Source organism: Streptomyces albospinus (assembly GCF_014648695.1).
In the GTDB taxonomy this organism is placed as follows: Bacteria; Actinomycetota; Actinomycetes; order Streptomycetales; family Streptomycetaceae; genus Streptomyces; species Streptomyces albospinus.
The window spans coordinates 1-44,275 of record NZ_BMRP01000027.1 but is presented as its reverse complement, the minus strand read 5'-3'; the positions used below and the strand labels follow the sequence as shown (position 1 = coordinate 44,275).

The 44,275-nt window shown below is 71.7% G+C and carries 41 protein-coding genes and 1 tRNA gene; 20 read left to right on the top strand and 22 right to left on the bottom strand.

Going from position 1 to position 44,275, the window contains the following annotated elements:
• Positions 1 to 165 precede the first annotated feature (165 nt).
• The 4 genes from IEZ17_RS28960 to IEZ17_RS28945 all read right to left on the bottom strand — a co-directional run bounded on the left by IEZ17_RS28960 (position 166) and on the right by IEZ17_RS28945 (position 4,846).
• Positions 166 to 1,014 (bottom strand): EamA family transporter, encoded by an 849-nt coding sequence (locus tag IEZ17_RS28960; protein WP_189305246.1) that lies wholly within the window; start codon positions 1,012 to 1,014, stop codon positions 166 to 168.
• A complete protein-coding gene (locus tag IEZ17_RS28955; RefSeq protein WP_189305244.1) occupies positions 1,011 to 1,205 on the bottom strand; it encodes a hypothetical protein in 195 nt (64 codons plus the stop codon). The genes IEZ17_RS28960 and IEZ17_RS28955 overlap by 4 nt, the downstream gene beginning before the upstream one ends.
• Positions 1,206 to 1,291: 86 nt before the next feature.
• Positions 1,292 to 2,947 carry a penicillin-binding transpeptidase domain-containing protein gene (locus IEZ17_RS28950; protein WP_189305242.1) on the bottom strand — a complete coding sequence of 552 codons (1,656 nt, stop codon included), beginning with the start codon at positions 2,945 to 2,947 and terminating at the stop codon, positions 1,292 to 1,294.
• 156 nt (positions 2,948 to 3,103) lie between these two features.
• Positions 3,104 to 4,846 (bottom strand): dolichyl-phosphate-mannose--protein mannosyltransferase, encoded by a 1,743-nt coding sequence (locus IEZ17_RS28945; RefSeq protein ID WP_189305240.1) that lies wholly within the window; start codon positions 4,844 to 4,846, stop codon positions 3,104 to 3,106.
• Positions 4,847 to 4,935: 89 nt separating this feature from the next.
• Here IEZ17_RS28945 and rsmI point away from each other — a divergent pair, with 89 nt between their 5' ends.
• The 7 genes from rsmI (at position 4,936) to IEZ17_RS28910 (ending at position 12,161) form a co-directional block, all read left to right on the top strand.
• Positions 4,936 to 5,844 carry a 16S rRNA (cytidine(1402)-2'-O)-methyltransferase gene (gene rsmI, locus IEZ17_RS28940; RefSeq protein ID WP_189305238.1) on the top strand — a complete coding sequence of 303 codons (909 nt, stop codon included), beginning with the start codon at positions 4,936 to 4,938 and terminating at the stop codon, positions 5,842 to 5,844.
• A gap of 241 nt (positions 5,845 to 6,085) precedes the next feature.
• Positions 6,086 to 6,580 (top strand): hypothetical protein, encoded by a 495-nt coding sequence (locus IEZ17_RS28935; RefSeq protein ID WP_189305236.1) that lies wholly within the window; start codon positions 6,086 to 6,088, stop codon positions 6,578 to 6,580.
• Positions 6,581 to 6,613: 33 nt separating this feature from the next.
• Positions 6,614 to 7,489, top strand: coding sequence for a TatD family hydrolase (locus tag IEZ17_RS28930; protein WP_189305234.1), 876 nt, complete (start codon positions 6,614 to 6,616; stop codon positions 7,487 to 7,489).
• Between the two features lie 111 nt (positions 7,490 to 7,600).
• Positions 7,601 to 8,767 carry a resuscitation-promoting factor gene (locus IEZ17_RS28925; RefSeq protein ID WP_189305232.1) on the top strand — a complete coding sequence of 389 codons (1,167 nt, stop codon included), beginning with the start codon at positions 7,601 to 7,603 and terminating at the stop codon, positions 8,765 to 8,767.
• The gene (rsmA, locus tag IEZ17_RS28920; protein ID WP_189305222.1) at positions 8,764 to 9,672 is read left to right on the top strand and encodes a 16S rRNA (adenine(1518)-N(6)/adenine(1519)-N(6))-dimethyltransferase RsmA; all 909 of its coding nucleotides are present in this window, start codon (positions 8,764 to 8,766) and stop codon (positions 9,670 to 9,672) included. Before IEZ17_RS28925 ends, rsmA begins: the two co-directional genes overlap by 4 nt.
• Positions 9,669 to 10,622: a 4-(cytidine 5'-diphospho)-2-C-methyl-D-erythritol kinase gene (locus IEZ17_RS28915; protein WP_189305220.1), complete on the top strand. Its 954-nt coding sequence runs from the start codon at positions 9,669 to 9,671 to the stop codon at positions 10,620 to 10,622. Before rsmA ends, IEZ17_RS28915 begins: the two co-directional genes overlap by 4 nt.
• Before the next feature lie 108 nt (positions 10,623 to 10,730).
• On the top strand, positions 10,731 to 12,161 hold the full coding sequence (locus IEZ17_RS28910; RefSeq protein ID WP_229852755.1) for a hypothetical protein: 1,431 nt from the start codon (positions 10,731 to 10,733) through the stop codon (positions 12,159 to 12,161).
• A gap of 21 nt (positions 12,162 to 12,182) precedes the next feature.
• On the opposite strand, the gene IEZ17_RS28905 is transcribed toward IEZ17_RS28910, so the two are convergent.
• Positions 12,183 to 12,758, bottom strand: a complete 576-nt coding sequence (locus tag IEZ17_RS28905) for a Uma2 family endonuclease (protein ID WP_189305218.1) — start codon at positions 12,756 to 12,758, stop codon at positions 12,183 to 12,185.
• Entirely contained in the window at positions 12,755 to 13,609 is an 855-nt protein-coding gene (locus IEZ17_RS28900) for a helix-turn-helix domain-containing protein (RefSeq protein WP_189305315.1), read from the bottom strand. The genes IEZ17_RS28905 and IEZ17_RS28900 overlap by 4 nt, the downstream gene beginning before the upstream one ends.
• A gap of 388 nt (positions 13,610 to 13,997) precedes the next feature.
• Here IEZ17_RS28900 and IEZ17_RS28895 point away from each other — a divergent pair, with 388 nt between their 5' ends.
• Entirely contained in the window at positions 13,998 to 14,858 is an 861-nt protein-coding gene (locus IEZ17_RS28895) for a helix-turn-helix domain-containing protein (RefSeq protein ID WP_189305216.1), read from the top strand.
• Positions 14,851 to 15,114: a DUF397 domain-containing protein gene (locus IEZ17_RS28890; RefSeq protein WP_229852754.1), complete on the top strand. Its 264-nt coding sequence runs from the start codon at positions 14,851 to 14,853 to the stop codon at positions 15,112 to 15,114. Before IEZ17_RS28895 ends, IEZ17_RS28890 begins: the two co-directional genes overlap by 8 nt.
• Here IEZ17_RS28890 and IEZ17_RS28885 read toward each other — a convergent pair.
• Entirely contained in the window at positions 15,111 to 15,683 is a 573-nt protein-coding gene (locus tag IEZ17_RS28885; RefSeq protein WP_189305212.1) for a Uma2 family endonuclease, read from the bottom strand. The two genes, IEZ17_RS28890 and IEZ17_RS28885, sit on opposite strands and share 4 nt — an antisense overlap.
• A 185-nt stretch (positions 15,684 to 15,868) precedes the next feature.
• On the opposite strand from IEZ17_RS28885, the gene IEZ17_RS28880 reads away from it, so the two are divergent.
• Together IEZ17_RS28880 and IEZ17_RS28875 are read left to right on the top strand one after the other, a co-directional pair.
• Positions 15,869 to 17,671, top strand: coding sequence for an ABC-F family ATP-binding cassette domain-containing protein (locus IEZ17_RS28880; RefSeq protein ID WP_189305210.1), 1,803 nt, complete (start codon positions 15,869 to 15,871; stop codon positions 17,669 to 17,671).
• Between the two features lie 192 nt (positions 17,672 to 17,863).
• The gene (locus tag IEZ17_RS28875) at positions 17,864 to 18,553 is read left to right on the top strand and encodes a response regulator transcription factor (RefSeq protein ID WP_189305208.1); all 690 of its coding nucleotides are present in this window, start codon (positions 17,864 to 17,866) and stop codon (positions 18,551 to 18,553) included.
• On the opposite strand, the gene IEZ17_RS28870 is transcribed toward IEZ17_RS28875, so the two are convergent.
• The gene (locus IEZ17_RS28870) at positions 18,520 to 18,825 is read right to left on the bottom strand and encodes a hypothetical protein (RefSeq protein ID WP_189305206.1); all 306 of its coding nucleotides are present in this window, start codon (positions 18,823 to 18,825) and stop codon (positions 18,520 to 18,522) included. The two genes, IEZ17_RS28875 and IEZ17_RS28870, sit on opposite strands and share 34 nt — an antisense overlap.
• A 25-nt stretch (positions 18,826 to 18,850) precedes the next feature.
• The gene (locus IEZ17_RS28865; protein ID WP_189305204.1) at positions 18,851 to 20,518 is read right to left on the bottom strand and encodes a sodium:solute symporter family protein; all 1,668 of its coding nucleotides are present in this window, start codon (positions 20,516 to 20,518) and stop codon (positions 18,851 to 18,853) included.
• A gap of 265 nt (positions 20,519 to 20,783) precedes the next feature.
• On the opposite strand from IEZ17_RS28865, the gene galT reads away from it, so the two are divergent.
• The 4 genes from galT to IEZ17_RS28845 all read left to right on the top strand — a co-directional run bounded on the left by galT (position 20,784) and on the right by IEZ17_RS28845 (position 25,148).
• The gene (galT, locus tag IEZ17_RS28860) at positions 20,784 to 21,899 is read left to right on the top strand and encodes a galactose-1-phosphate uridylyltransferase (protein WP_189305202.1); all 1,116 of its coding nucleotides are present in this window, start codon (positions 20,784 to 20,786) and stop codon (positions 21,897 to 21,899) included.
• Complete coding sequence (galE, locus tag IEZ17_RS28855; protein ID WP_189305200.1) at positions 21,896 to 22,897, top strand: UDP-glucose 4-epimerase GalE; 1,002 nt, start codon at positions 21,896 to 21,898, stop codon at positions 22,895 to 22,897. The genes galT and galE overlap by 4 nt, the downstream gene beginning before the upstream one ends.
• Positions 22,897 to 24,120, top strand: a complete 1,224-nt coding sequence (galK, locus tag IEZ17_RS28850; protein ID WP_189305198.1) for a galactokinase — start codon at positions 22,897 to 22,899, stop codon at positions 24,118 to 24,120. The genes galE and galK overlap by 1 nt, the downstream gene beginning before the upstream one ends.
• A gap of 245 nt (positions 24,121 to 24,365) precedes the next feature.
• The gene (locus tag IEZ17_RS28845) at positions 24,366 to 25,148 is read left to right on the top strand and encodes a response regulator transcription factor (protein ID WP_189305196.1); all 783 of its coding nucleotides are present in this window, start codon (positions 24,366 to 24,368) and stop codon (positions 25,146 to 25,148) included.
• A gap of 24 nt (positions 25,149 to 25,172) precedes the next feature.
• Here the strand turns inward: IEZ17_RS28845 and IEZ17_RS28840 are convergent, their stop codons facing one another.
• The 3 genes from IEZ17_RS28840 to IEZ17_RS28830 form a co-directional block, all read right to left on the bottom strand.
• Positions 25,173 to 27,248 (bottom strand): beta-galactosidase, encoded by a 2,076-nt coding sequence (locus tag IEZ17_RS28840; RefSeq protein ID WP_189305194.1) that lies wholly within the window; start codon positions 27,246 to 27,248, stop codon positions 25,173 to 25,175.
• A 33-nt stretch (positions 27,249 to 27,281) separates the two neighbouring features.
• Entirely contained in the window at positions 27,282 to 28,076 is a 795-nt protein-coding gene (locus tag IEZ17_RS28835; protein ID WP_189305192.1) for an SDR family NAD(P)-dependent oxidoreductase, read from the bottom strand.
• Between the two features lie 88 nt (positions 28,077 to 28,164).
• The gene (locus IEZ17_RS28830; protein ID WP_043264677.1) at positions 28,165 to 28,662 is read right to left on the bottom strand and encodes a MarR family winged helix-turn-helix transcriptional regulator; all 498 of its coding nucleotides are present in this window, start codon (positions 28,660 to 28,662) and stop codon (positions 28,165 to 28,167) included.
• Positions 28,663 to 28,854: 192 nt separating this feature from the next.
• On the opposite strand from IEZ17_RS28830, the gene IEZ17_RS28825 reads away from it, so the two are divergent.
• Complete coding sequence (locus IEZ17_RS28825) at positions 28,855 to 29,685, top strand: trans-aconitate 2-methyltransferase (RefSeq protein ID WP_189305190.1); 831 nt, start codon at positions 28,855 to 28,857, stop codon at positions 29,683 to 29,685.
• A gap of 149 nt (positions 29,686 to 29,834) precedes the next feature.
• Here the strand turns inward: IEZ17_RS28825 and IEZ17_RS28820 are convergent, their stop codons facing one another.
• The gene (locus IEZ17_RS28820) at positions 29,835 to 30,521 is read right to left on the bottom strand and encodes a TetR/AcrR family transcriptional regulator (RefSeq protein ID WP_159509726.1); all 687 of its coding nucleotides are present in this window, start codon (positions 30,519 to 30,521) and stop codon (positions 29,835 to 29,837) included.
• A 13-nt stretch (positions 30,522 to 30,534) separates the two neighbouring features.
• Complete coding sequence (locus IEZ17_RS28815) at positions 30,535 to 31,557, bottom strand: acyl-CoA desaturase (protein WP_189305187.1); 1,023 nt, start codon at positions 31,555 to 31,557, stop codon at positions 30,535 to 30,537.
• 263 nt (positions 31,558 to 31,820) lie between these two features.
• Here IEZ17_RS28815 and ppc point away from each other — a divergent pair, with 263 nt between their 5' ends.
• Positions 31,821 to 34,583: a phosphoenolpyruvate carboxylase gene (gene ppc / locus IEZ17_RS28810; RefSeq protein ID WP_189305185.1), complete on the top strand. Its 2,763-nt coding sequence runs from the start codon at positions 31,821 to 31,823 to the stop codon at positions 34,581 to 34,583.
• A gap of 87 nt (positions 34,584 to 34,670) precedes the next feature.
• On the opposite strand, the gene IEZ17_RS28805 is transcribed toward ppc, so the two are convergent.
• The 6 genes from IEZ17_RS28805 to IEZ17_RS28780 all read right to left on the bottom strand — a co-directional run bounded on the left by IEZ17_RS28805 (position 34,671) and on the right by IEZ17_RS28780 (position 39,502).
• Positions 34,671 to 35,189 (bottom strand): hypothetical protein, encoded by a 519-nt coding sequence (locus IEZ17_RS28805; RefSeq protein ID WP_189305183.1) that lies wholly within the window; start codon positions 35,187 to 35,189, stop codon positions 34,671 to 34,673.
• A gap of 81 nt (positions 35,190 to 35,270) precedes the next feature.
• Positions 35,271 to 35,861, bottom strand: coding sequence for an aminoacyl-tRNA hydrolase (gene pth / locus IEZ17_RS28800; RefSeq protein ID WP_373299975.1), 591 nt, complete (start codon positions 35,859 to 35,861; stop codon positions 35,271 to 35,273).
• Between the two features lie 102 nt (positions 35,862 to 35,963).
• Positions 35,964 to 36,551, bottom strand: coding sequence for a 50S ribosomal protein L25/general stress protein Ctc (locus IEZ17_RS28795; RefSeq protein WP_189305179.1), 588 nt, complete (start codon positions 36,549 to 36,551; stop codon positions 35,964 to 35,966).
• Positions 36,552 to 36,768: 217 nt separating this feature from the next.
• Positions 36,769 to 37,743, bottom strand: a complete 975-nt coding sequence (locus tag IEZ17_RS28790) for a ribose-phosphate diphosphokinase (RefSeq protein ID WP_159503381.1) — start codon at positions 37,741 to 37,743, stop codon at positions 36,769 to 36,771.
• A 73-nt stretch (positions 37,744 to 37,816) separates the two neighbouring features.
• Positions 37,817 to 39,298, bottom strand: a complete 1,482-nt coding sequence (gene glmU, locus IEZ17_RS28785; RefSeq protein WP_189305177.1) for a bifunctional UDP-N-acetylglucosamine diphosphorylase/glucosamine-1-phosphate N-acetyltransferase GlmU — start codon at positions 39,296 to 39,298, stop codon at positions 37,817 to 37,819.
• A gap of 132 nt (positions 39,299 to 39,430) precedes the next feature.
• Positions 39,431 to 39,502: transfer RNA gene (locus IEZ17_RS28780), tRNA-Gln, on the bottom strand.
• Between the two features lie 307 nt (positions 39,503 to 39,809).
• On the opposite strand from IEZ17_RS28780, the gene IEZ17_RS28775 reads away from it, so the two are divergent.
• Positions 39,810 to 41,249: a sensor histidine kinase gene (locus IEZ17_RS28775; protein WP_189305176.1), complete on the top strand. Its 1,440-nt coding sequence runs from the start codon at positions 39,810 to 39,812 to the stop codon at positions 41,247 to 41,249.
• Positions 41,250 to 41,340: 91 nt separating this feature from the next.
• Here IEZ17_RS28775 and IEZ17_RS28770 read toward each other — a convergent pair whose 3' ends face one another.
• Positions 41,341 to 41,901, bottom strand: coding sequence for an SUKH-3 domain-containing protein (locus IEZ17_RS28770; RefSeq protein WP_189305174.1), 561 nt, complete (start codon positions 41,899 to 41,901; stop codon positions 41,341 to 41,343).
• An 8-nt stretch (positions 41,902 to 41,909) separates the two neighbouring features.
• Complete coding sequence (locus tag IEZ17_RS28765) at positions 41,910 to 42,443, bottom strand: YwqJ-related putative deaminase (protein WP_189305170.1); 534 nt, start codon at positions 42,441 to 42,443, stop codon at positions 41,910 to 41,912.
• Between the two features lie 293 nt (positions 42,444 to 42,736).
• Here IEZ17_RS28765 and IEZ17_RS28760 point away from each other — a divergent pair, with 293 nt between their 5' ends.
• The gene (locus IEZ17_RS28760; protein WP_189305168.1) at positions 42,737 to 43,744 is read left to right on the top strand and encodes an SMI1/KNR4 family protein; all 1,008 of its coding nucleotides are present in this window, start codon (positions 42,737 to 42,739) and stop codon (positions 43,742 to 43,744) included.
• A gap of 5 nt (positions 43,745 to 43,749) precedes the next feature.
• Positions 43,750 to 44,275, top strand: a 526-nt coding sequence (locus tag IEZ17_RS28755; RefSeq protein WP_506005264.1) for an SUKH-4 family immunity protein, incomplete at its 3' end; no start/stop codon positions are given.

Here is a 44,275-nt window from a genome sequence, read left to right as displayed (position 1 = left end):
CCCGGCACCAAAGACGACCGAGGGGCACCGCCCCACACACCCCACCCACCCGCCGAAGGCGGGAAACACCGCACCCCGCACGGCGGGAAACCCGACAACGTGGGGAAGCCCGCCAAGCGCAGCGGAACGGCGGGAAACCCGACAACGTGGGAAGCCCCCCGGGCGTTAGCCCGCTAGCATCAGCCCGATCCCCGCCACCATCAGCCCCGCCGCCGCGATCCGCGGCAGGCCGAAGCGCTCCTTGAAGAACAGTGTGCCGATCGCGGCGCCGACGATGATCGACGACTCGCGCAGTGCCGCGATCGGCGCCAGCGGCGCGCGGGTCTGCGCCCACAGCACCAGCCCGTACGCGAAGACCGAGAGCACCGAGCCGAACAGCCCGCGCAGCGCGAACGGGCGTAGCTGGCCGAGGAGTTGGCCGCGCCGGACGGCGAGCGCGTACGCCGGGATGATCAGCCCCTGGAGGATCATCAGCCAGCCGATGTAGCCCACCGGGGTCCCGGAGGCGCGGACTCCCAGGCCGTCGACGGTGGTGTACGAGGCGATGGACAGTCCGGTGGCGAGGGCGGCGGCTATCGCGGGCCAGTGCGGCCGGGTGCCGGAGCCCCGGATGCCCCACAGGGCCAGCCCGACCAGCCCCACGGACGCCAGCGCGACACCCGCCAGCGCCAAGCCGTCCGGGACCTCGTGCACGAAGACGGCGGCGAGGACCGTGACGACCAGTGGCGCGGTGCCGCGGGCGATCGGATACATCTGGCCGAAGTCGCCCAGCCGGAACGACTGCATCAGCAGGGCCTGATAGACGATGTGCAGCACCGAGGACGCGACCAGATACGGCCAGGCCCCGGCGGCCGGCAGTGGCGTGCAGCCGGCCAGCAGCGCACCGCAGACCGCTCCGCCGCCGCCGACCAGGGTGAAGGCCAGCAACTGGTCGCGTATCCCGTGGGCGATGGCGTTCCAGCTGGCGTGGGTGACGGCGGCCAGCAGGACCGCCGCCACGACCAGCGGCGTCACGAGGTGCGCTCGCGCACGTCCGCCGCGCGGCCCTGCGCGGACCCGGTCAGGGGCTCGGGGGCCCGGCCGGCCGCAGTGGCGGTACGGGGGGCCGGGGCGAACGTCAGGGCCTTGGCGGCCGGGCCCGGACCGGCCGGCGCGTCGGCGAAGCGGGGGTGGGCGGTCGCGGTGTCGGGCGGGGAATCGCACATGGCCCGCACGCTAGCGAAAGCTGTACGGGCCATGCGAACGAAATCCAGCCGGTGGACACCTCGTCGTAACGGGGCGTCCACCCGGCTCAGTAGGCGGTGAGGATGGCGCGGACCAGCGGGCCCGCGTTGGTGCCGCCGTGGCCGCTGGCCGGGACGACGGCCGCGGCGGCCAGGTCATCGCGGTAGGCGGCGAACCAGGCGTTGGGCTTGTCCTGGTTGTCGACCTCGGCGGAGCCGGTCTTGGCGCCGATGTCGCCGCTGATCCCCTGCATCGCCTCGGCGCCCGTACCGGACGTCGCGGTGAGCTTCATCAGCCCCTTCAGGTTGGAGGCGGTGTCCGGCTTCATCGCGCCGGAGGCCTTGGCGAACGTCCGGTTGTCCAGCGACTGGGCCACGATGTACGGCTGGTGGAAGGAGCCGGACTGGGCGGTGGCGGCGATCGAGGCCACGTTCAGCGGGTTCATCCGCACCCCGCCCTGGCCGATCAGCGAGGCCGCCATCTGGGCGTCGCTCTGCACCGGCACGGTGCCGTCGAAGGTGGGGATCCCGGTGTTCCAGTTCAGCCCGATGCCGAAGACGTTCTGGGCCTCCTTGGTCAGATCGTCGTTGCCGAGGTCCTTGGCGTGGCCGATGAAGGCGTTGTTGCAGGACGCGGCGAAGCTGTCGGCGAAGGTGCCGTCCGGGATCTGGGACTTGTTCAGGTTCTGGAACTTCCAGCCGCCGACCGTGACGTACTGGGGACAGGGGTCCTTCTTGTCCGGTGCGGTGATCCCCTTGTCCATCAGCAGCGCGGAGGTGACGATCTTCATCGTCGAGCCGGGCGCCAGCGAACCCTGGGTGGCCATGTTGAAGCCGTCCGCCGGGGAGTTGGCGATGGCCAGGATCTCGCCGGTGCTGGGTTTGACGGCCGCCGCGGACGCCTGCTTCTTGCCCTTGACCGCGTTCTCGGCCGCCGTCTGGAGCTTGGCGTCCAGGGTGGTCTTGAGGGTGCCCGGGGTGCCCTTGGAGAGCACCTTGAGCGTCTTGTCGGGCTGCTGCTGGTTGCTGTCGGCGGCCTTGGCGCGGTGGACGTAGAGCTCCGCGCCCGGCTTGCCGTCGGTCTTGCTGCCGTACTTGGTGCGCAGGCTGTCCAGCACCCCGGCCAGCGTCGGGTGGTCCTGGGCCGTCAGCTCGGTGCCGTTGCGGTCCACGGCCTTGATCGGCGGCGCCTCGGCCTCGCCGGTGCGCAGCTCGTCGCCCTTGCCCAGGCCCGGGTAGAGCGTCGACGGCTGCCAGGCGACCTGCGGCTTGCCGGTGGTCTTGTCGCGCTGGAGGGTCATCGTGGAGCCGTACGAGAAGGGCGTCTTGACGGACTTGTAGTCGATCTGGGTGCCGACCGTGTACGGCACCTTGTCGCCGGACGGTGTGCCGGGCTTCAGCGTCACCTTCGAGAACTTCGCCTGCGCGGCGAAGTTCTGGAGCGCGCTCTTGGCGGCGTCCGGATTGTCCGTCAGTGCGGCGGCCTTGGCCACGTCGCCGGACTGCCAGGCGGTCAGGAACGCCTGTGCGGTCGTGTTCACTTCCTTGGCCGTCAGCGGGCCGGTCGGCACCTTGCTGCCGCCGTCGCCGGACTTGGCATCCGCCGACCTGACCGCCTGCGGCGACGACCCGTCCGAGCCGCCGAACAGCGTGAAGCCGCCTACGACTCCCATCACCAGGGCCACCGATCCGCCGATCAGCCCGTACTTCACCTCGCGGCGCATGCCACCGATCCCCTCCCTGGAGCTTCAGTCCTTGAATACGCACACAAGAACGTCCATCGCACTCTAAGGGACACGGGCAAGTGGTGAGTCTCGAACAGGGCACGGTCCTGTGACACGCTGTCGCACCACCGTTACGCAACCGTCCCGGTCGCCCCTTCACACCCAACTGTCGAACCACATCCGGTTCTGCCAGGCGCTCTTCGGGATCGGCAGGCCCGTGTAAAGGGGGTAGAAGTAGATGAAATTCCACACGATCAGCAGCACCAGGACACCCGCGCCGACTGCGCCGATCGTGCGGCGGCGTTCACTCGCGCCCGGCGGCCCGATGATCGCGCCGATCATCATCGCCAGCGCCAGGCACAGGAACGGGACGAAGACCACCGCGTAGAAGAGGAAGATCGTCCGCTCCTGGTAGAGGAACCACGGCAGATAGCCGGCCGCGACCCCGCAGGCGATGGCCCCGGCCCGCCAGTCCCGCCGGAACAGCCACCGCCACAGCACGTAGAGCAGCGCGAAGCAGGCCGCCCACCACAGCAGCGGCGTGCCCAGCGCCAGCACCTCGCGGGCGCAGCCCTCGGCGGCGGTGCAGCCGTCGTGGCCGGCCTTCGGGTCCTCGTAGAAGTACGAGACCGGGCGGCCCAGCACCAGCCAGCTCCACGGGTTGGACATATAGGTGTGCGGGGTGGTCAGCCCGGTGTGGAAGGCGTAGACCTCGCTCTGGTAGTGCCACAGGCTGCGCAGCCAGTCCGGCAGCCAGGACCAGGAGCCGCCCCGGCCCTCGGGGGTGGTGGCCCAGTCGCGGTAGTAGCCGCCCTTGGTGACGATCCAGCCCGTCCAGGACGCGAGGTAGGTGGCGAGCGCGACGACGACGGTGGAGACGAAGGCGGGCAGCGCATCGCGCCGCACGATCGACCGGAACGGGTGCCGGGCCCCCGCCGTGCGCCGCGCCCCCATGTCCCACAGCACCGACATCAGCGCGAACGCGGCGAGGAAGTAGAGGCCGTTCCACTTCGTCGCGGCCGACAGGCCCAGGCACAGCCCGGCGGCGATCCGCCAGGGGCGCCAGCCCAGCCGCAGCCGGTCGCCGACCGCGTCGTCCGGCCGCACCTGCCCGACTCCGGGCCCGGCCGGCAGCGCCGCCGCCAGCCGGGCGCGGGTGCGGTCCCGGTCCACCAGCAGGCAGCCGAAGCCGGCCAGCACCCAGAACATCACGATCAGGTCCAGCAGCGCGGTGCGGCTCATCACGAAGTGCAGCCCGTCCACCGCGAGCAGCGCGCCCGCCAGGCACCCCAGCGCCGTGGACCGCATCAGCCGCCGCCCGATCCGGCACACCAGCAGGACCGACAGGGTGCCGAGCAGCGCGGTCATGAACCGCCAGCCGAAGGGGTTCATCCCGAACGCCCACTCGCCCAGCGCGATCAGCCACTTGCCCATCGGCGGATGGACCACGTACGAGTGCTCGGGCGAGAGCAGGATGTGCGGGGGGCTGGCCAGCAGCGCGTCGTTGGCGTCCTTGGCCCAGGTGCCCTCGTAGCCGTACTGGAGCAGCGACCAGGCGTCCTTGGGGTAGTACGTCTCGTCGAATATGACCTTCCGCGGGCTGCCGAGGTTCCAGAACGTCAGCACCCCCGCGCACAGCGTCACCAGCAGCGGGCCGAGCCACCCCGACCAGCGCGCCAGCCGGGCCGCGAGGTCCGGGCCCGCGCCGAGCCACGCCCACGGCCGGCGGTCCGGCTCGGGGAACGGGGCCACCAGCCGCGTCCGGGCATCGGCCTGCGGGCGGCCGGCGTACCCGAAGCGGCGCAGCCGCCGCTGCCACGCGGGGGGCTGGCCGGCCGGCTCCGGGGCGCTCAGGGCGGCTGCATGCGTCGCGCTGGTGTCACTCGTCACCCGGCCCATCGTAGGGAAGGGGCCTGTGGAGCGGCGGGGAGCGCCACCGGGCGGTGCCACCGCGTCGGCGCACCCCCGGGCCCTGGGAGGATGGGCGGGTGACTGGAACGCTGGTACTTGCAGGGACGCCCATCGGCGAGATCGCGGACGCCCCGCCGCGGCTCGCCACCGAGCTCGCCGCCGCCGATGTGATCGCCGCCGAGGACACCCGGCGGCTGCGCCGGCTGACCCAGGCGCTGGACGTCCATCCGGCCGGCCGGATCGTCTCGTACTTCGAGGGCAACGAGGCCGCCCGCACCCCCGAGCTGGCCGACGCGCTGGCCGGCGGCGCGCGGGTGCTGCTGGTCACCGACGCCGGGATGCCGTCCGTCTCCGACCCCGGCTACCGCCTGGTCGCCGCCGCCGTCGAGCGCGGCATCAAGGTCACCGCCGTCCCCGGCCCCAGCGCCGTGCTCACCGCGCTCGCGGTCTCCGGGCTGCCGGTGGACCGGTTCTGCTTCGAGGGCTTCCTGCCCCGCAAGGCGGGCGAACGGCTCTCCCGGCTGCGCGAGGTCGCCGACGAGCGCCGCACCCTGGTCTATTTCGAGGCGCCGCACCGGCTGGACGACACCCTCGCCGCGATGGCCGAGGTCTTCGGCGCGGACCGCCGGGCCGCCGTCTGCCGGGAGCTGACCAAGACGTACGAGGAGGTCAGGCGCGGGCCGCTGGGCGAGCTGGCGCCGTGGGCGGCCGAGGGCGTCCGCGGGGAGATCACCGTCGTCGTCGAGGGTGCACCGGAGAGCGGGCCGCAGGAGCTGGACGCCGCGGAGCTGGTGCGCCGGGTGCGGGTCCGCGAGGAGGCGGGGGAGCGGCGCAAGGAGGCCATCGCGGCGGTCGCGGCGGCGGCCGGCATCCCCAAGCGGGAGGTCTTCGACGCGGTGGTGGCCGCCAAGAACGCCGAGCAGGCCGCGGCCAAGAACACCGGGCAGGGCGCGGCCAAGAACGCGGGACAGGGCGCGCCCGACTGAGCGTTGACCTGCTCGGGAGAGCGTAAAAGCCCAGCCCACAGGCATGATCCGACTCGGCGGAAGGTAAACGGCTGGCCTCGAAGGTAAAGCGATCAGGCCCGCTGCGATGCGTTTTTCCTACGACCTGCCAAATCTGGGCCAATAGGTAGCAGGTCAGCTGCGTTCCCGCCGTGAAAGGCGTCCACTGGGAACCGGGACGTTCGGTCCCGGAAGGCTTGTCCAGCGGGCAAGAGGAGCGCACATGAGCGACATCACGAAGACCACCGCAACGGGCACCACCGGTGCGTCCACCAGCGGATTTCCTCCCCACCCCCGGCCCGAGCCCGCGGCCCGCGAGGCATACGCCTTCGCGTGCATGAGCTGCGGCCACGGCTGGGAGCAGGCGTACGAGATCGAGCATCAGGTGGACGGCAAGGGCCAGATGCACGTCGTCTACTTCGCCGACGGCCAGCGTGTCCCGTCCCCGTTGACCCGACCCACGTGCCAGAACTGCGGCGGCCACGTCGTCCGCATCATGCGCGCCGGTCAGGTGTCGATGGTCTCCGAGGCGATCGCCAGCATGCACCATCGCCCGCACGGCGCCGCCAAGAGCGCCAAGAGTGCGAAGGGCGGCCGGACCGGCCAGGACGCGCGCCCCGCGGAGCCCGGGAGCACCGGCGCCGCCGCCGAGCCGGGCCGGCACCACCACTGGCACCTCTCCGATCTGCTGCACCCCTTCCAGCACCACCGCAAGTGAGGCCCGGGCCGCGGTCCTCGTAGGATCGCGGCCATGGCCCCGCAGGACAAAGACACCCCGCCGCCGCTGCCCGAACCGCTCCGGGTGCCGGTCGCGGACTCGCACACCCACCTGGACATGCAGGAAACCACCGTCGAGGCGGCGCTGGCCAAGGCCGCCGCGGTCGGGGTGACCACGCTCGTCCAGGTGGGCTGCGATCTGAACGGCTCGCGCTGGGCCGCGGACACCGCCGCCGCACACCCGGACGTACACGCCGCCGTCGCCCTGCACCCCAACGAGGCGCCGCGGATCGTGTTCGGGGACCCCGACGGATGGTCGCGCCAGGCCGCGCGCGAGGGCGGCGGCGACGCCGCACTGGACGCCGCGCTCGCCGAGATCGACGCGCTGGCCGCCCGCCCCGAGGTCCGCGGCGTCGGCGAGACCGGCCTGGACTACTTCCGCACCGGCCCCGAGGGCATCGCCGCGCAGCAACGGTCCTTCCGCGCCCACATCGAGATCGCCAAGCGGCATGACAAGGCCCTGGTCATCCACGACCGCGAGGCCCACGACGACGTGCTGCGCATCCTGCGCGAGGAGGGTGCGCCCGACCGGGTCGTCTTCCACTGCTTCTCCGGCGACGCCGCGATGGCCAAGACCTGCGCCGAGGCGGGCTACTTCCTGTCCTTCGCCGGCAACATCACCTTCAAGAACGCCCAGCCGCTGCGCGACGCGCTCGCCGTCGCCCCGCCCGAGCTGCTGCTCGTCGAGACCGACGCGCCCTTCCTCACCCCCGCGCCGTACCGCGGACGGGCCAACGCGCCCTATCTGATCCCGCTCACCGTCCGGGCGATGGCCGGCGTCAAGGCGATGCACGAGGACGCGCTGGCCTCGGCGATCGCCGCCAACTCCGCCCGCGCCTTCGGGTACTGAGCCCCGAACCGGGTACGTTCCGTCACCGGCCGACTTTGGAGAGTTGCCCCGGCTCCGCTACATTCCGCCGTTGACCGGTTACCGGACGACACCCGTGGCAGGGGGAGCGTCGTGAGTCCTTCGCAGAGCAGCCACCGCGCCGCGCGCGGCGGCAGCGGCCGGCGCCGGCGCACCGGCGAATCCCCCGAGACGCTGCGCCGCCTGGTGCCCCGCGCCCTGGTCGTCGCCGTCCTCGCCGGCGGCACCACGGCCTTCGTCGCGCACGACAAGGTGATCAAGCTCAGCGTCGACGGCACCCCTCGCACCCTGCACACCTTCGCCGACGACGTCGACGAACTGCTCGCCGACGAGGACCTCGACGTGGGCGGCCACGACATCGTCGCGCCCGCCCCCGGCACCGGCCTCGGCAGCGGCGACAAGGTCGCCGTCCGGCACGGCCGCCCGCTCGCGCTCACCGTCGACGGCCAGCGCCGCCAGGTGTGGACCACCGCCGAAACCGTCGACGGGGCGCTGAGCCAGCTCGGCGTCCGCGCCGAGGGCGCCTACCTCTCCGCCTCCCGCTCCCACCGCATCGGCCGGCACGGCCTGGAACTGGCGGTACGCACCGAACGCTCGGTGGTCTTCGTCGCCGACGGCCGCGAATTCCGCGTCCGCACCAACGCGGCCACCATCCGCGAGGCCCTGGCACAGGCAGGCCTGGCGCTGCGCGACCACGACACCACCTCGGTGCCGCCGGACAGCTTCCCGCGCGAGGGCCAGACCGTCTCCGTGCTGCGGATCACCGGCACCAAGGAGGTCCGCGAGGAGCCCATCGCGTTCCGTACGGTCAAGAAGCCCGACGCCGACCTGCCGCGCGGCACCGAGGTGGTCGTCCAGCAGGGCGTGCCCGGCGTACGGCGCGTCACCTACCGGCTCGACACCGTCAACGGCGTCAAGCAGAAGCCCAAGCCGATGGGCGCCGAGGTCGTCGTCCGCGCCCCCCGCCCGCAGATCGTGCACATCGGCACCAAGGCGCTGCCCACCTCCGTCCAGGGCGCCGACACGCTCTCCTGGCGCGCGCTGGCCCAGTGCGAGGCCGGCGGCCGGCCGGACGCCGTCGACGCGTCCGGCACCTACGGCGGGCTCTACCAGTTCGACGTCTCCACCTGGCACGGGCTCGGCGGCATCGGACGCCCCCAGGACGCCCCCGCCGAGGAGCAGACCTACCGGGCCAAGAAGCTCTACGTCACCCGGGGCGCGAGCCCGTGGCCGGTGTGCGGCCGTAAGCTGCACGGGTGAGCGACAGCAAGACCACCGACGAGCCCGGCCCGCTGCTGGGCCCCGCCGATGTCCGGGAACTGGCCGCGGCGCTGGGCGTACGCCCCACCAAGCAGCGCGGCCAGAACTTCGTCATCGATGCCAACACCGTCCGCCGGATCGTCCGGACCGCCGACGTCCGGCCCGACGACGTCGTCGTCGAGGTCGGCCCCGGACTCGGCTCGCTGACCCTGGCCCTGCTGGAGGCCGCCGACCGGGTCACCGCCGTGGAGATCGACGACGTGCTGGCGGCGGCCCTGCCGGCCACCGTCGCGGCCCGGATGCCGGAGCGCGCCGACCGCTTCGCCCTCGTCCACAGCGACGCGATGCGGGTCACCGAACTGCCCGGCCCGGCCCCCACCGCCCTGGTCGCCAACCTTCCCTACAACGTGGCCGTCCCCGTACTGCTCCACATGCTGGAGCAGTTCCCGACCATCGAACGCACCCTGGTCATGGTCCAGGCCGAGGTCGCCGACCGGCTCGCCGCCCGCCCCGGCAACAAGGTCTACGGCGTCCCGTCGGTCAAGGCCAACTGGTACGCCGAGGTCAAGCGCGCCGGCGCCATCGGCCGCAACGTCTTCTGGCCCGCCCCCAACGTCGACTCCGGCCTGGTCTCGCTCGTCCGCCGCGCCGAACCGATCAAGACGACGGCCTCCCGCCGAGAGGTCTTCGCCGTCGTCGACGCCGCGTTCGCCCAGCGCCGCAAGACGCTGCGGGCCGCGCTCGCCGGCTGGGCGGGCTCCGCCCCCGCCGCCGAGGCCGCCCTCGTGGCCGCCGGCATCTCCCCCCAGGCGCGCGGTGAATCCCTCACGGTCGAGGAGTTCATCGCCATCGCCGAGAACAAGGCACCGGCCGCGGACGCCACTGACCAGGAGCCCACCCGATGACCCGTAACGCTCCCGACAACGCTCGCGAGAGCGTCACCGTCCGCGTCCCCGCCAAGGTCAACGTCCAGCTGGCCGTCGGCGGCCGGCGGCCCGACGGCTTCCACGACCTGGCCAACGTCTTCCTGGCCGTCGGCCTCCACGACGAGGTCACCGTCACCCCCGCCGACACCCTGACGCTCACCTGCACCGGCCCGGACGCCGACCAGGTCCCGCTGGACGAGTCCAACCTCGCGGCCCGCGCCGCGCTCGCCCTCGCCGCCCGCCACGGCCGCGAGGCGAACGTCCACCTCCACATCGCCAAGGACATCCCGGTCGCCGGCGGCATGGCCGGCGGCAGCGCGGACGCCGCCGCCGCCCTCCTGGCCTGCGACACCCTCTGGGGCACGGGGACGTCCCGCGACGAACTCCTCACCCTCTGCGCCGAGTTGGGCAGCGACGTACCCTTCAGCCTGGTCGGCGGCGCGGCCCTCGGCCGGGGCCGCGGCGAACTCCTGGAGCCCCTCGCGGTCGGCGGCACCTTCCACTGGGTCTTCGCGGTCGCCGACGGCGGCCTGTCCACCCCCGCCGTCTACAAGGAGTGCGACCGCCTCCGCGACGCCTCGGGCCGCGGCGCGACCACCGCCGACATCCCCGACCCCGAGCCGTCCCCGGCCCTCCTGGACGCCCTGCGCACCGGCGACGCCACCGCCTTGGCCGCGGCCCTGGAGAACGACCTCCAGGCGGCGGCGCTCTCGCTGCGCCCGTCGCTGGCCGCCACCCTTGCCGCCGGCACGGACGCCGGGGCGCTGGCCGCCCTGGTCTCCGGCTCCGGCCCGACCACGGCCTTCCTGGTCTCCGACGCGGAAGCTGCCGAGCGGGTCGCCGCGGCGCTGCGCGCCTCGGGCACCTGCCGCACGGCCCGCGCCACCGCCGGCCCGGCACCGGGCGCGACGGTCGTCACCGGCGGCTAGCTCCCGACTGCCGTTCGGCGGTAGGCCGTCCGGATCGTGTCCGTGCTGTTGCCGTACCGTGTCCGCCCCTGGGCAACCGTTCGACACGCTGTTCGAGTCTGATCCCGCATGACGGATTTACGAGCGGGCATCCGGCGACGACGCGCGACCACGGCCTGGGCGACCGCCCTGGTGGTCGTGCTCGGCGGGGCGGTGACCTCCAGCGGCGCGGAGAAGTCCGGGCGGGCGGACGAGCCTTCCCAGAGGGTGAAGTTGGCGTTCAGGGACACGCCGCGCACCTTCTACCTTCGGACGTTCGACAAGTCGGATGAGCAGCTGCCCTGGGGCCAGCAACCCGAGCCGTACGACGTCTATCTGGAGGCGAGCAGGCGTTCCCCGGGCCGGGAGCCGGCGAAAGCCGAGAACATCAAGGTCACCGTCGATCTGTCCGACGCCAAGGCGGTGCGGGCGTCGCTCGACCCCTGGGACAGGCGCGACGGATGCAAGTGGTCCGGCGCCCTCGTCACCTGTACTCCGAAGGACAGCGAATCGGGGAAGGCCAAGGACATCGCATCGGGCGCGTACGCCGACATCGCTCGCCTCCACATGATTCCGAGAGAGCATGTGGCGAAGGGGCCGGCCGGGTCCTTGAAGATCACCGTGACCAGCAGCAACGCCCCCACCATCCACCAGACCACCCAACTGGTCATCGGGGCACCGCGCTTGACGGCACGGGCCGAATGGGAATCGCCGCCCGGTCCGGTAGAGCCCGGCTCCGAAATGAAGTTGAGGCCCGCTTTCGGCAACGAGGGCGACGTCGGCGTCGAGGGCGACCTCAGCGTCGTGGTGGACGTGAAGGGACAGGCGACGCTGTCCAGGCAGTACAGCAACTGCCGTTACGACAAGGCCGACGCACCGAAGAAGGCGCTGTGCACGATCCCCGGCCCACTGCCGGTCGGAGCGGCGTACGAGACCGACCGCCCGTTCACGACCACGGTCGACAGGACCGGGAACCACGGCCGGATCACTTCCACCCTGTATCCCGCCCCCAACACGCCGACCCGCGATCTGCTGCCCGACTCGGCCCCGCGGGGAACCGACGCGCCGATCGGGTTCCGCCCGACCGACGGCAGCGGTTTCACTTCGTTCGACAGGGACCTTGCCCACGCTGAACTGGGGTTCCTCACCACCCGGAGATACGACCAGCAGGTCAACGGGTTCACCATCAAGGGCAAGGTGGGCGACGAGATCTCGATGGACGTGATGAACGCGGACGGCTACTTCGACGGAGACACGTACCTGACCCTGCCCGAGGGCCTCACCCTGATCGGGCACCGAAAGAACGAGAGCGGCGACGACCCCTTCTGCGAGTACGACGACGAGAAGCACTGGACGGTGCTGTGCCCGGCACCTCTGAACGTCCACCCCCGCCTGCGGTTCCGCATCGACAAACGGGTCGAGGGCGCGCAGGGCACGATCTCCGTGAAACCCGATCCGGAGCACCCGGACCCGGACCTGACGAACAACACCGCCCCGATCACGATGGAGTACGTCGACTGACGGGCCGGCGCGGGCGCAGCGTCACGGGTAGCGCGGCAGGCCGTCCGTCGAGATCGTCCAGTCGGCGATGGTGACGTCCTCGCCGTAGACGAAGTCCTTGCGGGTGGCGTAGCGGGGGCCCTCCGGCGTCGGGTGGATGTCGGAGAAGACCGCGCCGGAGCCCGTGCGGGGATCGAAGATCACGTAGTGGGGGATACCGAGGAGGGGGTAGTCCCGGGTCTTGCCGACCCAGTCGTTGTCTGGATTGGACCGGGAGACGACCTCGATGGCGGCGATGAGGGTGCAGGGGGCGAAGGACCCCTGTCCCTCCATGTACGCCTCGGCGATCACCATCACATCGGGGCGCCGCATGATGCCGTGGGACTCGGCCTCCACGTCCGGAGCCCCGGTATGGGCTGCGAGACCGTCCGGCATCACCTTCTCGAGACGGCGGCTGACCCGGGCCGCCGTCAACTCGTGTCGCCCTACGGGCGATAGCAGGTCGTGCACGATGCCTGCGCCGGTGATTTCCAACTTGCCGGGAACGGAGTCGTGGATCTGCTCGACAGCGTCGCGCATCGCTCGGTAACGGAGCCGGGCTCCTGCCGGGGTGTTCATGGCCTGGAAACCTCCACGGGATCGGATCGGCAGTCGCCGCACAGCCCCGGTCGCGGAGCGCGGAAGGCGCGCTCGCAGCCGTCGCAGGTCTGGAGGGGGTCCGGGCGTGCGGGGGCCGGGCCGGCGGCCGGTAGGGGCGGCGGCAGTGACGCCGTGAGGCGGTGGGCGAGGAAGGCCACCGGGTTACGGAGACCGGGTGGCAGGTCGGCGGTGAGCGTACGGCGTACGGCTTCGGGCGGCGCCTCGCGTTCCAGCCAGGCGGCCACGGCCGGGGAGAGGCGCGCCACATCCGCCTCGGAGAGCAGCAGGCGCGGATCATCGCGCCGCAGCTCCACGAGGATGCGGTGGGCCGTTTGCGCACCCACAGGATCGCGACGACGTGGGGTGGGCAGCGGCGCACGCTCCGGCCTCGGCCCCGGCCTCGGCTTCGGTTCCCGTTTCGGCCTCGGGGCCCGTTGGGCGGGACGGGTTGCTGGGCACGGGGCCGCGCCCGGCTGGTTGTACGAGACCGTGCGCGTCACGACCCGTCCGCTCGGCAGCCGCTCCCGCGTCCGCTTCAGATACCCGGCCGCCTCCAACTCCCGCAGCGCGGAGGCGATACGGGCCTCACTCTCCGGGAAGCGAGCGGTCAGGCACTTGATGCCGATGCGCGCCCCGGCGGGCAGTGACTGGATGTGGACGGCGAGCCCGATCGCGACGAGCGTCAGCCCGTGGTGCTGGGCGAGGTGGTTGCCGACGACCGTGTAGCGGCTGGTGTGACGGGAGTTGACGTGGATGACGCCGGACGAGGGAGTCGGCGCGGGAACGCGGGACACGGGGCGCGAGGGCGCGCTAGGGTTCTTGAGAGCCATCGGGAAGGTGATTTCTTCCTGGGTGGTCAGGCCCTCGTTCGGGATGCCAGTCCCGGCCGGGGGCCGAAGCATGTGTGCGGTGGTGCACGTGACGCGGCGAGCATATGCCGCTCAACCCGCCCCAATCCCAACCGAGTTGGCATATGTCACCCGTATGGGTGGTGGGGCGACGGGGAGGCCGGAGGGGTTGGGTGGGTATTTTCCCCGGGCTTTTGCCTTTACGTCGTGCCGGACCGCGACCCGGCCCACCGGGTCGCGGAAACCTGCGACCCGGTGAGCACCCTTCCGTGCGCATTGCGACGAATCGCTCACGCGGCGGCAGCGCACGCGCGTAGCGTGCCGAGGAATCGCGTTGTACCGGGCAACCAGCAAGTAGCGGTGGTGAGTTATGCCCCCTCGCAAGGACGCCGATCCCTCGGCCAGCGTCCCGTGCTTCTACGGCGCCGAGATGCGCTACCTCCGGGAGCAGGCCGGACTCACGCTCGAACAGTTAGTGGAAGGCAGCTACCGCGGCATCCCGCTGCTCAGCCGAATCGAGCGTGGGGAGTGTGGAATGCCGATGGACCTGGCCATCCACATCGACAAGAAGCTCAACACGAACGGTTTTTTCGAGCGTCGCTGTGAGGCGGTGGCGAAGGCCCGCCGGGCGGGTCACGCGGAGTACTTCGCGGACGCGCTGGAGATGGAGCAGCGGGCGGAGACGATCGACGAGTGGGCGCCGATGCTCGTTCCCGGGCTGCTTCAGACGCCTGCGTACACGCGGGCGGTCGTGCGGGCTGTCATGCCCCGCGCCTCGGGCGAAGAGGTCGAGGAGAAGGTGGCGGCCCGCATGTCCCGGGCGGCGATCTTCGAAGCGGAGGTTCCCCCGAAGCTCTGGGCGATCCTCGACGAGTCGCTGATCCGTCGCCCTGCCCTCCCGGACGAGCAGATGGCGGAACTGCTGGAGCACATCGCGAAGGTGATCAGGACCACGCATGCGATTTTCCAGCTCCTCCCGGAATCGGGGGGCCTCCATCCACTCATGACGGGCGAGATCCGCGTCATGACCTTCGCCGACGCGCCGCCAGTCGTGTACGTCGAGAGCCTGCACAGCGGCCAACTCATCGACTATCCGCCGCTCGTGAAGCAGTACCGCGAGTCGTACGATCTGCTCAGGGCCGCCGCACTGTCGCCCGCGGCGTCTCTGTCCATGATCGAGACAGCGGCAGGGGACTTCCGAAATGGCAAGCACAGCGCTCTACTTGAGTAACGCTGCGTGGCGTAAGAGCAGTTACAGCAACGGCACCGGCGGCAACTGCATCGAGGTCGGCGAGGGGTTCCACGGGGCTGCGTACTGGCGCAAGAGTAGTTACAGCAACGGCACCGGCGGTGAGTGCGTCGAGGTCGCCGACGGCCTCCCCGGCATCGTCCCCGTCCGGGACAGCAAGGATCCGCAGGGGCCCGCGCTGGTCTTCTCCGCCGCCGGATGGTCGTCGTTCGTCTCGGCCGTCAAGGGCGACGCTTAAAGCTCGTCGATGGCGGTCAGGTCGATGTCGATGGCGTAGGGCCTGTCGACCTTGATCCGGTCGCGGTGGATACCGGCGTGCACATAGGCCTCCGTGACCGGGTCGAGTTCGTAGACGTGGACGACGGGTTTGCCGCTCGTTCCGCTCTCCTCGACTCGCCAGAAGTTCTCGATCCCGGCGGCGGCGTACTTCCACGGCTTGGTCGTGCGATCGCGGGATTCCGAATCCGGGGAGACGACCTCGATGGCGAGCGGAACGTCGCTGGCCTGGTAGCTCGACTGGTCCGGTCCGGTGATCGCGTCAGTCCGGATCACGCTCACATCGGGCTCCGGACCGTTGCGCTTGTCGAGGATGACGGTCATCTCGCGCCTGACCCTGACCTCGGCGGGCCGACTCGTGCGCAGGCCACCCACCAGCAGGTCGATCACATCGGCGTGGAAGATGCACTGCCGACTCACGAAAACCAGGCTCCCGTCGATCAATTGGGTATGCGGCGGGAGATGCGGCAGCGTGAACAGGTCGTCTACCGCGTACCCGTCCGGCGGGGGTTTCGGCCATCGATGTTCCATGGGTGGGATTCTTCGGCCTGCTCGTCCACGGCGCGGCCGTCTCGCCGCGCGTCATCACAAACAGTGACCGCCCCGCTCCTGCCCCCCGGCAGCCGCCCCCATCCTCCCCCCAAGACACCCACCCCGCGCCGACTACTCTTGAAGCCGACCCGTCCCCGACCGGGGATGCACAGACCAGGAGTGAGATGGCCGTCAACCTCGTCAATCTGGAAGCCGTCGACAAGGTGTACGGGACGCGTGCGCTGCTCGACGGTGTCTCCCTCGGCGTCAATGAGGGCGACCGGATCGGCGTCGTCGGCCGTAACGGCGACGGCAAGACCACCCTGATCCGGATCCTCGCCAAGCTGGAGTCCGCCGACGTGGGCCGGGTGACGCACTCCGGCGGTCTGCGGCTCGGCGTGCTCACCCAGCATGATTCGCTGGACCCGGCCGCCACCATCCGGCACGAGGTGATCGGCGATCTCGCCGATCATGAGTGGGCGGGCAACGCCAAGATCCGGGACGTGCTGACCGGGCTGTTCGGGGATCTGCACCTGCCGGGGTTCGATCAGGGCCTGGACACCGTGATCGGGCCGCTGTCCGGTGGTGAGCGGCGGCGGATCGCGCTCGCGAAGCTGCTGATCGCCGAGCAGGACCTGATCGTGCTCGACGAGCCGACCAACCACCTCGATGTGGAGGGGATCTCCTGGTTGGCGCGGCACCTGAGCGCCCGGCGGTCCGCGCTGGTCGTGGTCACCCACGACCGGTGGTTCCTGGACCAGGTCGCGACCCGGATGTGGGACGTGCAGCGCGGCACCGTCCACGAGTACGAGGGCGGCTACTCCGACTACGTCTTCGCGCGGGCCGAGCGGGAGCGGATCGCCGCCTCCGAGGAGGCCAAGCGGCAGAACCTGATGCGGAAGGAACTGGCCTGGCTGCGGCGCGGTGCGCCGGCGCGGACGAGCAAGCCGCGGTTCCGGATCGAGGCGGCCAACGAGCTGATCGCGGATGTGCCGCCGCCGCGGGACAGCGCCGAGTTGATGAAGTTCGCCAGCTCCAGGCTCGGCAAGACGGTCTTCGAACTGGAGGGTGTGACCGTTCAGGCCGGGCCGAAGGTGCTGCTGAAGCATCTGACGTGGCAGTTGGGGCCGGGGGACCGGATCGGTCTGGTGGGTGTCAACGGCGCCGGCAAGACCTCGCTGCTGCGTACGCTCGCCGCGGCGGCGCGTACGGAGGGTGAGACGCAGCCCGCGGCGGGCAAGGTCGTCGTCGGCAGGACCGTGAAGCTGGCGTACCTCTCGCAGGAGGTAGCCGAACTGGACCCGGCCGTACGGGTCCTGGAGGCCGTCCAGCAGGTGCGCGACCGGGTGGACCTCGGCAAGGGCCGGGAGATGACCGCGGGGCAGCTGTGCGAGAAGTTCGGCTTCACGAAGGAGAAGCAGTGGACGCCGGTCGGCGACCTCTCGGGCGGTGAGCGGCGCCGGCTCCAGATCCTGCGGCTGCTGATGGACGAGCCGAACGTGCTGTTCCTGGACGAGCCGACCAACGACCTGGACATCGAGACGCTGACGCAGCTGGAGGACCTGCTCGACGGCTGGCCCGGCTCGCTGATCGTGATCAGCCACGACCGCTACTTCGTCGAGCGCACCACCGACCGGGTCTTCGCGCTCCTCGGGGACGCCGCCCTGCGGATGCTGCCGCGCGGTCTGGACGAGTACCTGGAGCGCCGCCAGAAGATGATCGAGGCGGCGGTGCCGGCGCCCGCCCAGCCGGCCGCCGCGGCCCCCAAGAAGCCGGCCGCCGTCAACCGCGCGGCGCAGAAGGAACTCCAGCGGATCGAGCGGCAACTGGACAAGATCGGGGACAAGGAATCCGCGGTCCACGCGCAGCTCGCCGAGCACGCCACCGACTTCGAGAAGGTCGCCGGACTCGACGCCGAACTGCGTGAACTCGCGGCCCAGCGCGAGGAGTTGGAGATGCGCTGGCTGGAGCTGGCGGAGGACGCCTGACGTCCGCCCGGCTGCCTTCCCGGCCGCCGGGGCTGCCGCCCGCCCGTGAGGGACGGGCGGCAACCGGCCCCGATTGGCCGGGATTCCCGCGTTCCGGTGGTCTTCCTCCTTCTGGGGGGCGCGCATCGCCTGCCGAGCGTGTAGCTTCCCGGGGACATATGGCCGGGCCGGGGAGTTGAGGGGGTTTGCCCGATGGGCGTACGGCTCATGGTGGTCGATGACCACCGGCTGCTCGCCGAGGCGCTCGCCTCGGCTCTCAAGCTGCGCGGGCACCGCGTCCTGGCGGCGGCGGCGCCCAGCGCCGGGGCCGCGGACCTGGTGGTGAGCCGGGCGCCCGAGGTGTGCCTGCTGGGCACCGCGGAGCCCGCCGAGCCGGGGGCGTTCGACCCGGTCGTACGGATCAAGAAGGAACGCCCGCAGGTCGCGGTGGTGGTGCTCGGGCCGGTGCCCAGCCCGCGCGGGATCGCCGCAGCCTTCGCCGCCGGGGCCTCCGGCTACGTCCGCAACGACGAGCGGATCGAGGGCGTCGAACGGGCGATGATCAAGGCGCGGGCGGGCGAGGCGGCCATCGCGCCGCAGCTGCTCCAGCATGCCTTCGAGGAGCTGCTGCACCCCGCCGCCCAGCCCGACGACGAGGGGGCGCGGCTGCTCCAGCTGCTCACCCCGCGGGAGGTCGAGGTGCTGATGCGGGTCGCGGACGGCGAGGACACCCGGGTGATCGCCGCGGGGATGGACATCGCGCCCAGCACCGCGCGGACGCACGTCCAGCGGGTGCTGATGAAGCTGGAGGTGGGCTCCCGGCTGGAGGCGGCGGCGCTGGCCGCCCGCACCGGTCTGCTGGAGCGGGCTCAGTCCCCCGCGCCGCGCTCCCCCTCGGCCTGAGGCTCGGCCGCCGGTGGCGGCACTATCGGCCGCAGCTTCAGCCACACCAGGAAGAACACGCCGAGCGCGAGCATGCCGCCGCCGGTCCAGAGGTTGATGTTGATGCCCTGGGCCTTGCGGAGGTCCGCGTCGGAGGCGGTGATCCCGGCGATGGTGACGATCACGCCGTAGAGGGCGAACAGGCCGCCGATGATCCGGCGGATGTCGAAGAGCCGGGCGGCGGTGGCCGACTTGCGCTCCAACTCGGTCACTTCGTGCTGCAGTTCAGACATGGCGGGGTCTCCGGTCAGAGCGAGTTCAGAGCGAGTAGGGCAGGTAGCACAGCGCGGCGAGGGCGATGGCGCCCCAGCCCAGGAGCGCGGGCTTGCGGTACCAGGCGTCGTCGCCCTCGGCGGGCGGCTCTTCCAGGCCCGGCGCCGTCGTCCCGTACACCAGCCCGGCGAGTTCGGCCTGCGGCCTGGGCTCGGTGAAGAGCGTGACGACGACCATGACCGCCGCGCCTGCGACGAAGCCGACGATCGCGGAGACGAAGTTGGCGCCCTGGTCGGTCGGTATGGAGATCACGTGCTGCTTGTAGATCCAGAAGTAGTTGACCATCGCGGCGGTGGTACCGGCGAGCAGGCCCCAGACGCCGGACTTCATCGAGGCCCGCTTCCAGAACATCCCGATGATGAAGACCACGAACATCGGCACGTTGAAGAAGGAGAACAGGGTCTGGAGGTAGCCCATGATGTTGGAGAACGAGGAGGCGATGAACGCGGTGCCGATCGACGCCAGCACGCCGATCGCGGTGATCAGCCGGCCGAAGCGCAGGTAGTAGCCGTCGGGCCGGCCCGGCTTCACGTACTTGGCCCAGATGTCGTACGTGAAGACGGTGTTGAAGGACGAGACGTTGGCGGCCATGCCGGCCATGAAGGCGGCGAGCAGACCGGTGACGGCGATGCCCAGTACGCCGTTGGGCAGCAGCTCCTGCATGAGGTAGGGGATCGCGTCGTTGTACTGGAGGCCGCCGGGGGCGCCGATCTTCGGTACGAGGACGGCGGCGACCAGGCCCGGGATCATCACCAGGAAGACGATGAACATCTTCGGGAAGGCGGCGATGAGGGGGGTGCGCTGCGCGGCGGACAGGTTCTTCGCGGACAGCGCGCGCTGCACCTCGGCGAAGTTGGTGGTCCAGTAGCCGAAGGAGAGCACGAAGCCCAGGCCGAGGATGATCGTCAGCCAGTTGGCGCCCAGCGGGTTGGCCTCGCCGATGCCGGTACCGCCCCAGGCCGTCAGGAAGTTGTGGCCGTGCGCGGAGGTGAGCGAGTGGGTCAGGCCGCCCCAGCCGCCGACCCGCTTGAGGCCGAGGACGACCAGCGGGAGGAGCGCCGCGAGGATCACGAAGAACTGGAGCACCTCGTTGTAGATCGCCGAGGAGAGCCCGCCGATGGTGATGTACGCGAGGACGAACAGCCCGGCGACGACGATGGCCACCCACTGCGGCCAGCCCAGCAGCGCCTCGACGACGATCGACAGGGCGTAGAGGTTCACGCCCGCGATCAGGACGGCGGCGAAGGCGAACAGCACGGAGCTGAGCAGGTGCGCGGACTTGTCGAAGCGCTGGAGCAGGAACTCCGGTACGGAGCGGACCTTCGAGCGGTAGTAGAAGGGCATCATGACCAGGCCCAGGAAGACCATGGCCGGGATGGCGCCGATCCAGTACCAGTGGACGACCGCGACGCCGTACTGCGCGCCGGTCGCGGCCATCCCGAGGATCTCGGTGGCGCCCAGGTTGGCGGCGACGAAGGCGAGCCCGGTGACCCAGGCGGGCAGCGACCGCCCGGAAAGGAAGAAGTCCAGGCTCGTCTTCACGCTGCGCCGGGCGGCGAAGCCGATGCCGAGGACGACGACGAAGTAGATGGCCAGGATCGTGTAGTCGAGCCCGTTGGTGGGGAGTCGTAGCCCTTCGGCCAGAGTGATCATGGGCCCTCTTTCCGGGGAGCGCAGCCTTTTCGGGGATCACAGCGGTGTGCGCGATGCGAACGCACAGAAACGTACGCGCGGTCGACCGAAAACTGAATAGTTTTGTTCGATTCTCTTGTTGGATCGTGATCGATCGGGAGTGCTTCACGGGTCGCGCGACGGGAAATCACCGTTTTTTGGCCGCTTCGTCTACCGCGTATTGACGCACCTGTTCGCTTGTGCTTCATTGTGTTTGTTTCTGTTTGGGTGCGGTGAGGAGCTACCGGTGAAGAAGACGGCGACCCGGCTCGCGGACGGCCGGGAGTTGATCTACTACGACGCATCCGACGACGTGGTCCGCGACGCCCTCGACCAGCGCCCCCTCGACCCCGTCGCCACCGCCGCCGAGATCCGCCACGACCGCCTCCTCGGGGACTCCGTGGCCATCGCCTCGCACCGCCAGGGCCGCACCTACCACCCGCCGGCCGACGAGTGCCCGCTGTGCCCCTCGCGCGACGGCCGGCGTTCCGAGATCCCCGCCGCCGACTACGACGTCGCCGTCTTCGAGAACCGCTTCCCCTCCCTCGCCGGCGAGCACGGCCGCTGCGAGGTGGTCTGCTTCACCTCCGACCACGACGCCTCGTTCGCCGACCTCACCGAGGGGCAGGCCGCCCTGGTCCTCGAAGCCTGGACCGACCGCACCGCGGAACTGTCCCAACTCCCCGGCGTCCAGCAGGTGTTCTGCTTCGAGAACCGCGGCGCCGAGATCGGCGTCACGCTCGGCCACCCGCACGGCCAGATCTACGCCTACCCCTTCGTCACCCCGCGCACCGAGCGGATGCTCGCCTCCCTCGCCGCACACCGCGCGGCCACCGGCCGCAACCTCTTCGACGACGTCCTCGCCGACGAGCTCGCCGACGGCCGCCGGATCGTCCTCGAAGGCGAGCACTGGGTGGCCTTCGTCCCGTACGCCGCCCACTGGCCGTACGAGGTGCACCTCTACCCCAAGCGGCGGGTCCCCGACCTGCTCGCCCTCGACGATGCGGCGCGCACAGAATTCCCACAGATCTATCTGGAAGTCTTGCGGCGCTTCGACCGGATATTCGCAGGGTGGGACGGTGGGGGAGGAGCCGCGCGGGATGGTGGGGGAGGAGCCGCGCGGGATGGTGGGGGAGGAGCCGCCGGGGCGGCCCCGACGCCGTACATCTCCGCCTGGCACCAGGCGCCCGTACGTGCCGCGGACCGCTCGCGATTCGCGCTCCATCTAGAGCTTTTCACCATCCGCCGGACTTCCGGCAAGCTGAAGTTCCTCGCGGGTTCCGAGTCCGGCATGAACGTGTTCATCAACGACGTGCCGCCGGAGGCTGCGGCGGATCGACTGCGAGAGGTAGCGAGCGAGTGAGCGAGAAGTACCTGGTCACAGGCGGCGCCGGCTATGTGGGCAGCGTGGTGGCCCAGCATCTGCTGGAGGCCGGCCACACCGTGACGGTCCTCGACAACCTCTCCACCGGCTTCCGGGAGGGGGTCCCGGCGGGCGCCGCGTTCATCGAGGGCGACATCCGCGACGCCGGCCGGTGGCTGGACGCCTCGTACGACGCGGTGCTGCACTTCGCCGCGTTCTCGCAGGTCGGCGAGTCCGTCGTCGACCCGGAGAAGTACTGGCGCAACAACGTCGGCGGCACCATGGACCTGCTCACCGCGATGCGCGACGCCGGAGTGCGCCGGCTGGTCTTCTCCTCCACCGCCGCGACCTACGGCGAGCCGGTCGGCACCCCGATCACCGAGACCGACCCGACCGCCCCCACCTCCCCGTACGGCGCCAGCAAGCTCGCCGTCGACCACATGATCAGCGGTGAGGCCGCCGCGCACGGCCTGGCCGCCGTCTCGCTGCGCTACTTCAACGTCGCCGGCGCCTACGGCAACTGCGGCGAGCGCCACGACCCGGAGTCGCACCTGATCCCGCTGGTCCTCCAGGTCGCCCAGGGCCGCCGCGAGGCGATCTCCGTCTACGGCGACGACTACCCGACCCCCGACGGCACCTGCGTCCGCGACTACATCCACGTCGCCGACCTCGCCGAGGCCCACCTGCTCGCCGTCGCGGCGGCGCAGCCCGGCGAACACCTCATCTGCAACCTCGGCAACGGCAACGGCTTCTCCGTACGCGAGGTCATCGAGACCGTCCGCAAGGTCACCGGGCACCCCGTCCCCGAGATCGCCGCCCCGCGCCGCGGCGGCGACCCGGCCGTCCTGGTGGCCTCCGCACAGACCGCCGTCGACCGGCTCGGCTGGCGCCCCAGCCGCGCCGATCTGGCCGGAATCATCGCCGACGCCTGGCGGTTCGCCCGGCACATCGCCCGCGAGGAGCTCGCGGACCTGCCACACCACCCGGAGGAGTCCTGATGGCCGCTCACGGAGCCGCCGGCCCGGCCACCGGGCGTGCCCACGGCGCCCGGCACACCGCGGCGGAGTTCACCGCCGTGTACGGCACCGCCCCCGCCGGTACCTGGGCGGCGCCCGGCCGGGTCAACCTGATCGGTGAGTTCACCGACTACAACGACGGCTTCGTGATGCCGCTGGCCCTCCCGCACACCACCATCGCCGCCGCCGCGCCCCGCCCCGACGGCGTGCTGCGCCTGCACTCGGGCGGCGCCGGCGGCGGCATCGTCGAGCTGCGCACCGATGCGCCGAGCCGCGCCGCGGGCAGCTGGGCCGCCTACCCGGCGGGCGTCCTCTGGGCGCTGCGCGAGGCCGGGCTGCCGGTGGGCGGCGCGGACCTGCACTACGACAGCACGGTGCCCACCGGCGCCGGGCTGTCCTCCTCGGCGGCCCTGGAGGTCGCCACCGCCCTCGCCCTCAACGACCTCTACGGACTCGGCCTGGCCCCGCAGGAGTTGGCCCGGATCGCCCAGCGGGCGGAGAACGCGTTCGTCGGCGTGCCGTGCGGGATCATGGACCAGACCGCCGCCGCCTGCTGCACCGCCGGGCACGCCCTCTTCCTGGACACCCGGGACCTCAACTACCGTCATGTCCCGTTCGATTTGGCGGGGGAGGGGCTGCGTCTCCTGGTGGTCGACACCCGCGTCCGGCACGAACTCGCCGACGGCGCATACGCGGAGCGGCGCGCCGGTTGCGAACTCGGTGCGCGGGCGCTCGGTGTGCGCACCCTGCGCGATGTGCCGTACGCGCAACTGCCCGTGGCACTGGACCGACTCGGGCACGATCCCGGGGTCCGCTCCCTCGTCCGCCACATCGTCACCGAGAACCACCGCGTCGAACAGGTCGTCGCCCGCCTCGACGCCGGCGACATCCGCGGCATCGGCCCGCTGCTGACCGCCGGGCACGCCTCGCTCCGCGACGACTTCGTGGTCTCCTGCGCCGAACTCGACCTCGCCGTCGACACCGCCAACGCGGCGGGTGCGCTGGGCGCCCGGATGACCGGCGGCGGCTTCGGCGGCTCGGCGGTGGTACTCGTCGAGGAGAGCGCCGCGCGGCCGGTCGCCGAGGCGGTCACCGCCGCGTTCGCGGCGGCCGGGCACACCGCGCCGCGGATCTTCCCGGCCGTCCCGAGTGCCGGCGCACGCCGTCTGGCGGACGAGCCCACCGGGACCGCCGCGCGCACCTGAGACACCCCGGCGGTCCGGCCGATCGCCGGGCCACTTCGGCCAATCGCCTCCCCGCGCCGCGCCCCGTCCGTACGCTGTGATCCAGCGCCGGTGGGGGCCGGTGCCGTTCCAGGGGGCGAGACCGTTCGGGTACGGCGCCCGGGGTGGGGTGGCCAGGTCGGCGCGGCGGCGGCCGTGCGGTCGAGGCGATCTTCAATCCGGGCGCTGTGCCCGCTATGGTCCGTTCACCGAGACAGGGGGTCTCTGTGCAACGAATCCGGGTTCTGGTGGTCGACGACCACCGCATCTTCGCCGAATCCCTGGCCGCCGCGCTGGCCGCGGAAGTGGACGTGGACGTCGCGGCGGCGGGCAGCGCCCCGGCGGCGCTGCGAAATCTGGACCGCGCCGCCGCCGACGGCCGCCGCTTCGACGTGCTGCTCGCGGACGCCGACCTGGCCACGCCGCTGCTCGCGGTGCCGCCACAGCCGTCCGCACGCGACGGCGCGCCCCGCGAGGGCGTGCCCCGCGGCTGCCCGCTGGACGGCATCGCGCTGGTCTCCGGCCTGCGCTCCAGCCACCCGTATCTGCGGACCGTGGTCCTCGCCGACCGCGACGACCCACGCCGGGCCGCCGCGGCCCTCCTGGCCGGCGCCTCCGGCTGGGTCGCCAAGGACTGCTCGCTCTCCCGGCTGCTCGCCGTCATCCGCGGTGTGCTGCGCGACGAGACGCATCTGCCGCCCGCGCTGCTGACCGGCGTCCTGCGGGAGCTGACGGCCGCCCGCAAGCACCGTACGGAGAGCGAGCGGCTGGTGGAGTCGCTGACCCCGCGCGAGCGCGAGGTGCTGCGCTGCATGGTGGCGGGGCTGGGCCGCAAGGCGGTCGCCGAGCGGCTGTTCCTCTCCCCGCACACCGTCCGTACGCACATGCAGAACGTGCTCGGCAAGCTCGGGGTGCACTCCACCCTCGCGGCGGTGGCCCTGGCCCGCCGGGCCGGGGTCGGCCCGGTCGAGCTGGAGCCGGCCGCGGCGGGCCCGGTCACGCTGCCCTGAGGGGCGGCCGGCACCCGGCACGGGTCATTCCGTGCCGGGTGCCGGGCCGGTCAGCACGGCCACCCCCCGGGCGGCCAGCGCCACGTGCTCCACGGCCGCCGCCCGGGGCGCCAGCGCATCCCGCATCGGCCCCGGCAGCCCCACCTCCACGGCCTGCGTCCCGTGGTTGAGCAGGAAGAGGTACCGCCCGCCGGCACCCTCCCGTACGGCCGCCTGCACCCCCGCCGGCAGCCCCGGCAGTACGGGCACCACCCCGGCGACCTCGCGGACGTCGTCCAACAGGGTCCGCAGCAGCGCCGGTTCGAGGCGGGTGCCGAGGTACCAGACGGTGCCCCGCCCGTAGTCGTGCCGGGTCACCGCGGGCCGCCCCGCCAGCTCGCCGTCCGTGAAGCGGGCGAGGGCCTCGGCCCCCTCCAGGTCGATCTCCTCCGACCAGAGGTCCGCCCGCCCGGCGTACGCTCCCCCGAGGTCCCGGCTCCTCCCCCACTCTCGGCTCCGCTCGACCGGGGGGACCCCCATGACCAGAGAGGTACCCCCACCGCCGACCCCCACCGACCGGCCCTCCGCCAGCGGCCAGAACTCCGCCACGCGCAACCCCAGCAGCTCCCGCAGCGGGGCCGGATAGCCCCCGGGGTGCACCCGGTCGTGCTCGTCGACGATCCCCGAGAAGAACGACACCACCAGCCGCCCGCCGTCCCGTACGTAGGCCGCCAGCCGCTCCGCGTCCCGGGCCGTCACCAGATACAGGTTCGGGACCACGACCAGCCGGTACCCCGACAGCTCCCGCTGCGGCGGCACCACGTCGCAGGCCACCCCCGCCTCGAAGAGCGGCCGGTAGTGCTCCAGCGCGATCCGGGAGTGGTCCAGCGCGGTCGACGGCCGGGAGTCCAGCTCCAGCGCCCACCAGCTGTCCCAGTCCGCCAGCAGTGCCACCGACGCCCGCGACCGGGTCCCTTCGATGCCCGGAACCGACGCCAACTCCCTTCCGAGATCGGATACTTCACGCCACGTACGGGTGTCCGTCCCGCCGTGCGGCAGCATCGCCGAGTGGAACTTCTCCGCCCCGCCCAGCGACTGCCGCCACTGGAAGAACAGCACCGCGTCCGCCCCCTGCGCCACCGCCTGCCAGCTCCACAGCCGCATCGCGCCGGGCGGCTTGGGCCCGTTCCGGGGCCGCCAGTTGACCGCACCGGCCGCCTGCTCCAGCAGCAGCCAGGGCTGCCCGCCGCGCGCCGACCGCATCAGGTCGAAGACGTACCCGGCCCGTACGTGCTCGTCCGCCGCGTACGGGTCCTGGTAGAAGTCCAGCGCCATCGCGTCCAGGTGCGGCGCCCAGCCGAACGCGTCGACCGGCTTGTGCTGCGGCATCAGGTTGGTGGTGACCGGCACCTCCGGCGCCAGCCGCGCCAGCACCGCCTTCTCGGCCAGGTAGCAGGCCCGCAGCGCGTGGTCGCCGAAGCGCAGATAGTCCAGCTGCTGCGCCGGGTTGGGGAAGGTGGGCGCGGTCCGCGGCGGCAGCACCTCGTCGAAGTCCCCGTACGCCTGCGACCAGAAGGCCGTCGACCAGGCGTCGTTGAGCGCGTCCACGCTCCCGTAGCGGGTCCGCAGCCAGACCCGGAAGTCCTCCGCCGACACCTCGCAGAAGCACTGCCGGGTATGGCACCCGTACTCGTTGCCCACATGCCACATGGTGAGCGCCGGATGCTCCGCGTAGCGGGCGGCGAGCTGCTCCACCAGCCGTACCGCGTACGCCCGGTAGACCGGGCTCGACGGGCAGAAGTGCTGCCGCGCCCCGGGCCAGCGGCGCTGCCCGTCCGGCCCCTCCGGCAGGATCTCCGGGTGCGCGCGGGCCAGCCAGGGCGGCGGCGAGGCGGTCATCGTCGCCAGGCACACCTCGATCCCGGCCCCCGCCAGCCCGTCCAGCACCCGGTCGAACCAGCCGAAGTCCCATTCCCCGGACCGGGGTTCGACCTTCGCCCAGGAGAAGATGCCGGCCGTGACCGTGGTGACGTGGGCCGCCTTCATCAGCGCCAGGTCCTCGGTCCACACCTCCTCGGGCCACTGCTCGGGGTTGTAGTCGCCGCCGAATCGGATGCCCATCGGACCCCCAGGGTCGCAGTCGAGGTTTCCGCCTCACGAAGAGTTCTTGTACACGCTCCACCCGCCGTCCACGACCAGGCTCGCCCCCGTCACGAACGACGCCTCGTCGGACAGCAGGAACGCGATCGCCGCCGCGACCTCCTCGGGCCGCCCCAGCCGCCGCGCCGCGGTCTGCGCCGCGCTGGCCTGCCGGTCCGCCTCCCCGACGCCGTCCCAGGCCGCGGTCAACACCGGCCCCGGCAGCACGCTGTTGACCCGCACCTCGGGCCCGTACTCCACCGCCAGCTGCCGCCCCAGCCCGGTCAGCCCGGCCTTCGACGCGGCGTAGGCGGGCCGCCCCGGCAGCCCGACCAGCGCGTGCACCGACGACGTCAGCACCACCGACCCGGCGCGCGCCCGCAGATCGGCCAGCGCGGCCCGCACCCCGAGAAAGGATCCGGTCAGATTCACCGCCAACTGCCGCTCCCAGTCGGCCAGCGGCGTCTCGTCGGCCGCCGCGATGTACGGCAGATACGCGTTGCCGACCAGCCCGTCCACCGGGCCGTACCGCCGCCGTGCCGCCTCCACCGCCCGCCGCCAGTCGCCCTCGTCGGCCACATCGCAGTGCTCGTACGAGGCCCGCCCGCCGGCCGCCCGGATCCGCCGCGCGGTGTGCTCGCCGCGCGCGTCGTCGATGTCCAGCAGCAGCACTCCGGCGCCCTCGGCCGCCAGCCGGTCCGCGGTCGCCGCCCCGATCCCGCCGGCCGCCCCGGTCACCACGACCGTACGGCCCGCGAACCGCCTGCCGTACGGACCACCGGTCACCGAGCTCGTCTCGTGCTGGCTCATGCCGCGATCCAAGCCCACCCGGGGGCGGCCGGGCAAGTGGACACGGGGACGGGCGGGTTGGGTGTGCTCCGCTGTGCTCCGGCGGGCCCTAGCCGGGAATGTTGTCGAACGGCCCGGTCAACCGCCGTAGCAGACCGGCCAGTTCCTGCCGCTGCTGCCGCGAGAGCTCGGCCAGAATCGCCCGCTCCTGGGCGAGCAGTCCGGCCAGGGACTGGTCGGCCTTGTCGCGGCCCTTGGCGGTCAGCCGGACCAGCACGCCGCGCCGGTCGCTGGGGTCGGGCAGCCGCTCGACGAGTTCCTTCTTGGCGAGCCGGTCGATGCGGTTGGTCATCGTGCCGGAGGTGACGAGCGTCTGCGTCAGCAGGGCGCCGGGGGAGAGCTGGTAGGGCGCGCCGGCCCGCCGGAGCGCGGTGAGCACATCGAACTCCCAGGGCTCCAGCCCCACCTCGGAGAACGCCAGGCGGCGGGCCCGGTCCAGATGTCTGGCCAGCCGGGAGACGCGGCTGAGGACCTCAAGCGGCTCCACGTCGAGGTCCGGGCGCTCGCGGCGCCATGCTGCCACCAGTCGATCGACCTCGTCCTCCATGACGATCAGTGTAAAGGGTCTGTCGATGTGAAGTCTCTTGATGTTAAGTATCTTGACGTCCAGATATATTTTGCTGGACTATTGGGAATCGTCGCCGCGAGCTCGGAATCCACCCGAGCTGACCAGAACACGCCCTGACGACATCCGGCACCGCACTGTGCCGGCCCTGCATCAGCAGAGGGGTTTTCGAACATGCACGACGCACCAACCTGGGATCCGCAGCAATATCTGCACCATTCCGGGCACCGCACCCGGCCTTTTCACGACCTCCTCGCCCGGATACCACAACTGCCGCGGCCGGGACGCCCCGCCCGCATCGCCGACCTGGGCTGCGGCCCCGGCAACGTGACGGTCCAGCTCGCCGACCGCTGGCCCGACGCGCACATCACCGGCTTCGACAACTCTCCCGAGATGCTGAAGGAAGCCGAGACCTACGCCGGCCCGACCCCCGGCGGCGGCCACCTGGACTTCGCCCCGGCCGACGCCGCCGACTGGACCCCCGAAGAGCTTTTCGACCTGATCGTTTCCAACGCCGCGCTGCAATGGGTCCCCAACCATCCGGACTCCTTCGCCCGCTGGGTCGACGCGCTCGCCCCCGGCGGCACCTTCGCCTTCCAGGTGCCCGGGAATTTCACGTCGCCCAGCCACGCCCTGCTCGGCGAACTCTGCGACTCCCCGCAATGGCGCGAGCGCCTCGATACCCACGGCCGCCGCTTCGTCCACATCCTCGAACCCGCCGACTACCTGGAGCGCCTCACCGACCTCGGCTGCACCACCGACGTCTGGGAAACCACCTACGTCCAGCTCCTCCAAGGCGACGACCCGGTCCTCGACTGGGTCAAGGGCACCGCCCTGCGCCCCGTCCTCACCGTCCTCGAAAACGACCCGGAGGCACGCGAGGCCTTCCTCGCCGAATACCGGGACGCGCTGCGCGAGGCGTACCCCACCGGCCGACACGGCACGGTCTTCCCGTTCCGCCGCATCTTCGTCGTGGCCCGGAAGCTCCCGACCCCTACCGCCTGACACTGCCCGACCCGCGATGAGCACCGGCCTCGGCCACATCCAGCTCGCCGCCTGCCTGGGGAGGCATGGAGAAGGCTGCTGGTTCGAGGCCGGCGCGGCACCGTCCGCGCCGGCGCCGGGGTCTCCCCGCCGGGGCGGGGCGAGCGGCTCTAGTTCTTGCGATGCCCTATCAGCCGCGGCTTGGCCTCCAGATTGCCCAGCCCGTGCCACGCCAGGTTCACCAGGTGCGCCGCCACCTCCGCCTTCTTCGGCTTACGGGTGTCGACCCACCACTGGCCGGTCAGGGCCACCATGCCGACCAGGGCCTGCGCGTACAGCGGGGCCAGCTTCGGATCGAAACCGCGGGCCTTGAACTCCAGGCCGAGGATGTCCTCGACCTGGGTGGCGATATCGCTGATCAGGGACGCGAAGGTGCCGGTCGACTGGGCGACCGGCGAGTCGCGGACGAGGATGCGGAAGCCGTCCGTGAACGTCTCGATGTAGTCGAGGAGCGCGAACGCGGCCTGTTCGAGCAGCTCGCGCGGATGGCCGGCGGTCAGCGCACCGGTCACCATGTCCAGCAGCTGCCGCATCTCGCGGTCCACCACCACCGCGTACAGCCCCTCCTTGCCGCCGAAGTGCTCGTAGACCACGGGCTTGGACACGCCGGCCTTGGCGGCGATCTCCTCGACGGACGTGCCCTCGTACCCGCGCTCGGCGAACAGCGTGCGGCCGATGTCCAGCAGCTGCTCCCGGCGCTCCGCACCGGTCATCCGCACCCGGCGCGCGCGCCGGCCCCCGGACGTCGAGGACGCGGAGGACTTTCCCTTGCCGTTGTTCGCGCTGCTGCTGTCGATCGCCACCCGTCAATCATGCCGCCTGCGCGGCCTTCTCCTTGCCTCGGGCGCTCTCCTTGCGCCGGGCGTCGATCCGCGCCGCGTTCGGCCAGCGCACGTCGTACGCCCAGCCGGCCCGCTCGAACCAGCGGATCAGCCGGGCGCTGGAGTCCAGCTGGCCCTTCATGACCCCGTGCCGGGCGCAGGTCGGGTCCGCGTGGTGGAGGTTGTGCCAGGACTCGCCGCAGGACAGCACCGCCAGCCACCACACGTTGCCGGAGCGGTCGCGGGACTTGAAGGGGCGCTTGCCGACCGCGTGGCAGATCGAGTTGATCGACCACGTGACGTGGTGCAGCAGCGCCACCCGCACCAGGGAGCCCCAGAAGAACGCGGTCAGCGCGCCCTGCCAGGACCAGGTGGCCAGCCCGCCGACCAGCGGCGGGATCAGCAGCGACACCGTCGTCCACAGGACGAACTGGCGGGAGACGGTCCGGATCGCCGGGTCCTTGATCAGGTCGGGGGCGTACTTGTGCTGCGGGGTCTGTTCCTCGTCGAACATCCAGCCGATGTGTGCCCACCACAGGCCCTTCATCAGCGCGGGCACGGTCTCGCCGAAGCGCCAGGGGGAGTGCGGGTCGCCCTCCGCGTCGGAGAACTTGTGGTGCTTGCGGTGGTCCGCCACCCAGCGGACCAGCGGACCCTCCACCGCCATCGACCCCATGATCGCCAGCGCGATGCGCAGCGGGCGCCGCGCCTTGAAGGCGCCGTGCGTGAAATAGCGGTGGAAGCCGATGGTGATGCCGTGGCAGCCGATGTAGTACATCGCCGTCAGCAGCCCGAGATCGAGCCAGCTCACCCCCCAGCCCCAGGCCAGCGGGACCGCGGCGACCAGCGCCACGAACGGCACGGTGATGAACAACAGCAGGGTGATCTGTTCCAGCGATCGGCGCCGCTCGCCGCCCAGCGTCGCGGACGGCAGGGCGGACGGTGGGGGAGAACCGGCGGGCGCGTCGAGCTGTAGCGGTGACTCTTCGACGGCTTCAGAACCAGCGGTCATGTGGTGTCCCTCGTCGGGGGCTCGGGGGCACGGCTACGGCCTACGGGACCGTAACCTACGGTTTCGTAAGTATGGCAGCGACGCCGCCGCGGGCAAGGCCGTGACAGGCCCCCGGCCCCCGCCCGCCACGGCGGCTGCCCACCCTGCGGACGGTGTGATCCGCCGCCTATGGGGACACCTATCCTGGGGTCGTCGGACAGCGCGGTCCGCCACAAGCCCAGACGTGCTCAATGACTGCACCATCACTGCAAGGAGCCGCACCTGTGAGCAGTGCCGACAACACCCCCGCCGAGAACGTGTCCGAAAACCCCGACGGCGCCACCAGCGACAACGTCGCGCTGCGTGCCGACATCCGCCGCCTCGGCGACCTCCTCGGCGAGACCCTCGTACGGCAGGAGGGACAGGAGCTGCTGGACCTCGTCGAGCGGGTCCGTGCGCTGACCCGCTCCGACGGCGAAGCCGCCGCCCGGCTCCTCGGCGACACCGACCTCGCCACCGCCGCCAAGCTGGTCCGCGCCTTCTCCACGTACTTCCACCTGGCGAACGTCACCGAGCAGGTGCACCGCGGTCGCGAGCTGCGCGCCAAGCGGGCCGCCGAGGGCGGCATCCTCGCCCGCACCGCCGACATGCTCAAGGACGCCGACCCCGAGCACCTGCGGGCCACCGCCCGCAACCTCGGCGTCCGCCCGGTCTTCACCGCGCACCCCACCGAGGCCGCCCGCCGCTCCGTCCTCACCAAGCTCCGCAAGGTCGCCGAGCTCCTGGACCGCACGGATCCCAGCGAGCGCCGCCGCGCCGACGTCCGCCTCGCCGAGAGCATCGACCTCATCTGGCAGACCGACGAGCTGAGGGTGGCCCGCCCGGAGCCCACCGACGAGGCCCGCAACGCCATCTACTACCTCGACGAGCTCGGCCGCGGCGCGGTCGGCGACGTCCTCGAAGATCTCGCCGCCGAGCTGGAGCGGGCCGGCGCCCGGCTCCCCGCCGGCACCCGCCCGCTCACCTTCGGCACCTGGATCGGCGGCGACCGCGACGGCAACCCCAACGTCACCCCCCAGGTGACCTGGGACGTCCTGATCCTCCAGCACGAGCACGGCATCACCGACGCGCTGGAGCACGTCGACGAACTGCGCGGTGCGCTCTCCAACTCCATCCGCAACTGCGGCGCCACCGACGAGCTGCTGGAATCCCTCCAGCGGGACCTCGACCTCCTCCCGGAGATCAGCCCCCGCTACAAGCGGCTCAACAGCGAGGAGCCCTACCGCCTCAAGGCCACCTGCATCCGGCAGAAGCTGGTCAACACCCGCGGCCGGCTCGCCGGCGACACCCCGCACGTGCCCGGCCGCGACTACCTGGGCACCGCCGAGCTCCTCGACGACCTGGCGATCATCCAGACCTCGCTGCGCGAGCACCGCGGCGGCCTGATCGCCGACGGCCGCCTGGAGCGCGTCCTGCGCACCATCGCCGCCTTCGGCCTCCAGCTCGCCACCATGGACATCCGCGAGCACGCCGACGCCCACCACCACGCCCTCGGCCAGCTCTTCGACCGGCTCGGCGAGGAGTCCTGGCGTTACGTGGACATGCCGCGCGACTACCGCCGCAAGCTCCTCGCCAAGGAACTGCGCTCCCGCCGCCCGCTGGCCCCCACGCCCGCCCCGCTCGACGCGGCCGGCGCCAAGACCCTCGGCGTCTTCCGCACCATCCTCAAGGCCAAGGAAACCTTCGGCCCCGAGGTCATCGAGTCGTACATCATCTCCATGTGCCAGGGCTCCGACGACGTCTTCGCCGCCGCCGTCCTGGCCCGCGAGGCCGGCCTGATCGACCTGCACGGCGGCTGGGCCAAGATCGGCATCGTGCCGCTGCTGGAGACCACCGACGAGCTCAAGATCGCCGACCAGCTGCTGGACGAAATGCTCGCCGACCCCTCCTACCGGCGGCTGGTCGCCCTGCGCGGCGACGTCCAGGAGGTCATGCTCGGCTACTCGGACTCCTCCAAGTTCGGCGGCATCACCACCTCCCAGTGGGAGATCCACCGCGCCCAGCGCCTGCTGCGCGACGTCGCCCACCGGCACGGCGTACGGCTGCGCCTCTTCCACGGCCGCGGCGGCACCGTCGGCCGCGGCGGCGGCCCCTCGCACGACGCCATCCTCGCCCAGCCCTACGGCACCCTCGAAGGCGAGATCAAGGTCACCGAGCAGGGCGAGGTCATCTCCGACAAGTACCTGGTCCCCTCCCTCGCCCGGGAGAACCTCGAACTGACCGTCGCGGCAACGCTCCAGGCATCCGCCCTGCACACCGCACCCCGCCAGTCCGACGAGGCGCTGGCCCGCTGGGACGCCGCCATGGAGACCGTCTCCGAGGCCGCCCACGGCTCCTACCGCCGCCTCGTCGAGGACCCCGACCTGCCCGCGTACTTCTTCGCCTCCACCCCGGTGGACCAGCTCGCCGAGCTGCACCTGGGATCGCGCCCGTCGCGCCGCCCGGACTCCGGCGCCGGCCTCGACGGACTCCGCGCCATCCCCTGGGTCTTCGGCTGGACCCAGTCCCGCCAGATCGTCCCCGGCTGGTTCGGCGTCGGCACCGGCCTGAGGGCCGCCCGTGAAGCCGGGCTCGGCAGCGTCCTGGACGAAATGCACGAGCACTGGCACTTCTTCCGCAACTTCCTCTCCAACGTGGAGATGACCCTCGCCAAGACCGACCTGCGGATCGCCCAGCACTACGTCGACACCCTCGTCCCCGACGAGCTCAAGCCCGTCTTCGACGTCATCAAGGCCGAGCACGAACTGACCGTCCAGGAAGTCCTCCGCATCACCGGGGAACGCGAACTCCTCGACTCCAACCCGGCCTTGAAGCAGACCTTCCACATCCGCGACGCCTACCTGGACCCGATCTCCTACCTCCAGGTCTCCCTCCTGCACCGCCAGCGCCAGGCCGCCGCCCACGGCGAGGAAGCCGACCCGGTCCTCGCCCGCGCGCTGCTCCTGACCGTCAACGGCGTCGCCGCCGGCCTCCGCAACACCGGCTGACCCGGCCCCGCACACGACAGCGGCCCGCCCCTCGGACAAGAGGGGCGGGCCGCCGCCGTACACCTGCATCCACGGCATCCACGTCGCTCACAGCGTCGCGAAGGCCGCCCCCAGCAGCGCCGCCCCCAGCAACCCCATCGCCCACGCCGTACGCCGCAGTCGGAGTCCGCCCGCCACCACCAGCGCCGCCAGCAGCAGCGACCCGCCGAACGGCACCCACGCGTGCAGCACACCGCCCGGCCCCGTCCGCACCGCCCGCGTGGAATCCGGCCGCAGCGCCACCGCGACCCGCTCGCCCTTCTTCACCGCCGTCTGCGCGACCGACACCTGCTGCCGCTTTCCGCCCGCGTCGGCCGGGACGAACGGTCCCGTACAGCGATCCGCGGCACATGCCGCGACCGTCATCGTGCCGCGCTCCCGCCCCTTGGCGAGCATCGCGTACCGCGCCGTCTGCCACGACGTCCACACCCCCGCCACCAGCAGCAGCAGCGCCAGCAGCGCCATCAGCCCGGTCCGGGCGACAAGCAGCACCCCGAAGGCGCTCTCGCCGAACCGCCGGGAACGACTGCGTCTGATCGAACCGGTCCGCCTGTTGCGACTGGGCATGGCGGCGATCCTTGGCCATCCCGCCGCGCCCGGTCAACCTCCGCCCGGCCTTTCGTCAGGCCATGCCCCGCACTGCCCCATTCACGAGTTGTACGTGCTCTGCGCCCGTTCCAGACCCTCCAGGACCAGGGCCTCGACCGCATCGGCCGCCCGGTCCACGAAGTAATCCAGCTCCTTGCGCTCCGCCGACGAGAAATCCTTCAGCACGAAATCCGCCACCGGCATCCGGCCCGGCGGACGCCCGATCCCGAACCGCACCCGGTGGTAGTCCGCACCCAGCGACTTCGTGATCGACTTCAGGCCGTTGTGCCCGTTGTCCCCGCCGCCCAGCTTCAGCCGCAAGATGCCGTAATCAATGTCCAACTCGTCATGCACCGCAATGATGTTGGCCACCGGAACCTTGTAGAAATCCCGCAGCGCGGTGGTCGGCCCGCCCGACAGGTTCATGAACGACATCGGCTTGGCGACGACCACCCGGCGGCTCGACGGCCCCGGCGGACCGATCCGCCCCTCCACCACCTGCGCCCGCGCCTTGTGCGCCTTGAAACGCCCGCCCGTCCGCTCCGCGAGCAGATCCGCCACCATGAAACCCACATTGTGGCGATTGGCCGCGTACTCCGGCCCCGGATTTCCCAGCCCCACAATGAGCCAAGGGCTGTCTGCGCCCGCCATCTCCGCCATTTCCGCGTCTCCTTGAAAGCAGTCAACCGCCGCCCCGCGCCAGAGCACGGGACAGCGGTTGAAAGAGTATTCCGGATATTCCGGAACGAGCGATCAGGCCTCCGCGCCCTCACCCTCGGCGGCCTCCTCGGCCGGAGCCTCGGCCTGCGCGGCGACGACCTGGAGCACCACGGTGTCGTCCTCGACGGCCAGCGAGACACCGGCGGGCAGCGCGATGTCCTTCGCCAGCACCGAGTGGCCGGCCTCCAGGCCCGCGACGGAGACCGACACGGACTCCGGGATGTGGGTGGCCTCGGCCTCGACCGGCAGGGTGTTCAGCACGTGCTCCAGCAGGTTGCCGCCCGGCGCGAGCTCGCCCTCGGTCTGGATCGGGAGCTCGACGGCGACCTTCTCGCCCTTCTTGACGGCCAGGAAGTCCACGTGGACCAGGAAGCGGCGGATCGCCTCACGCTGCACGGCCTTGGGGATGACCAGCTCGCCGCCGCCCTCGCCCTCCAGGCGGATCAGCGGGTTCGGGGTCTTCAGGGCCATCATCAGCGCGTGGCTGTCGATCGCGATGTGCTTCGGCTCGGCACCGTGACCGTAGACGACCGCCGGAACCTTGGCCTCGCGACGCAGGCGGCGGGCGGCGCCCTTGCCGAAGTCGTTACGGGCCTCAGCGGTGAGCTTGACCTCAGCCATGACTGCACTCCTCGTATCTCAGAAACATCTGCGGGGCGTCACCCGGCCCACGACAGACCTGCTACGAAGAGCGCGTCGATAACGGACAGCCACCGCAAAAAGGCGGCCTCCCTCGCCGAGCAACTCGATGAGTCTACCCGGCGGGAAGGCCGCCCCAAAATGGATCTCCGGTGCCTCCGGTGCGGGCCACCACCCGCACCGGACTACCGGATCCGGCTCACTGCTCCTCGAAGAGGCTCGTCACCGAGCCGTCCTCGAACACCTCGCGGAGCGCCCGCGCGATGGTCGGTGCCATCGACAGCACCGTGATCTTGTCCAGCTCCAACTCCGAAGGCGTCGGCAGCGTGTTCGTGAACACGAACTCGCTCACCTTCGAATTCTTCAGCCGGTCCGCGGCCGGGCCCGACAGCACACCGTGCGTCGCCGTCACGATCACATCCGCCGCACCGTTCGCGAACAGGGCGTCCGCCGCCGCGCAGATCGTGCCGCCGGTGTCGATCATGTCGTCGACCAGCACGCACACCCGGTCCTGCACATCGCCGACGACCTCGTGGACGGTGACCTGGTTCGCCACGTCCTTGTCGCGCCGCTTGTGCACGATCGCCAGCGGCGCGCCCAGCCGGTCGCACCAGCGGTCCGCGACCCGCACCCGGCCCGCGTCCGGCGAAACCACCGTCAGCTTCGAGCGGTCGACCTTCGCGCCGACGTAGTCCGCGAGGACCGGCAGCGCGAAGAGGTGGTCCACCGGGCCGTCGAAGAATCCCATGATCTGGTCCGTGTGCAGATCGACCGTCACCACGCGGTCGGCACCCGCGGTCTTCATCAGATCCGCGATCAGCCGCGCCGAAATCGGCTCCCGGCCGCGGTGCTTCTTGTCCTGGCGCGCGTACCCGTAGAACGGACAGACCACGGTGATGCTCCGGGCCGAGGCCCGCTTCAGTGCATCGATCATGATCAGCTGTTCCATGATCCACTTGTTGATCGGAGCCGTGTGGCTCTGGATCAGAAAGCAGTCCGCGCCACGCGCCGACTCCTGGTAGCGGACATAGATCTCGCCATTCGCGAAGTCGAAAGCCTTCGTCGGGACCAGGCCCACACCCAGCTGGTGCGCGACCTCCTCGGCAAGCTCGGGGTGGGCGCGGCCGGAGAAGAGCATCAGCTTCTTCTCGCCGGTCGTCTTGATCCCGGTCACAGCAAATCTCCTTGCATCACAGTTTGCGTGCGCTCATCACGGTACGCCCCGCACGGCATACCCTTCGGCACAGTCACCGCTCGCCCTCGGACTTCCGATCCGAGCCCTGACCGGACTCCTGGCGAGCAGACGAAGCGGCCTGCGCGGCGGCGCTCCCGGGCCGCTTGCGCGCGACCCAGCCCTCGATGTTCCGCTGCTGGCCGCGCGCGACCGCCAGCGAACCCGGGGGCACATCCTTGGTAATGACCGAACCGGCGGCGGTGTACGCGCCGTCCCCGATCGTGACAGGCGCCACAAACATGTTGTCCGAGCCCGTCTTGCAGTGCGAACCGACCGTCGTGTGGTGCTTTGCCTCACCGTCGTAGTTCACAAACACGCTTGCCGCACCGATGTTGGTGTACTCGCCGATCGTCGCATCGCCCACGTAGGACAGATGCGGCACCTTCGTGCCCTCGCCGATCTGCGAGTTCTTCATCTCGACGAACGTCCCGGCCTTCGCCTTCGCGCTCAGCACCGTCCCCGGCCGCAGATACGCGTACGGACCCACCGACGCCCCGGGCCCGACCTCCGCGCCGTCCGCGACGGTGAACGAGACCGACGCGTCCGCGCCGACCCGGGTGTCCGTCAGCCGCGACTGCGGACCCACCTCGGCGCCCGCACCGACGTGCGTGGCACCCAGCAGCTGCGTCCCCGGCAGCACCGTCGCGTCCTGCTCGAACGACACCGTCACATCCACCCACGTCGTGGCCGGATCGACGACCGTCACGCCGGCCAGCATCGCCCGCTCCAGCAGCCGCGCGTTCAGCAGTCGGCGCGCCTCCGCCAGCTGCACGCGGTTGTTGATCCCCAGGATCTCCCGGTGGTCCGCCGCCACCGCGGCGCCGACCCGGTGCCCGGCCTCGCGCAGGATCCCCAGCACGTCGGTGAGGTACTCCTCGCCCTGGCTGTTGTCCGTGCGCACCTTGCCCAGCGCATCGACCAGCAGCCGCGCGTCGAAGGCGAACACCCCGGAGTTGATCTCCCGGATCGCCCGCTGCGCCTCGGTCGCGTCCTTGTGCTCGACGATCGCGGTCACCGCGCCGGAGACCTCGTCCCGCACGATCCGCCCGTACCCGGTGGAGTCCGGGACCTCGGCGGTCAGCACGGTGACGGCGTTCCCGTCCGCCCCGTGGGTGTCGCTCAGGTTCTTCAGCGTCTCGCCGGTCAGCAGCGGGGTGTCGCCGCACACGACGACGACCGTGCCGTCGAGGGCGGCTCCGCTGCCGCGCAGCTCCTCCAGCGCCGTGCGCACGGCGTGCCCGGTGCCGTTCTGCTCGTGCTGTACGGCGGTGCGGACGGCGGGGTCTACCTCGGCGAGGTGCTCCCGCACCTGCTCACGGGCGTGGCCGACGACCACGACGAGATGCTCGGGGTCCAGTTCGCGGGATGCGGCGACGACGTGTCCGACGAGGGAGCGTCCGCAGATCGCGTGCAGGACCTTGGGGGTCGTCGACTTCATGCGGGTTCCCTCACCCGCTGCGAGAACGACGACGGCGGCCGGGCGGTTGGCGCTCACGGGGATGCCCTTCGGCTTCTTGGCTACTTCGGGTGGTGGTCACCCGAAGGATACCGGGGCGTTTTGCGGAGGAAACGAGGGCGGGTCCTGACCGAGTGGTCAGGACCCGCACCGTGCCGTTTCCGGCGTGTGCTCCCCCGCCAGGACTCGAACCCGGACATAAGGCACCAAAAGCCTCAGTGCTGCCAATTACACCACAGGGGATAGAAAAGCGATTCAAACCGGACATTACGTCAGGCCGGTCGCTTGGCACCCACCACTATGCCGTACCACCAGCCTCCGACGCGACGGTATGGGCCGGCGCCGTCCGGAACGCGGCTTACGGGCGGCCGTCGCACCCCTCTCCCCGGCGTTCCCGCCTCCCCGGCGCTCTCGCGAATGCGGCGGACGGCAGAAAGGCGAACGATTCCGCAGCTCACGGGATATCTGGCCGGAACGGGCGGTAATGGGCCGGACCCGTGCCGGGACACTGACCCGGGGAACGGACGGCGGCGCCCGTACGCTGGTCGGTATGACCGCAACGGGGGCAAGTGAGAACGTGGCTGCGCGCGGGAGGCCGGGGGGCGGTCCCTGGTGGTGGGCGCGGCGGCGCAGCGCCGTGCTGGACGTGCTGCTGGCGGTGGCGTCCGCGGCGGAGTGCATGACGGAAGGGGCTCCGTTCGCGCACACGGTGGGGGTGCCCGAGGCGCTCGGGGTGCTGCTCGGCCTGGTGGCCGGGCCGGTGCTGCTGGTGCGCCGTAAGTGGCCGGTCGTCGTGGTGCTGGTCTCGATCGCCGTGATGCCCGCCGAGATGGGCGGGCTGCTGAGCGTGGTGGGCCTGTACACGCTCGCCGCGTCGGACGTGCCGCGGCGGATCACCGGGCTGCTGGCCGGGATGACGGTGACGGGGACGCTGGTGACGACGTTCCTCAGTCTGCGGCAGGACGTGGCGGCGCAACACGACTTCAATCCGCCGGTCTGGGTCGTGCCGGCGATGGCGCTGGCGGTGGCGGTGGTCCTGACGGCGCCGCCGGTGCTGTGGGGGCTCTACATCGGCGCCCGGCGGCGGCTCGTGGAGAGCCTGCGGGAGCGGGCGGACGGTCTGGAGCGCGAGTTGTCGCTGCTCGCGGACCGCGCCGAGGAGCGGGCCGAGTGGGCCCGTAATGAGGAGCGCACCCGCATCGCGCGGGAGATGCACGACGTGGTCGCGCACCGGGTGAGCCTGATGGTGGTGCACTCGGCGGCGCTGCAAGCGGTGGCGCTGAAGGATCCGCAGAAGGCGGCGAAGAACGCGGCGCTGGTCGGGGACATGGGGCGGCAGGCGCTGACCGAGCTGCGGGAGATGCTGGGGGTGCTGCGGACGGCCGAGGGGCCGGCGGTGCGCGGTGCCGCCGGGTCGGACGAGCCGGAGCGGCTGGTGGCGGTGGCGTCGCAGGCGGTGCGGCCGGCGCCGGAGGACGGACCGGCGGACGGGGCCGGTGCGGCGGCGCCGGGGGAGCCGGACGGGGACGGACCCTGCCTGGCGGAGCTGGGGGATCTGGTGGGGCAGTCCCGGGCGGCCGGGATGGCGGTGGAGCTGTCGGTGGAGGGCGCGGCCGGGGCCGCGGAACACGGTGCCGTCGCCGCGGGCGGCGGTGGCGGGCGCCGGTATGCGGCGCGGGTGGAGCAGACCGTCTACCGGGTGGTGCAGGAAGCGCTGACGAATGTGCACAAGCACGCGCCGGGCGCGCGGGCGCGGGTGCGGCTGGCGCACCGGGCCGGCGAGGTGGCGGTGCAGGTGGAGAACGGTCCGTCGGAGCGCGGGGCGGCGGACGCCGGGCTGCCGAGCGGGGGCAACGGCCTGGTCGGAATGCGGGAGCGGGTGACGGCGCTGGGCGGCGTCTTCGTCTCGGGTCCTACGGACGCGGGGGGTTTCCGGGTGTCGGCGGTGGTGCCGGTGGCCGGTGCGGGCGCCGGGGCCGCGGCCGGCTGAGGCGGACGGTGAGGTGCCCTGCGGTGCGGGGCGTAGCCGTTCCCGGCCCGTTTTCCGTGTGCTGCCCGCTGCTCCGCTGCGGCTGGTCCGCTCAGTCCGCCGAGACCGTCAGCCGGCTCGGGCGGGTGCCCAGGACGAGGGTGCTCAGGGCCTGGTCGAGGTCCGGGCCCAGGTACCAGTCGCCGGTGTGGTCGAGGCTGTAGACGCGGCCCTCGGTGTCGATGGCGAGGGCGGCCTGGGGGTGGGCGGCGCCGTGGGCGGTCTTGGTGTCGCGGAGTTCTTCCCGGCCGAGGGGTGCCACGTCGGTTCCGAGGGCGCGGCCGAGGTCGCCGAGCGTGCGGGCGAGGTGGAGGCCGTGCAGCGGGTCGATGACGAACGGGGTGGGGGCGATGTGGCGGCCGGGCCCGGGGCCCTTGATGTGCAGGCCGCCGAATTCGGCCCAGGCCTCGACGGCGGCGGCGAAGACGGTGTGGCGGTGGCCGGCGGGGGAGGTGTGGGCGCGGAGCGTGTCGGCCCAGTGCTCGGCCTGCTTTATGTCCCAGCGGCCGGGCTGCCAGCCGGCGTCCTGGAGCGCGACGTCCACGGCGGCGGGGAAGCGGGTGGAACCGGTGCGGTCGTGGGCGGGGGTGCGCGGCGTGGGGGTCGGCGGCATGGCGGCGGTCAGCTCCCTTGGGGCGTCGTCGCCCCGATGGGCATGACGCCGAAGTGGGCGAGGAGGGCGTCGCAGGAGCGGCACGGCGGTGCGTAGCTGCCGTGCTCGGGGTCGCCGTCCTCGCGGATGTGGCGTGCGGTGATCTTGGAGTGTTTCAGGGAGCGGCGGGCCTCGCCGTTGGTGAGGGGCTTGCGGGAGGCGCGTTTGCCGCGGTTGGCCTCGACGGCGGTGAGGTGCCGGGAGAGCAGGACGGCCTCGGGACATCGCCCGGTGAAGCGGTCGCGCCGGTCGGTGGCGAGGGTGTCGAGGAAGTCCTGTACGAGGGGGTGCAGGGTGGGGGGCTGTTCCGCCTTGCTGGCCGTACAGGTGAGGGTTTGTCCGCGTACGGACAAGGCGGCGCCGGTGGTGGGGAGGATGCCGTCGCGGCGGTGGCGGAGCGTGGGCGCGCGGTCGGTGTCGGCGGTGCCGCTCCAGCCGATGCGGGGGTCGCCGGTGGCGCGGGGGTCTCCGGTGGTCGATGTGTGGTGTGCGGTGGTGCTCATGGTGGTGCTTCCCTCCCTGCAATCCCCCGGTTGCGGAGTCAGACTGCCAAATGTGCTGGGCGTTGCGGTAGTCGGGCACGCTGTCGGGGATGTCACTGGGGTGTGACGGTTCGTCGGATGCTCGGTAACGGGGCTGGTGGGCGCGGTGCGGCGGGGTGGTGCCGGGGGTGGTGGGGGGCCGGGTGACGCTGGTGTGTCGCCGGGCTGACGTGGGTGGGCAGGGGCGACGGGCGGGCGTTGCGGCACCGCATAGGCTGTGCCCCAAAGCCAGCTTCAGCCAGGGGGCAACCGCGATGACGACAGGTCGGCAAGGGCTGGGGGCGCATCCCGGCCTCCAGGCCGGAGGACGTCCCGTGCCACCGAACTCGGCCTATGCCGGGCAGGTCGTGCATTTCCCGGATCCGGTGCGTGCCGCGCGGTATCCGGCGGGGGTGCGGATGGACGGGAGCGGTTTCCCGGACTTCTCGCCGTACGCCCGGGCGGCGGCGGAGATCGCGGAGCCGCCGGAGGGCTTCGGCGTCGACGAGCTGCGGCTGACCGACTATGTGTCGGCGAACGCGGCGCTGCATGCACAGGGTCACGAGCTGTGGATAGACGTGCCCCCGGTGGCGACGCCGCACGGCTGGACCTGGCACCACGTGGCGGGCACCCGGCGCATGGAGCTGATCCCGGTCGAGGTGAAGGCGCTGCTGCGGCACCACGCGGGGCTGGCGACGGCGGCGGTGGCGCACGACAAGCGGGGCACCCGGCCGTTGCAGGAGACCCGGCCGGTGCACTTCGGGCTGCCGCGGCGCGAGTTGTCGGTGGGTGAGGAGCAGCTGGCGCAGGCCGAGGAGGCGCTGGGCTACCGGCTGCCGGGCGCGTACCGGTCGTTCCTGAAGGCGGCGGGCGGCTGCGCGCCGGTGGGCGCGGCGCTCGACGCGGAGCTGGGGCTGCTGGTCGACCAGCCGTTCTTCACGGTGCGCGACGACGCGGCGGTGAACGATCTGGTCTACGTCAACAAATGTCTGCGGGACCACTTCACCAAGGACTATCTGGGAGCGGCGTTCGTGCAGGGCGGTGTGGTCGCGGTGAAGGTGCGCGGCGAGGGGCTGGGCTCGGTGTGGTTCTGCCCGTACGACGATGCCCGGGACCGGGACGGTCTGGCGGTGCAGGAGCGGGTGGCGCAGCTGATGCTGCCGTGCGGTGCGGATTTCGACGCGTTCCTGGAGCGGCTGGCGGGCAATCCGCCGGAGCTGGAGACGGTGGCGAACCTGATGGTGGACGGCGGCTTCGCGTACGCCGTGCCGGTGGGGGGCTGATCTCGGTGGTGACGTTCGCGCAGGCGCAGGAGCGCGCGGAGCAGTGGGTGAACGGCGATGTGCCGGCGCCGCTCCAGCGCGAGGTGCGGGTAAGGGAGTTCGACCTGGGCTTCGTGGCCTGGGCGGAGGACCGCGAGGGCGGTCCGGGCGGTGACGGCGGGCGCAGCCGGCTGGTGATCGCCCGGGACAGCGGGGAGACCACGCTGTGGCCGGGGCTGCCGGTGGGCGAGGTGATCCGCCGGTACGAGGAGGAGTACGGCACGCCGGTCGACGGCGGGCACGCGGCGGAGGCGCCACAGCGGATCGATCTGGAGGCCACGTCGTTCTTGCTGACGCCGCCCGAGTGGTTGCAGGAGGCGGCGGACGCGATCGGGATCGGCGGGCGGAAGGCCACCGGTGACGGTGCCGGGCCGCAGACCGGCCCGGCGCCCGGCTCCGATGCGGGTTCCGGTTCCGGTGCGGGTCCCGTCTCCGGTTCCGGTCCGGCCCCCGCGGACGCCTGGGCCGAGGTGAACGTGAACCCCACCGCGC

What these genes read in the sequence shown, in the direction of transcription:
- IEZ17_RS28955 (WP_189305244.1), bottom strand. Translation starts at nt 1,205, where the DNA reads ATGTGCGATTCCCCGCCCGACACCGCGACCGCCCACCCCCGCTTCGCC.
- IEZ17_RS28950 (WP_189305242.1), bottom strand. Translation starts at nt 2,947, where the DNA reads ATGCGCCGCGAGGTGAAGTACGGGCTGATCGGCGGATCGGTGGCCCTG.
- IEZ17_RS28945 (WP_189305240.1), bottom strand. Translation starts at nt 4,846, where the DNA reads ATGGGCCGGGTGACGAGTGACACCAGCGCGACGCATGCAGCCGCCCTG.
- IEZ17_RS28935 (WP_189305236.1), top strand. Translation starts at nt 6,086, where the DNA reads ATGAGCGACATCACGAAGACCACCGCAACGGGCACCACCGGTGCGTCC.
- IEZ17_RS28930 (WP_189305234.1), top strand. Translation starts at nt 6,614, where the DNA reads ATGGCCCCGCAGGACAAAGACACCCCGCCGCCGCTGCCCGAACCGCTC.
- IEZ17_RS28915 (WP_189305220.1), top strand. Translation starts at nt 9,669, where the DNA reads ATGACCCGTAACGCTCCCGACAACGCTCGCGAGAGCGTCACCGTCCGC.
- IEZ17_RS28910 (WP_229852755.1), top strand. Translation starts at nt 10,731, where the DNA reads ATGACGGATTTACGAGCGGGCATCCGGCGACGACGCGCGACCACGGCC.
- IEZ17_RS28905 (WP_189305218.1), bottom strand. Translation starts at nt 12,758, where the DNA reads ATGAACACCCCGGCAGGAGCCCGGCTCCGTTACCGAGCGATGCGCGAC.
- IEZ17_RS28900 (WP_189305315.1), bottom strand. Translation starts at nt 13,609, where the DNA reads ATGGCTCTCAAGAACCCTAGCGCGCCCTCGCGCCCCGTGTCCCGCGTT.
- IEZ17_RS28895 (WP_189305216.1), top strand. Translation starts at nt 13,998, where the DNA reads ATGCCCCCTCGCAAGGACGCCGATCCCTCGGCCAGCGTCCCGTGCTTC.
- IEZ17_RS28885 (WP_189305212.1), bottom strand. Translation starts at nt 15,683, where the DNA reads ATGGAACATCGATGGCCGAAACCCCCGCCGGACGGGTACGCGGTAGAC.
- IEZ17_RS28880 (WP_189305210.1), top strand. Translation starts at nt 15,869, where the DNA reads ATGGCCGTCAACCTCGTCAATCTGGAAGCCGTCGACAAGGTGTACGGG.
- IEZ17_RS28875 (WP_189305208.1), top strand. Translation starts at nt 17,864, where the DNA reads ATGGGCGTACGGCTCATGGTGGTCGATGACCACCGGCTGCTCGCCGAG.
- IEZ17_RS28870 (WP_189305206.1), bottom strand. Translation starts at nt 18,825, where the DNA reads ATGTCTGAACTGCAGCACGAAGTGACCGAGTTGGAGCGCAAGTCGGCC.
- IEZ17_RS28865 (WP_189305204.1), bottom strand. Translation starts at nt 20,518, where the DNA reads ATGATCACTCTGGCCGAAGGGCTACGACTCCCCACCAACGGGCTCGAC.
- galK (WP_189305198.1), top strand. Translation starts at nt 22,897, where the DNA reads ATGGCCGCTCACGGAGCCGCCGGCCCGGCCACCGGGCGTGCCCACGGC.
- IEZ17_RS28840 (WP_189305194.1), bottom strand. Translation starts at nt 27,248, where the DNA reads ATGGGCATCCGATTCGGCGGCGACTACAACCCCGAGCAGTGGCCCGAG.
- IEZ17_RS28835 (WP_189305192.1), bottom strand. Translation starts at nt 28,076, where the DNA reads ATGAGCCAGCACGAGACGAGCTCGGTGACCGGTGGTCCGTACGGCAGG.
- IEZ17_RS28830 (WP_043264677.1), bottom strand. Translation starts at nt 28,662, where the DNA reads ATGGAGGACGAGGTCGATCGACTGGTGGCAGCATGGCGCCGCGAGCGC.
- IEZ17_RS28825 (WP_189305190.1), top strand. Translation starts at nt 28,855, where the DNA reads ATGCACGACGCACCAACCTGGGATCCGCAGCAATATCTGCACCATTCC.
- IEZ17_RS28815 (WP_189305187.1), bottom strand. Translation starts at nt 31,557, where the DNA reads ATGACCGCTGGTTCTGAAGCCGTCGAAGAGTCACCGCTACAGCTCGAC.
- IEZ17_RS28805 (WP_189305183.1), bottom strand. Translation starts at nt 35,189, where the DNA reads ATGCCCAGTCGCAACAGGCGGACCGGTTCGATCAGACGCAGTCGTTCC.
- pth (WP_373299975.1), bottom strand. Translation starts at nt 35,861, where the DNA reads ATGGCGGGCGCAGACAGCCCTTGGCTCATTGTGGGGCTGGGAAATCCG.
- IEZ17_RS28795 (WP_189305179.1), bottom strand. Translation starts at nt 36,551, where the DNA reads ATGGCTGAGGTCAAGCTCACCGCTGAGGCCCGTAACGACTTCGGCAAG.
- IEZ17_RS28775 (WP_189305176.1), top strand. Translation starts at nt 39,810, where the DNA reads ATGACCGCAACGGGGGCAAGTGAGAACGTGGCTGCGCGCGGGAGGCCG.
- IEZ17_RS28770 (WP_189305174.1), bottom strand. Translation starts at nt 41,901, where the DNA reads ATGCCGCCGACCCCCACGCCGCGCACCCCCGCCCACGACCGCACCGGT.
- IEZ17_RS28765 (WP_189305170.1), bottom strand. Translation starts at nt 42,443, where the DNA reads ATGAGCACCACCGCACACCACACATCGACCACCGGAGACCCCCGCGCC.
- IEZ17_RS28760 (WP_189305168.1), top strand. Translation starts at nt 42,737, where the DNA reads ATGACGACAGGTCGGCAAGGGCTGGGGGCGCATCCCGGCCTCCAGGCC.